At 38.9% G+C, this 57,671-nt stretch carries 37 protein-coding genes (2 of these 37 running past the window's edge); 11 read left to right on the forward strand and 26 right to left on the reverse strand.

Going from position 1 to position 57,671, the window contains the following annotated elements; all coding sequences use genetic code 11:
• On the reverse strand, positions 1-105 hold the 5' end (the start) of the coding sequence (locus WNY98_RS09675; protein WP_342877769.1) for a RimK family protein. 1,290 nt of this gene lie to the left of the window's left edge; 105 of the gene's 1,395 nt are visible here — the first part of the coding sequence; it begins with the start codon at positions 103-105; its stop codon lies beyond the left edge, outside the window.
• A gap of 303 nt (positions 106-408) precedes the next feature.
• On the opposite strand from WNY98_RS09675, the gene WNY98_RS09680 reads away from it, so the two are divergent.
• On the forward strand, positions 409-747 hold the full coding sequence (locus WNY98_RS09680) for a zinc ribbon domain-containing protein YjdM (protein ID WP_342877770.1): 339 nt from the start codon (positions 409-411) through the stop codon (positions 745-747).
• A gap of 273 nt (positions 748-1,020) precedes the next feature.
• Here WNY98_RS09680 and WNY98_RS09685 read toward each other — a convergent pair whose 3' ends face one another.
• From WNY98_RS09685 to WNY98_RS09715, 7 genes are all read right to left on the reverse strand, one after another.
• A complete protein-coding gene (locus tag WNY98_RS09685) occupies positions 1,021-1,230 on the reverse strand; it encodes a zinc ribbon domain-containing protein (protein WP_024600295.1) in 210 nt (69 codons plus the stop codon).
• A gap of 198 nt (positions 1,231-1,428) precedes the next feature.
• On the reverse strand, positions 1,429-1,746 hold the full coding sequence (locus WNY98_RS09690) for a type II toxin-antitoxin system RelE/ParE family toxin (protein WP_342877771.1): 318 nt from the start codon (positions 1,744-1,746) through the stop codon (positions 1,429-1,431).
• On the reverse strand, positions 1,734-1,991 hold the full coding sequence (locus WNY98_RS09695) for a type II toxin-antitoxin system Phd/YefM family antitoxin (protein ID WP_010555056.1): 258 nt from the start codon (positions 1,989-1,991) through the stop codon (positions 1,734-1,736). The genes WNY98_RS09690 and WNY98_RS09695 overlap by 13 nt, the downstream gene beginning before the upstream one ends.
• Positions 1,992-2,313: 322 nt before the next feature.
• Positions 2,314-2,790, reverse strand: a complete 477-nt coding sequence (locus WNY98_RS09700) for a GreA/GreB family elongation factor (RefSeq protein ID WP_342877772.1) — start codon at positions 2,788-2,790, stop codon at positions 2,314-2,316.
• A 180-nt stretch (positions 2,791-2,970) separates the two neighbouring features.
• A complete protein-coding gene (gene secF, locus WNY98_RS09705) occupies positions 2,971-3,906 on the reverse strand; it encodes a protein translocase subunit SecF (RefSeq protein ID WP_342877773.1) in 936 nt (311 codons plus the stop codon).
• The gene (secD, locus tag WNY98_RS09710; protein ID WP_342877774.1) at positions 3,899-5,737 is read right to left on the reverse strand and encodes a protein translocase subunit SecD; all 1,839 of its coding nucleotides are present in this window, start codon (positions 5,735-5,737) and stop codon (positions 3,899-3,901) included. Before secD ends, secF begins: the two co-directional genes overlap by 8 nt.
• Before the next feature lie 108 nt (positions 5,738-5,845).
• Positions 5,846-6,307: a hypothetical protein gene (locus tag WNY98_RS09715; RefSeq protein WP_170071004.1), complete on the reverse strand. Its 462-nt coding sequence runs from the start codon at positions 6,305-6,307 to the stop codon at positions 5,846-5,848.
• Positions 6,308-6,408: 101 nt separating this feature from the next.
• Between WNY98_RS09715 and WNY98_RS09720 the strand changes: the two genes are divergently transcribed.
• The 4 genes from WNY98_RS09720 to WNY98_RS09735 all read left to right on the forward strand — a co-directional run bounded on the left by WNY98_RS09720 (position 6,409) and on the right by WNY98_RS09735 (position 12,845).
• On the forward strand, positions 6,409-8,187 hold the full coding sequence (locus WNY98_RS09720) for an ABC transporter ATP-binding protein/permease (protein ID WP_342877775.1): 1,779 nt from the start codon (positions 6,409-6,411) through the stop codon (positions 8,185-8,187).
• A 240-nt stretch (positions 8,188-8,427) separates the two neighbouring features.
• The gene (locus WNY98_RS09725; RefSeq protein WP_342877776.1) at positions 8,428-10,506 is read left to right on the forward strand and encodes a M13 family metallopeptidase; all 2,079 of its coding nucleotides are present in this window, start codon (positions 8,428-8,430) and stop codon (positions 10,504-10,506) included.
• A gap of 258 nt (positions 10,507-10,764) precedes the next feature.
• Positions 10,765-11,478, forward strand: a complete 714-nt coding sequence (locus WNY98_RS09730; RefSeq protein ID WP_002959761.1) for a YebC/PmpR family DNA-binding transcriptional regulator — start codon at positions 10,765-10,767, stop codon at positions 11,476-11,478.
• Between the two features lie 41 nt (positions 11,479-11,519).
• Positions 11,520-12,845, forward strand: coding sequence for a leucine-rich repeat-containing protein kinase family protein (locus tag WNY98_RS09735; protein ID WP_342877777.1), 1,326 nt, complete (start codon positions 11,520-11,522; stop codon positions 12,843-12,845).
• 93 nt (positions 12,846-12,938) lie between these two features.
• Here the strand turns inward: WNY98_RS09735 and WNY98_RS09740 are convergent, their stop codons facing one another.
• From WNY98_RS09740 to glk, 6 genes are all read right to left on the reverse strand, one after another.
• Complete coding sequence (locus WNY98_RS09740; RefSeq protein WP_342877778.1) at positions 12,939-14,063, reverse strand: sterol desaturase family protein; 1,125 nt, start codon at positions 14,061-14,063, stop codon at positions 12,939-12,941.
• Positions 14,064-14,268: 205 nt separating this feature from the next.
• Positions 14,269-15,273 (reverse strand): type I glyceraldehyde-3-phosphate dehydrogenase, encoded by a 1,005-nt coding sequence (gene gap / locus WNY98_RS09745; protein ID WP_076923935.1) that lies wholly within the window; start codon positions 15,271-15,273, stop codon positions 14,269-14,271.
• Positions 15,274-15,282: 9 nt separating this feature from the next.
• Entirely contained in the window at positions 15,283-15,903 is a 621-nt protein-coding gene (eda, locus tag WNY98_RS09750; RefSeq protein ID WP_342877779.1) for a bifunctional 4-hydroxy-2-oxoglutarate aldolase/2-dehydro-3-deoxy-phosphogluconate aldolase, read from the reverse strand.
• A gap of 33 nt (positions 15,904-15,936) precedes the next feature.
• Complete coding sequence (edd, locus tag WNY98_RS09755; RefSeq protein ID WP_076923933.1) at positions 15,937-17,787, reverse strand: phosphogluconate dehydratase; 1,851 nt, start codon at positions 17,785-17,787, stop codon at positions 15,937-15,939.
• A 336-nt stretch (positions 17,788-18,123) separates the two neighbouring features.
• On the reverse strand, positions 18,124-19,137 hold the full coding sequence (locus tag WNY98_RS09760) for a LacI family DNA-binding transcriptional regulator (protein WP_076923932.1): 1,014 nt from the start codon (positions 19,135-19,137) through the stop codon (positions 18,124-18,126).
• Between the two features lie 36 nt (positions 19,138-19,173).
• A complete protein-coding gene (glk, locus tag WNY98_RS09765) occupies positions 19,174-20,166 on the reverse strand; it encodes a glucokinase (RefSeq protein ID WP_342877780.1) in 993 nt (330 codons plus the stop codon).
• Between the two features lie 308 nt (positions 20,167-20,474).
• On the opposite strand from glk, the gene WNY98_RS09770 reads away from it, so the two are divergent.
• Positions 20,475-21,491, forward strand: a complete 1,017-nt coding sequence (locus WNY98_RS09770) for a LacI family DNA-binding transcriptional regulator (protein WP_197185016.1) — start codon at positions 20,475-20,477, stop codon at positions 21,489-21,491.
• A 208-nt stretch (positions 21,492-21,699) separates the two neighbouring features.
• Here the strand turns inward: WNY98_RS09770 and WNY98_RS09775 are convergent, their stop codons facing one another.
• Positions 21,700-24,627 (reverse strand): TonB-dependent receptor, encoded by a 2,928-nt coding sequence (locus WNY98_RS09775; RefSeq protein ID WP_342877781.1) that lies wholly within the window; start codon positions 24,625-24,627, stop codon positions 21,700-21,702.
• Between the two features lie 1,183 nt (positions 24,628-25,810).
• Here WNY98_RS09775 and WNY98_RS09780 point away from each other — a divergent pair.
• Together WNY98_RS09780 and WNY98_RS09785 are read left to right on the forward strand one after the other, a co-directional pair.
• A complete protein-coding gene (locus tag WNY98_RS09780; protein WP_076923930.1) occupies positions 25,811-28,996 on the forward strand; it encodes a TonB-dependent receptor in 3,186 nt (1,061 codons plus the stop codon).
• Between the two features lie 72 nt (positions 28,997-29,068).
• Positions 29,069-30,976, forward strand: coding sequence for a prolyl oligopeptidase family serine peptidase (locus WNY98_RS09785; RefSeq protein ID WP_342877782.1), 1,908 nt, complete (start codon positions 29,069-29,071; stop codon positions 30,974-30,976).
• Positions 30,977-31,266: 290 nt separating this feature from the next.
• Here the strand turns inward: WNY98_RS09785 and WNY98_RS09790 are convergent, their stop codons facing one another.
• The 6 genes from WNY98_RS09790 to WNY98_RS09815 all read right to left on the reverse strand — a co-directional run bounded on the left by WNY98_RS09790 (position 31,267) and on the right by WNY98_RS09815 (position 43,370).
• A complete protein-coding gene (locus tag WNY98_RS09790; RefSeq protein ID WP_342877783.1) occupies positions 31,267-33,675 on the reverse strand; it encodes a glucan 1,4-alpha-glucosidase in 2,409 nt (802 codons plus the stop codon).
• Between the two features lie 10 nt (positions 33,676-33,685).
• Entirely contained in the window at positions 33,686-35,191 is a 1,506-nt protein-coding gene (locus WNY98_RS09795) for an MFS transporter (RefSeq protein WP_342877784.1), read from the reverse strand.
• Positions 35,184-37,043 carry an alpha-amylase family glycosyl hydrolase gene (locus tag WNY98_RS09800; RefSeq protein WP_342877785.1) on the reverse strand — a complete coding sequence of 620 codons (1,860 nt, stop codon included), beginning with the start codon at positions 37,041-37,043 and terminating at the stop codon, positions 35,184-35,186. The genes WNY98_RS09795 and WNY98_RS09800 overlap by 8 nt, the downstream gene beginning before the upstream one ends.
• Positions 37,044-37,133: 90 nt before the next feature.
• Positions 37,134-38,984: a glycoside hydrolase family 13 protein gene (locus WNY98_RS09805; protein WP_342877786.1), complete on the reverse strand. Its 1,851-nt coding sequence runs from the start codon at positions 38,982-38,984 to the stop codon at positions 37,134-37,136.
• 2 nt (positions 38,985-38,986) lie between these two features.
• Positions 38,987-40,477: a tryptophan halogenase family protein gene (locus tag WNY98_RS09810; RefSeq protein ID WP_342877787.1), complete on the reverse strand. Its 1,491-nt coding sequence runs from the start codon at positions 40,475-40,477 to the stop codon at positions 38,987-38,989.
• A gap of 109 nt (positions 40,478-40,586) precedes the next feature.
• The gene (locus WNY98_RS09815) at positions 40,587-43,370 is read right to left on the reverse strand and encodes a TonB-dependent receptor (RefSeq protein WP_342877788.1); all 2,784 of its coding nucleotides are present in this window, start codon (positions 43,368-43,370) and stop codon (positions 40,587-40,589) included.
• Positions 43,371-44,032: 662 nt separating this feature from the next.
• Between WNY98_RS09815 and WNY98_RS09820 the strand changes: the two genes are divergently transcribed.
• Positions 44,033-45,655: an alpha-glucosidase family protein gene (locus WNY98_RS09820; protein ID WP_342877789.1), complete on the forward strand. Its 1,623-nt coding sequence runs from the start codon at positions 44,033-44,035 to the stop codon at positions 45,653-45,655.
• A gap of 92 nt (positions 45,656-45,747) precedes the next feature.
• Here WNY98_RS09820 and WNY98_RS09825 read toward each other — a convergent pair whose 3' ends face one another.
• Positions 45,748-46,293 carry a TIGR00645 family protein gene (locus tag WNY98_RS09825; RefSeq protein WP_024599387.1) on the reverse strand — a complete coding sequence of 182 codons (546 nt, stop codon included), beginning with the start codon at positions 46,291-46,293 and terminating at the stop codon, positions 45,748-45,750.
• A 239-nt stretch (positions 46,294-46,532) separates the two neighbouring features.
• Here WNY98_RS09825 and WNY98_RS09830 point away from each other — a divergent pair, with 239 nt between their 5' ends.
• Positions 46,533-46,775 carry a hypothetical protein gene (locus WNY98_RS09830; protein WP_007582596.1) on the forward strand — a complete coding sequence of 81 codons (243 nt, stop codon included), beginning with the start codon at positions 46,533-46,535 and terminating at the stop codon, positions 46,773-46,775.
• A 315-nt stretch (positions 46,776-47,090) separates the two neighbouring features.
• Here WNY98_RS09830 and topA read toward each other — a convergent pair whose 3' ends face one another.
• Together topA and WNY98_RS09840 are read right to left on the reverse strand one after the other, a co-directional pair.
• Complete coding sequence (gene topA / locus WNY98_RS09835; RefSeq protein ID WP_342877790.1) at positions 47,091-49,793, reverse strand: type I DNA topoisomerase; 2,703 nt, start codon at positions 49,791-49,793, stop codon at positions 47,091-47,093.
• A gap of 248 nt (positions 49,794-50,041) precedes the next feature.
• A complete protein-coding gene (locus WNY98_RS09840; protein WP_342877791.1) occupies positions 50,042-53,365 on the reverse strand; it encodes a hypothetical protein in 3,324 nt (1,107 codons plus the stop codon).
• Between the two features lie 194 nt (positions 53,366-53,559).
• Here WNY98_RS09840 and WNY98_RS09845 point away from each other — a divergent pair, with 194 nt between their 5' ends.
• Positions 53,560-54,894: a dicarboxylate/amino acid:cation symporter gene (locus tag WNY98_RS09845; protein WP_024599384.1), complete on the forward strand. Its 1,335-nt coding sequence runs from the start codon at positions 53,560-53,562 to the stop codon at positions 54,892-54,894.
• 96 nt (positions 54,895-54,990) lie between these two features.
• Here the strand turns inward: WNY98_RS09845 and sohB are convergent, their stop codons facing one another.
• The gene (gene sohB / locus WNY98_RS09850) at positions 54,991-56,007 is read right to left on the reverse strand and encodes a protease SohB (protein WP_342877792.1); all 1,017 of its coding nucleotides are present in this window, start codon (positions 56,005-56,007) and stop codon (positions 54,991-54,993) included.
• Positions 56,008-56,107: 100 nt separating this feature from the next.
• Positions 56,108-57,671 carry the 3' portion of a VolA/Pla-1 family phospholipase gene (locus WNY98_RS09855; protein ID WP_342877793.1) on the reverse strand. Its footprint extends 866 nt past the window's final position, so the window shows 1,564 of its 2,430 coding nt (coding positions 867-2,430); the start codon falls outside the window, past its right edge; its stop codon occupies positions 56,108-56,110.

Consider the following 57,671-nt stretch of genomic DNA (forward strand, 5'->3'; position numbering starts at 1 on the left):
TTGTTTTGGGTAATCACGTAAGTAGGTATTAAACGTAATTACATTTTCGAACGATTGAGCAAGCGTTTGCTCGTTGTTATCAACCACAATTAAGGTTTTAAACACGACTTTTCCTAGTTAAGTCAAAATATAAAAAGCATGCTTAGTAAAATACTAAGCATTATAAATAGAAACACCCATCGTACTAAGTGGGCATTGCGCGAATCACTTAATATGATGGGTGCTTTAACAGGTACCTACTGTACGAGTTAGCGCTTAAATTGCTTAAGCGACATGTGCTTTATATGCCCTTTTTTAAAAACGCACAAACAAGATATTTTTAGCGTGAAGATGAAAAATATTGATTAACTATATTTTCCAACTAATGCCGATTAAAATACGCAAAACAATACCTTAAGAGAGTTAAGAATGTCGCTGCCTGCTTGCCCAAAATGCCAATGTGAATATGTTTACCAAGACCAACAACTGCTTATTTGCCCTGAGTGCGCTCATGAGTGGAACCCAAATAATATAAACGATGAAGCCGCCATTTTAGTTAAAGATGCCAACGGCACATTACTTAATGATGGCGATAAAGTGACTGTAGCCAAAGATTTAAAAATTAAAGGCAGCTCGCAAGTCATTAAAATTGGCACCAAAGCGGTCATTAGAAGAGTGCTTGATAAAAAAGATCACGAACTTGATTGTAAAGTAGATGGTATTGGCGAAATGATGGTAACAGCGAAGTTTGTGAAAAAAGCTACCTAAAATTGGATATTTAAAATATAGGATGTTAGATGAAAAATCATAAAAATAAATTCATCCAAGCCTTATGCTCTGTCATTGAAGCTTATTATTAGTGCGTGTAATTGATTTTGTTTAACTGCTATTAGTTGTTGTATATCTAAAGGTCCACCATACATTTAATAAGGCAAATTATCGCTTAGGTATGTTTAAGCATTTAACCTCCTCACCTTAATGAGGAGGTATCTCATGAACTGATCAGTTTACATTTCAGTTAAGGTGCTTTTTAAGCTTTGATTACCCAGTAAAGAAATCAAATACGTTACCAAGTGTTGATGATGAACCTTTATAAAATTCAGTAAAACTACATCGACTGCATGTCACAGCGGTGTACTTTTTATTTTGAACATCAAAAATTCTTGACCAAAAGCCACCCGAAACTCTTATTTCACCGGTATCAAATTCGTTATTATTACACTTAGGGCAAGACCAATTGTTATGTCTCATCTTTCAACCTCCATATTATTTATGTACGGTATATTAGACACTTAACGAACACGTGTAGCAATTTTTTTAATAAACAAACCAATATTTAATTCTTATATTGGTTAAGTTGGAATTTTGATAAATGTTTGAATGGCTTTTTAATAATTGCTTTTTATAATAATTAGTATGGGGGTCATACTAATTTCACTCAGGGATTACCTACTTGTTAGCTGTATATTGCGTTAGCAACAAAAATTTTCGTAAGTCCCGCTCTTGTCTCATTACGTGCAAAATATATACTTTATCGTTATCTTTTTTGTAAAATATACAACAAGGATTCACGACCAGTTCAAGATAATTTAGGTTAGATAACTCAATTGGTTTTTTACCTGATTCAGGAAAGAGTTCGAGACGTTCAACTTTTTCAAATATTTTGGAAACCAATTTTTTCGCTGACTGCAAATTGCTTAATGCGATATATTCAGCAATATCGTTAAGATCATCCAAAGCTGGATTAGTCCAAATTATTTCAGCCATTTATTCATTTTATCTTTAGCTTCAACATTCGACATGGTTTCACCACGACTTATTGCCTGCTCTCCTTTTGCAAGAGACTCAAGAATTTGCATACGCTTTTGCATAAATTCATAATCATCAACATCTACTAAGTATGCAGATGGTTGCCCATGTTCAGTTATCAACACAGGTTCTTTAGAGGAATGAAGTTCAGATAATATCTTCGTTGCTTGACGCTTCAATGTTGTTACTAGTTCTACTCTCATAATAATCCCCAAATAAATGTATCATTATAGTAGCACCGAGTGGCCAACTTGGGAAATACAACTAACGAGGCTGTAAAGCACTAAAATCAATTAAAAAGGGAGCACCTAACGTCAACCCTGCTCATTTTTAAACTATTAGGTACTTCTCATTATATGCCTTTGTACAAATTGAAATACACACCACGTTACGCTATAAAAGCATAGCTGTAGGTTGGATAAATGGCGAAGCCATACCATACGACAATTAATTTATGAATAAAAATAAGCGTTTATTGTGTCGATATGGCTCTACCAGCAAACGGTTCACTCAAAAACCAAAGCTTTATAAAATCTCTCCCACCACGTATTCGTGGGCTTTACCTGCAATTGTTAACGTAATTTCATCATCAATCTGTTTATTTAATAACTGCTTACCCATAGGAGCGCCGGGTGTTACTACAGCAATTGCGTGCTGTTTAACGTTTACCGTTAATCCACCAGCGGCTGGGCCTAAATAAAACCATTTTTGGGCTGCGTTATCATCTTCTAAACATACCAGCGAACCGATAGCTATTTTGTCGGTTGGCTTTTCGTTAAAGGCAGGTTCGAACAATTCAATGCTTTTATAGCAATCGTTTACGCGCTGGGCTTGGCCTTGTGCTAAATAAGCGGCTTCGAGCCCTAGGGTATCGTATTTATTTTCGGCTATATTTTCTTCATGTGTGGCTGTGTCGTGCGCGGTTTTTGCCGCTACTTTTGCTGTTGTAAGCTGCGCTTCTAGCGCAAAACGAAGGTGTTCGATAACGTGGGTTTTATTCATGGGGATTAATACAATACTGGCAGTAAAAATAAGGCAGCTAGTTTAACATTTTTGCTAGGCTTAAAACCATTGTTTTAAACCCCACAAGTTTGGTGGGAATACTAGCGGGGTTTAAATAAGCATTAAACAAGCAAAGAGCTGTTGGTTGGTGCAGCTCTTTGCTTGTGCTTTATTAAAACCTTATGGCATATCTAATAATGTTTGCGTGTGGGCATCTACTTTAACTTCGTAATTTTTAGCGCTTAATCCCAATAGCTCTGGCAAGGTTGCCGCTATACAAATAGATGAGAACGTACCCACTACAATGCCGGTAAATAATGCAATAGCAAAGCCTTGCAGTGGTGCGCCTGCAAGCAACCAAACGCTGGCAACCGTTGCAAGTGTAGTACCCGACGTTATTAAGGTACGTGTTAGTGTGCTTTTAATCGCATTATTAATAATAGTCGCTGAGCTAAGTACATTATTTGACTTAACACGTAAAAGCTCGCGCACTCTATCCCCTACTATTATTGAGTCGTTAAGTGAGTAACCAATAATAGCCAGCAAGCTTGCCAGCACGGTTAGGTTAAATTCAATTTGTAATAGTGAAAATAACCCAAGTACAAGTATTAAATCGTGCACTAGCGCAACCACAGAGCCGAGTGCTAAGCGCCATTCAAAACGCACTGCAAGGTAAATCATTACCGCAATCATTGCAGCAAACATTGCTAAACAACCCTGATCAAATAACTCATCGCCCACTTGTGAGCCAATATAAGCTGACGATAATACCTGTGCGTTTATATCATCGTTTTGTGTAACTGCGCTTTGCCAATCAAGGCTATTAGCTGTTGTTGATGCACTTGGTGCTTCTCTTAATTGAAAATGGCTATTACCTTGCGCGGTTAGCTCAAACTCACCGTTATGATTTTTAGCAATAAACGATTGAAGCTCTTTTAGCTCAACACTTTGGCTGGTTGTAAACTCAGTTAAATAACCGCCGGTAAAATCTAGGCCAAAATTTAGACCCTTTTGCGTAAGCGTAAATACGGATAGCAGCACTAACATGGTGCTTAAAAGCATGCCCATAAAGCGTAAACGTGTGCCCACTTCACCTTTCAAAAAATAATTAAGCATGTACTTTTGCTCCTGCTTTTTTACCCATTTTTAAATACAACGTTTGGCTTAATATTTTTGATACATACACACCTGTAAATACAGACGTTAAAAGTCCCAGTGCGAGTGTAATGGCAAAACCTTTAACGGGCCCATAGCCTATGCCGTATAAGATAAGTGCGGTGATCATAGTGGTTATATTGGCATCAAATATTGTATTTGCGGCTTGTTTATAACCCTCTTGAATAGCTTGATATGGTGCACGGCCTTGGCGACGTTCTTCTTTAATGCGTTCAAATATTATAACGTTAGTGTCTACCGCCATACCTATGGTTAGCACCAAACCTGCAATACCCGGCAGCGTTAACACAACCCCTGGTAATAATGACATTAAGCCCACAAGCGACGTTAAATTTAATATAAGTGCTACGTTTGCAATAAGGCCTAAACGGCGATACCAAAGCGCCATAAATGCAAGCGTAATACCCATGCCTAACATAAGCGCGGCTAAGCCATTACTAATATTTTCGCTGCCGAGGCTTGGCCCTATTGTTTGTTCGTGCACAATTGTAACGGGCGCTGTAAGCGAGCCTGCACGTAGTAACAATGCTAGGTCGGCTGCAGCTTGTTGGCTTTTCATATTGGTAATACTAAAACGCGAACTTAAATGCTGAGCAATATTGGCAACGTTAATGACTTCGCTTTTTTTAACTACTTCGCCTTTAGCATTTTGAGAGTACTCAGAGTAAACCGTCGCCATTGGCTTACCAATATTGGCTTTTGAAAACGCCGACATTGCATCCCCGCCTTGACCGTCTAAGCTTAGTTGTACCAGTGGTTTACCCCAATCATCGCGGCCTATGGTTGCATTATTAATATGATCCCCTGTAAAAATTGGCACAGGATCGAGCTTTATCGTTCCGCCCGATTGCATATTAAATGTTTGCCCGCCTATTTCTTTTAATTGATAAAAACCAAGCGATGCGGTTGCACCAATAATACGCTTAGCTTCGGTTGGATCTTGCACGCCTGGTAGTTCTATACGAATACGGTGCTTACCTTGTCGCTGTGTTACGGCTTCGGTAATACCTAATTCTTCAATACGTGAACGAAGGGTTGTAAGTGTTTGCCCCATTACTTCTTTATCAAAGCTGCTGCGGCCTTGCTCTGAATAACTAAATTTGGCAGTTTTAACGCTGCCGTTATTGCTTGTTACGACGGCTAAATTAGCAAATCGGCTTTGTAGCTCTTCAATAACGGGGGTTAACTTGTCGGTTGCATTAGGCAGTGCGTTTATTTCAAACCCGTGCTGAGTTTGCTGTGCTTTTACGCCATGTGCTTTTTGCTTAATAATGATCGATTTAGCTTGTAGATACGCACTGACTAATTGTTCATCAACGGCTTTATCTAAATCTACGTCTAGTACAAATAGCACACCGCCATTTAAATCAAGACCTAGCTTTATTGGTGATAAACCAAAATCTTGTAACCATGTGGGGCTAGTTGCATGCTCAACAATTTTAACTTGCGTGTTTGGGTACTGTGCTTTTATAGCCGCTTGCGCCTGAGCGCTTTTAGTTGGCTCGTTTAAAAGTACATTAATAGTTGATTGCTTATCTAAACCCTGCTTAACCTCTAACCCTTGGTTATTTAAAAAAGTAACTAGCGTTTTAGTGCTCGGTAAAGATTGCATTTCGCTGTGCGGGGCAGCACTTATGTGCAACCATGATTTATTTGGATATAGGTTTGGTAATGCGCTGATAGCTAATAAAACCAATACTATTAGCATGGCGATATAGCTTAATTTAAATTTAGCCGTAGACGGCTTTTTATCTTTTTTAAAACTTAACATCTTTAATCCTTATTGCCAGCAAAGCTAGCAACGTACTTTTTAAAAGCACAATTAATCTGCAGGCTAAAACTTTAAAAGTTAAAACCTAATAAAATTAAATAAGGAAAATTAAGCGTGGTAGGTAGTTACAGCTCTGTAGAGTAAGTTAACGTCTTTCCAGCCACTCAAGCGCGACTTTTTACTATTAGTTACAAGCGTATACCAAGGCTGTATAGGATTAACGGCTCTTGGTCGTAAGAATATATGCCTAACAAGGTTTTGAGCGAAAAATTCAAAAACCACATCGTATTCTGGTTCACTTTGAACAGTGTGCAAAAACAATGATGAATTATTGGCAGTTAACCTTGGTTGGTGCGCGTCAAAATCGGTTTGATGCGTTTTTTTATGCTGCGTAATATCTACAGACTTACTAATAGGCTGTATTTTAGTTAAATCGCCAATATCAGTAAGCGAAACCTGCGTACTAACAGAAATATTTAAATTTTGTGAGGCGCCCATAGCATTGCTCTGCACACTAAAAAGTGCAGCAAGTAGCAAAAAGGCAGTTAATAACACTCTAAATTTAAACATTCACGTTTTAAAACTAAAATAAGGGATGCGTAGTATATAAGGGCAAGCATTTAAAATACAATGCTTATTAATTAAGTATTTAGTTTTAACAGAGATCACTAATGCGCCCCAGACAAAGCAGTGAAAAACGACCAGACGCCATGAACCTACGCCAAAGTGTAAAAACGCTTTGGCCCTACCTTACAAAATTTAAAGGCCGTGTTTTTATTGCACTTATGGCGCTTATAGGCGCAAAAGGTGCCACGCTTTTAATGCCCTGGGCGCTTAAAGAAATAATAGACTCTGTAGATAAGTCGATTAACCCACTGATAGTTATTCCCGCTTTATTGTTATTGATGTACGGTGGACTGCGTTTTGCTAGCGTATTTTTAGGTGAAATAAGAGATGCTGTATTTTCTCGCGTAACCGAGCACGCCATGCGCGATATTGGTTTAAAGGTATTTAAGCATTTGCATTCACTTGAACTGGCTTTTCATTTAGATAGGCAAACCGGTGGCATTAGCCGCGATATAGAGCGCGGTACTAGCGGCTTAAGTTTTTTAATGCGTTTTTTAATGTTTAACATTGTGCCTACTTTGTTCGAAATACTGACTGTTGCGATTATTTTTGGCACGTTGTTTTCTGTTTGGTTTGCGCTTATTACATTACTGGCAGTCGCTATTTATATTACCTTTACTGTAGTGGTTACCCAGTGGAGAAACCGATTTATTAGAGAAGCAAATGCTGCCGACAATCAAAGTAATACCCGCGCCATAGACAGCCTACTTAATTATGAAACTGTAAAGTATTTTAATAATGAGCAGTTTGAAGCAAAAACGTACGACACCTTTTTAGCAAACTGGGAAAAAGCCCGTTTAAAAAATAGAATGTCGTTGTTCGCACTCAACTCAGGCCAAGCACTTATTATTGCTTGTGCTATTACTGCCTTAATGTGGTTGGGCTCAACAGAAGTAGTTGCAGGTACGCTCTCTATTGGTGAACTTGTGATGATTAACGCATATATGATTCAGCTATTTTTACCGCTTAACTTTTTAGGTTTTGTGTACCGCGAAATAAGACGCGCGCTAACCGATCTTGAAAATATGCTTGGGCTACTTAACAAAAAACCACAAATAACCGATGCACTTAATGCAAAAGAGCTAAATATTAGCCAAGGTGAAATAACATTTAACAATGTAAGTTTTAGTTACGATGCGCATCGCCCTATTCTTAATAGCCTTAACTTTTGTGTTAAAGCTGGCAGCAAAGTAGCCATTGTTGGTGCCAGTGGAGCAGGTAAAAGTTCATTAGCGCGACTGCTTTATCGTTTTTATGATGTAAGCGCTGGTGAAATTAGTATTGATAATCAAGCAATAAACTCAGTAACACTTAATAGTTTACGAAAAGCCATTGCAATAGTCCCACAAGATACGGTGCTGTTTAACACTACTATTCGTGGGAATATCGCTTACGGCAGACCATCAGCAAGTGATGCAGAAATTGACGAAGCCATTGCTATGGCGCATTTAAAAGACTTTATATCAACACTTGATAAAGGCGATAAAACACTGGTTGGCGAGCGCGGTTTAAAAGTATCCGGCGGCGAAAAACAGCGTATTGCCATTGCCCGCGCTATTTTGAAAAAGTCCCCTATTTTAATTTTTGATGAAGCAACTTCTGCACTCGACTCTCATTCTGAGCAAGCAATACTCGCAGCAATGCGTGAAGTTGCCAGTAACCATACGAGTATTGTTATTGCTCATCGCCTTTCTACTATTACCGATGCAGACACCATTATTGTGCTCAAATCCGGACAAATCATTGAGCAAGGTAAGCACGATGAGTTACTTACACTCGCCGGAGAATATGCCCGTATGTGGGAGCTTCAGCATAAAAAATAAAGAGTGTGTAACCTCTTTTAGCTCGGATACTTTCAAGTATTCGAGCTAAATAAAGCGTTTATAGAACCTATTAGCCTTTCTCTTTTCTTCTATATTAGTTTTATCGAGCACTATGGTGATTCACCTCAAAAGGTTTGTTTGTATGATTAATATCAATAACAATCGATAAGTTAAATATTCGTAACAATAAAAATGATTCACTGCTGCTTTAATTCAATCAGTGATACTCAGGAGTAAGTAATGAAAAAGAGTTTAATTGCCGCAGCATTAGCTGCCACATTTATTACCGGTTGTTCAGAGCCGCAAACAACAAAAACAGACGAGCAACAACCTAAAATAGTCACTGCAGCAGTGACAAAAAAAGCAGAGTTAGGTAGTTTTGGTGTTGATTTAACAGCCCGTAACAAAGCCGTTAAACCAGGCGATGATTTTTTTATGTATGCCAGTGGCACGTGGTATGACAACTACGTAATGCCTGCAGATAAAACCCGCTACGGTGCATTTTCAGGATTAGCTGAGCGCAGTGAAGACGATGTTAAAGCTATTATTGAAGAAATAGCCGCACGTAAAGATTTAAACGCAGAAGAAAAACTCGTTGCTGATTTTTACAATGCGTATATGGATACCGAAACACTTAATAAACTAGGTGTAGCGCCTATTAAGCCATTGTTAAGTGAAATTAGTGATATAGCGTCAACTGACGATTTAGCTGAAATGTTTGGTAAGTCTTGGTTAACCGGCAATAAAGCCCCTTTTGGCGGCGGCATGTGGTTTAACCGATTAGACCCTAACAAATATGAAATGTCCCTCGGTGCTGGTGGTTTAGGCTTACCCGATCGCTCTTACTACCTTGAAGACGCTGAGCGCTTTGTTAAAACCCGTACAGCTTATGTTGCTCACATTGCTGATATGCTTGAGTTTGCAGGAGTCGAAAATACCACTGAGCGAGCTCAAGCTATTCTTGACCTTGAAACCAAAATTGCACAAGGTCACTGGCCACGTGAAAAGCGTCGTAATCGCGATTTAACCCTAAACCAAGTTGAGCGTACCGATTTAAGCACTGCTTACCCTGGCTTTAACTGGGATTTATACTTTGAGCAAACAGGTTATAAAGTACCTCAGTTAAATGTCTCTCAGCCTGAGCCAATAAAAGCGATGATTGAGCTAATCAATCAAGAAGATATTGCAGTATGGAAAGACTATCTAACGTATCACGCTATTAGTGGTAACGCAGGTTTACTATCAGAGGAAGTATTTAATACTAACTTTGCTTTTTTTGGTAAAGAACTAAACGGACAGCAAGAGCCTCGTCCTCGATGGAAACGTGCAATAAGTCAAATGTCGGGCACAAATTCGCTTGGTTTTGCAATTGGTAAAATATACGTAGCACGTTACTTCCCTGAGTCATCAAAACAGCAAATGTCTGAGCTGGTTGAAAACCTTCGTACAGCCCTTGGTGAACGTATTGATAATCTCCAGTGGATGGGTGATGCAACTAAAGTAAATGCGCGCGCTAAGCTTGCTGCCTTTGTACCAAAAATTGGTTACCCCGATGTATGGCAGTCTTATGATGGTTTGAGCATTACTAAAAACGATTTAATCGGTAATGTGAAAAACATGCGTGAGTTTTTCCACGCAGAAAGTGTTGAAAAAGAGCTACAAAAAACAGACCGTAACCGCTGGGGCATGACGCCACAACGCGTAAACGCTTACTACAATAGCTCGTTTAATGAAATTGTCTTCCCGGCTGCGATACTACAACCGCCGTTTTTCGATCCAAATGCCGATCCGGCAGTAAACTATGGCGGTATTGGCGCTGTAATTGGTCACGAAATGGGTCATGGATTTGACGATCAAGGTTCAAAATCAGACGAAAACGGTGTGCAACGTAATTGGTGGACTGATGCAGATCGTGCTGCATTTGACAAAAAAGCCGATCAATTGGCTGCGCAGTACAGTAAGTACGAGCCAATTGAAGGTAATTTTGTTAATGGTCGAAATAGCCTTGGCGAAAACATTGGTGATGTAGGTGGGCTATCAATGGCTTATCACGCGTACAAGCTCAGTTTAAATGGTAAAGAAGCGCCTGTTATTGACGGCGTTACTGGCGATCAGCGTTTCTTCCTTGCGTGGGCACAAGTATGGAAAGAAAAACGTACTGAGCAAAGCATGCTTAACCAACTGCGTGGTGGCACACATGCCCCAGGTCGCTTTAGAGCACAAGCGCCGCGTAACCACGATGCATGGTACAAAGCGTTTGATGTAAAACCAGGCGATGCGTTATACCTTCCTGAAGATGAGCGTGTACGTATTTGGTAAGTAACATTTACTTTTTATTACTTAGTAAGGCAACCTGTTATACAGGTTGCTTTTTTATTGAATTAAATTTACACATAATAGATATAATTCCAACGTCTAGAACCCTCGATGATCCCATTAATAAAATACAGTTTACATGGCTTTTAAACGTTACCGATTTAATCTGTTTTAATACTTACTAGCCCTTGAATGCATTTACCTTTAGAATACGCATTATAATTTTATTCTATTATTTACATATATTAAGGCGAAACGCAGATGGGAAGAGCTTACCAAAACAAAAAAGATTCAATGGCTAAGACTGCGGGTGCTAAAACTAAAGTTTATTCTAAGTACGGCAAAGAAATTTATATTTGTGCAAAAAACGGCGGTGTAGATCCAGATGGTAACTTATCATTGCGTCGTTTAATTGAACGCGCTAAAAAAGACCAAGTACCAGCACACGTTATTGACCGCGCAATAGACAAAGCAAAAGGCGGCGGCGGTGAAGACTACGCAGCAACACGTTACGAAGGTTACGGCCCTGGTAACTGTATGATTATTGTTGACTGTTTAACAGACAACAACAAGCGTACCTTTGCTGATGTCCGTGTTTGTTTTACCAAAGCAAATGCTAAAATTGGCGCTCAAAACTCTGTTTCACATTTATTTGATCACCTTGCTATTTTTGTATTTGACGGTGATGACGACGAAGCAGTACTTGAAGCTCTTATGATGGCTGATGTTGATGTAACTGACGTAGAAGTAGATGACGGTAAAGTTACTGTTTTTGCTCCTCATACAGAGTACAACAATACACGTACAGCGCTTGAAGAAATGGGCGTTACTGAATTTGACGAAGACCTAATTAGCTTTGTGCCACAAATTGAAACGCCAATTGAAGGCGAAGACGTTGAAGTTATGGAACGCTTTTTAGCAATGTTAGAAGATTGCGACGACGTACAAAACGTTTACCATAACGCGCAATTCTAAAGAGCGATTTAGTAAGTTAGAACGACTTTAAGCCAACAGCTATGTTGGCTTTTTCATTTTTAGAACATGGTATTAATATGAACTTCCTTAAAGAGCTTAAAAGTGGCAAACTTGTTGGTGCTACTCGCCTGCAATTGGTAGAAGAGCTAACGACATTTCCTGAAGAAATCTTTAGCTTAGCTGACACGCTTGAAGTTCTCGATTTATCAAATAATAACTTATCAACACTACCTGATGAATTTGCCTGTTTAACAAACCTGAAGCGTGTGTTTTTATCGTTTAATCAGTTTAAGCATATTCCTAAAGTGCTCGCTAAATGCCCTGCTTTAATTATGGTCGCGTTTAAAGGTAACCAAATTTCTGAATTTGCATTAAACAGCCTGCCAAAAAATATTGAGTGGCTAATACTCACCGATAATACGTTAAGCGAATTGCCTGAAGATTTTGGTAATTATACCCAGCTTAAAAAGCTTGCGCTTGCAGGCAATCAACTTAAGCAACTGCCAAGTAGCATGGCGCAGTGTAAAAACCTTGAGCTTGTTAGGCTCTCTGCTAATAACTTAACACACGTAGACGACTGGCTGTTTGAATTGCCTAAACTTGCTTGGCTTGCGTTTGCCGGTAACGATTTTAATAAAGCTCAGTGCCTTACAAAAAGCTGCTTAGAAAATAAGTCTCTTAACGATTACACACTTAGTCATGTTATTGGCCAAGGTGCATCGGGCGTTATTCATTTAGCACAAGCTATTGAAAGTGCTGTAGCGATTAAATTATTTAAAGGCGCAATTACCAGCGACGGCTACCCGCTTGATGAAGTAAATTGCTGCTTACAAGCAGGCGATCACGCTAATTTAATTAAAGTACTTGCCTACATTGAGCAAAGTGATCAGCTAGGTTTAGTAATGGAGCTAATAGATAAAAGCTTTGCTAATTTAGGCCTGCCTCCAAGCCTTGAAACCTGTACGCGTGATACCTTTAATGATGATTGCCATTACTCAACTCACGCTATTTTAAAAATTGCACAGCAAATGGTAAGTACCTTACATCACTTGCATATTTGTAAAGTAAGCCATGGCGACGTGTATGGGCATAACACCATGATAAACAAAGATGCTGATGTATTATTTGGTGATTTTGGTGCAGCCACAAACTTAGCCATGTTAAGTGATTATCAACAAAAGCAACTAGAGTTGATAGAAGTAAGCGCTTTGGGCTGTTTAATTGAAGACTTATTAAGCACGGTAACCGGCGATGATAGACAAAGCGAGCTATTTTTTAAAATGTCCGATATGGCAAAACGTGCTATGCGACCTATATTAAATCAAAGGCCTACATTTATTGAGTTATTAGAAGAGCTAAATGTATAACTCAGTATTAATTAAATAAATTCTAACAGGGAGCAACGTGTAACACGTTGCTCCCTGTTAGTTTGTATTGTGTATTTATTCGATCATTCGAATTTATTTAGTGCGCTTAAACGGATAAACCTGTTGTTTTAGCATACCTATCGGCATGTAATCCCCGACTACACCATATGCTTCTGGCCACTCTTTTTGGCCTTTAACTGCTGTACCAAACGCATAATCTAAAAACGAAAAATGCGCAGCGTAATTACGGTCAATCGCGGCTTTATCTGACGCATGATGCCAATGGTGAAACTGCGGTGTAACCATAAAATATTTTAGCCAACCAAATCTAACACGTACATTTGCATGATTAAACACAGCCTGCAAACCCACAATTATTACGTACAAACTAATTATTTGCTGTGAAAAACCAAGCACAAATATAGGCGTGAGCACTAAGCTGCGCGTTACGAGTATTTCAAGAATATGCTGGCGAGAGCCCGCTAACCAATCCATTTCTTTAGCACTGTGATGTACGCCATGAAAGCGCCATAATAAAGGGACTTCGTGATAAGCACGATGCACCCAATACTGCATTAAATCTGCCACAAGTATTATTAAAAACAACTGCACTACAAAGGGTGTTTGCTCTATATAACCTTGTACTGTAGATGATACAGCCCAACCAAAACCATAATGTACAAAATGGTTAGTAACAAGTAATACAAAACCAATAATTAAATGATTTACAAAAAAGTGGTTTAAATCACCTCGCCACTCACTACGCAATATTTTTTGCTCTTTCCGATGCGGTAGCAGCTTTTCAATAACAATAAATATGAGTGTTGAGCCGAGTAAGTCTAAAATAAACCAATCGAGCCCTATGTAAGGTGTGTCGCTGGCAAACTCGTTTACCTCAACGTTTGGTCCGCCAAACATAATAGCCAATATAATAAAAAACCACGCTGTAGCTCCTAAGCGCTTATTGGTATTACGTACAAAGTTAAGTAGTCCTAAACTGCCCGAGACCAATAATGATGCAAACATAAGCTGACGTAAAAAGTCGACGCTGTAGCTTTTTCTCAGTTCTGGTGTGGTTAAGTATTCGGGAAAGTGAAACGCTAATACGCCTAAACAACTCAGTATTGCTAAAAAGCAGGCTATGTAGCCACTTATGTTGCCCTCACCTATCTGAAGATGATTTGTGCGAAATACTTTTCGCGATAAAGCTCTGATCATTTTTATTGTTCCTTGCGTCGTTGAGTTGATTAAATACAACGAAATTCCATTAATTTACACACCCACATATTAACAAAATTTAGGGGATAAAAAATACAAATAGTTCCCTCCATAGTCTGAGTTGCAAATATACAGATAAACTAAACGCAAAAAAGCCACGCAATGCGTGGCTTGGTTGGATAAAGCTAAACTTTTACAAGGTCAATTATAAGTACTGACCTAGTGCTTTAACTTGGTCTAGCATGCGGTTTGAGAAACCCCATTCGTTGTCATACCAAGCCATTACTTTAACTAGATTACCATCGGCTTTAGTTTGCGTTGCATCAAAGATAGATGACGCTGGGTTATGGTTAAAGTCGATAGAAACAAGCGGAAGCTCGTTGTATTGTAAAATATCTTTCATTGAACCCGTTGACGCTTCTTTCATGATTGCATTGATTTCTTCTGCAGTCGTATCGCGCTTAGTAATAAACGTAAAATCAACTAAAGATACGTTGATTGTCGGTACACGTACCGACATACCGTCTAATTTACCAGCAAGTTCTGGTAATACTAAACCAACAGCTGCCGCAGCACCTGTTTTAGTTGGGATCATAGATTGAGTTGCACTACGAGCACGGTATAGATCTGGGTGGTATACGTCAGATAGGTTTTGATCATTCGTATAAGAATGAATCGTTGTCATACTCCCTTTTTCAATACCTACTGTGTCATTAATTGCTTTTGCAAGTGGTGCTAAACAGTTAGTAGTACACGATGCATTTGAAATAATTTGGCTATCAGCGTTAATTACATCGCTGTTTACACCATGAACCACTGTTGCATCCATATCTTTACCTGGAGCAGAAACGATTACTTTTTTAGCCCCTGCTGTAATGTGCTTAGCAGCGTCATCACGTTTAGTGAAAAAACCAGTACATTCTAAAACGATATCTACGTTTAGTGCTTTCCACGGTAAATTTGCAGGGTCGCGTTCTTGCGTTAACGTAATTACGTCGTCATCAATTAACATGGTGTTATTTTCAAGTGTTACTTTTTTAGAAAATTGACCATGAACTGAGTCATACTGCGTTAAATGTGCATTAACGTTAGCAGGTGCTAAATCGTTAATTGCTACAATTTTAATTTCGCTGTTTTGAGCTGACTCATAAAGTGCACGTAAAACATTTCTACCGATACGGCCGTAACCGTTAATTGCTACATTAATCATTTTAGACTCCTATTTAAGTTCACTTGCTTGGCGAGCAAGCGCTTCAATTGCTTGCCAGTCTTTATTTTCAATTAGTTGTTTATCTAGCATCCACGTACCACCAACACAAATAACGTTGTTAAGCGCTAAATAGTTCGGTGCAGTTGCTAGGCTAATGCCGCCAGTTGGGCAAAAAGTAATATGTGGTAATGGGCCGCCGATTGATTTAAGCATTGCTGTACCGCCTGCAGCTTCTGCAGGGAAGAATTTTAAATACTTAAAACCATGCGACGCAAGTTCCATAACTTCACTTGCAGTTGCAGCGCCTGGTAAAAATGGTATATCTGATGTTTTAGCCAAAGCAATAAGCTCATCGCTAACTCCTGGACTCACCATAAAATCTGCACCTGCGGCAACCGAAAGATCAAAGCTTGCTTTATCTACTACCGTACCAGTACCTACATAGGCTTCAGGTACTTCTGCTTTCATCAGCTTTACAGCTTCTGCAGCAATAGGTGTACGTAGTGTGATTTCTAAGGCTTTTAAGCCACCGTTATATAACGCTCTTGCAAGTGGTGCTGCATCTTCTAATTTTTCGATTACAACCACTGGCACTACGGGTGCCGATGCTAAGATTTTTTCAATACTCATTACTTGTTCCTCATTACCCAGTATGGCTAATATTTATTCAAGTCCAAAAGCACTCGCGCCTAAATCGGCACTGCTTACGATATTTCTAAATCCAGTAAATAATTCACGACCTGTACCAAATGTTGCACTTGGCAGGCTAAGTTCTGCTTCACGTTTAGCAAGTTCTTCGTCGCTAACGTGTACTTTTAATATTCCATTTGGCGCATCAAGTGTCACTAAATCACCTTCTCGGATTTTAGCAATAACTCCGCCTTCGACTGCCTCTGGTGCTAAGTGAATAGCAGCTGGTACTTTACCTGATGCACCCGACATACGACCGTCAGTAACAATGGCTACTTTAAAGCCTTCATCTTGAAGCGTTGCCATTACTGGCGTTAATTTATGTAGCTCTGGCATACCTTTCGCTTTAGGGCCTTGCTCTTTTAGCACGGCAATAAAGTCTTGGTTTAATTCACCACGCGTGTATGCGTCTTGCAGAGCACTTTGTGAGCTAAATACTTTTGCAGGAGCAGTAACAACCTGATGTTCAATAGCAACAGCTGACACTTTAATAACAGCTTTACCTAAGTTACCCGTTAGGAGTTGCAGACCACCTTGCTTACTAAAAGGGTTACTCACTGGGCGAAGTACTTCTTCATCGTGTGAATTTGCTGGGCAATCTACCCATTTTACTTTAGTTGGGCCGGTTGAGTTGCTCATGATCAGGCTATCGTCTTTATCTAAACGTGGCTCTGTCATGTAAGGTGCTAAACCATCGCCTAGCATTGTTTTAACATCTGTGTGTAAGTAACCAGCGCTTGCTAGCTCTCGCATTAAGAAACCCATACCGCCAGCTGCTTGGAAGTGGTTTACATCAGCTGAGCCGTTAGGGTAAATACGTGTAAGTAGTGGTACAACTTCTGATAAATCAGACATGTCTTTCCACGTAACCTGAATGCCCGCCGCTTTTGCTATCGCAACAATATGAATAGCATGGTTAGTAGAACCACCTGTAGAAAGCAAGCCGACTAAACCGTTTATGATCGTTTTTTCGCTGATCACATCGGCTAAACACGGGCTTTCTTTATCATCTGTAAGCTGCTTAAGCATGGTTTCTACAGCATTACCTGTAAGACCATCTCGAAGCTCAGTGTAAGGATTAATAAACGAGCTACCAGGAAGGTGTAAGCCCATTATTTCCATTAACATTTGATTTGAGTTTGCAGTACCGTAGAACGTACAAGTACCTGCGCTGTGATAAGACGCGCTTTCAGCCTCTAATAAGTCTTCGCGACTTACTAAACCTTGTGCAAATTTTTGACGAATACGTGCTTTTTCTTTATTAGGAATACCTGATTGCATTGGACCTGCTGGTAAAAAGAACACAGGTAAATGACCAAACGACAATGCACCAATTAATAAACCCGGGACAATTTTATCGCAAACGCCTAAACAAAAAACGCCATCAAACACATCGTGTGAAAGCGATATTGCCGTAGACATAGCAATTACATCACGAGAAAAAAGCGAAAGCTCCATGCCGTCACGCCCTTGCGTAACACCATCACACATTGCAGGAACACCACCAGCAACTTGTGCTGTAGCATCGAATTTTGTTGCAATGTCTTTAATTAAATCTGGGTAATCTTTGTATGGCACATGAGCCGAAAGCATGTCGTTATATGAGTTGATAATAGCAAGATTTGGCTGCTCATCAGATTTTAAGCGCGCTTTGTCATCACTGCTACAAGCAGCCATAACATGGGCTATATTTCCGCAACCTAAACCGGCACGAACTCTTGTTTGTTTTTTTGCGTGCGAAATACGTTCTAAATAATCTTGACGGGTATTTTTACTGCGTTCGATAACGCGCTGGGTAACTTCTTGAATACGAGGATGTAACATAATTTAACTCATCTCTATTAGTTAGAGGATAAAGGCTCAGTAGCAACTACAGACTCCACGTAAATAACTGTACTGAGCATCTTTGATTTACCCGTTCAAAGGTACGCTACCAGGGAGCCTCTCACAACAGCCCTGACACCGGTGTCACTGTATTAACGCATAGCAATGACACCGGTGTCAACCCCGGGTAACAAAAATAGTTTAATATTTTAACATGACCGAATAATGACCTAATTGATTTTTAGGCACAAAGTATATTTTAGCAAGTTCAGAGCAAAAAAAAGCCCAAATAAGCGTCACTCATATTCGGGCTACTGTGAAAGTTTTTTTAACTCACTATTTTATCGCAGAGGTAGACTCGCGTGTAATTAAGCGCGACTCAAGTGTTACCTGATAAGGCTTTTCTTGTGGTTGAGCTATGTGTGAAATAAGTTGAGTTACGGCCTGTTTAGTCATCTCTTCAACCGGTTGTGCAATAGTTGTTAAACCAGGCCAAATATGACGCGCAATGGGTGCATTATCAAAACCAGCTATTGAAATGTCATCAGGCACTTTTAATTGGCGCTGAGTAGCTAATTTTAATACCGCTGCCGCCATGTAATCGTTTGATGCAAATACAGCTGTTGGCCTAGGGGACAAATCTAATATGCTACGTGCACTATCTACACCAGAATGATAACTAAAGTTACCCTCCTCTACTAATCGTTCATCAAACTCTATCCCATGGCTTGCAAGTGAGCGCCTGTAACCTTTAAAGCGTTGTTGCGTAGCACTGTGATCCGGGTGCCCTTTAATAAACGCTATAGATTTATGCCCAAGGCTAATTAAATGCTCAGTAATTTCAAATGCGCCTTGCTCATCATTACTACGAACTGAAATAGAATCATCTTGAAGTAAAGCTGACGCAACTCTTGCATAAGGAATTTTTTTAGATTTTAAAAAAGAAGCCAGCTCAGCAAAATCACCAAAAGGAGGTGTTAGCACAATGCCATCTAATCGAGATGTCTGCAGTAATTGCTCAATATTATTTATAAGGGCATCACCACGAAACTCACAGGGGTGTATCAATAGATTATAATTATTTTCTTTGCATGCTTCTAGAGCACCCGTTTGCACGCGAGTGATGTAGCTTTTACTTGGGTTATCGTAAAGACAGCCAATAATAAAGCTACGATTTTGTGCAAGCCCTCGTGCAATTGGGTTTGGGGTATAATCGAGTTCTTTAAATACCGCAAGCACCTTTTCTCGGGTTGCAGCACTAACATTAGGCTCGTTATTTAAAACGCGTGATACGGTTTTTTTAGAAACACCAGCATGACTTGCCACACTGTTTATTGTTACTTTTTTCATCACTCTATTTTTCCAAATGCGAACAAGGAAAGCTCCTTATTTGCTGTTGTGCAAACACGCTGCGGCACCAATTAGTGGAATATTATCTTGTGTTACAAGTGTTACAGGAATTTGCCCTGCGTACTGCGACATAATACCCTTTTGCGAAAATCGTTCAACAAAACGACTTTCTAGAAGTCTTGCTTGCATTCGAGGCAGTATTCCACCGCCAATAAATAGTCCGCCTAAAGCGCCGTAAACAACGGCTAAATCGCCAGCTACACTGCCAATCCAATCACAAAACTGGTTTAGCGTTGCATCACACACATCACATTCACCGCTATTAGCTAGGCTACTAATTTGCGCTGCATCTAAATTTTTAGCTGTTACACCCTTAACCGCAGACATCGCTTTATATAAATGCGTTATGCCAGGTCCTGAAAATACAGTTTCGATAGAAACGTGGGGGTGGTCTTTACGTAATTCATTTAATAATAAAGTATCGAGTTCATTAACGGGTGCAAGTGATATGTGCCCACCTTCTGAACTTAAAACAGCGGTAGATTGCGATGTTCTTACTAAACATGCAGCACCAAAACCAGTACCTGGGCCTATAACACCAATGTTTGCATTGTCATCAGCTTGACCTGCTTTAACAATTACATTTTGTGTTGGATCTAAGTAAGGAGCAGCGTATGCAAAAGCAGCAAAATCGTTAATGACTTCTAGTTGAAGTAAATTAAAGTGTGCTTTAAATTCACTAACACTAAAATGCCAACCTAAATTGGTTAAGTGTACCTGCCCAGCTTTTATTGGACCTGCAACGGCTAAGCATGCGCGTTTAGGGGTAATATGCGAAACTGTTTGTAAATATTGTTCTAGCGCACTTTCAAGTGAACCAAAATTAGCACTAGGGAATATATTAATGTGCTCTATTACAAATTGGTTAGTGTCTTCATTAAAACCAGTTATTAAAGCAAAGCGGGCATTAGTGCCGCCAACATCAGCAACTAAGATGGGATCAAATTGGGCAGAAGAGTTTAGGCTCATAGTATTATCTCTTTTGTTAAGCGACTCGTGCTTATTATTTTACAATGGTATACCATTGTTATTTATACTTTGAGCTATCACCTCAAAGTAGCTATCACCTCAAAGTAGCTATCACAGTAGAAAATGCTGTCTATAAAAGATATTGACAGCGAATACGTTTTGACAACAAAATGATAAAACACTGACATTATGACACCGGTGTCATGAATTTATCAATAAAAATATACGTTAATTCACAAAAAGCTTGAAATTATTCATTAATAAACGAAAATGACACAATTATTTATCAATTTAATTAAGTTGTAACAATGAAAGGTAAAGCCACCTCATTTGATATTGCCCACTATGCAGGGGTATCTCAATCAACTGTATCTCGCGCTTTACGTAACAGCCATCTTGTTAACGAAGAAACACGTAAGCGTGTGTTCGATATAGCTAAAAAACTTAATTACAAAGTTGATAAAAATGCCAGCAACTTGCGAACTCAGCAAAGCAGTACGCTAGCATTACTTCTTTTCGAAGACCCTACTTCTGATGAGTCACAAATTAATCCGTTCTTTTTAGCCATGCTTGGTAGCATTACCCGTGCTTGCGCTAAAGAAGGTTACGATTTATTAGTATCATTTCAATCGGCCAGCGCTGATTGGCAAGCAGACTATGAAGATAGCCACAGAGCCGATGGTATTATTTTACTCGGTTATGGCGATTACATTGATTACCAACCAAAATTTAACACCCTACTTGAACAAAACACTAAGTTTGTTTGTTGGGGCGCAACGGTTGATAATCGCCCAGATTTAACTGTTTGTTGTGACAACTACGGTGGCGGTAAGCTTGCCGCTGAGCACTTTATTGCTCACAGCAGAACTGATTGCGCTTTTATTGGTGATGCATCTGATCATAGCCCTGAATTCTTTAGTCGCTTTCAGGGCTTTAAAGATGAGCTATTGGCTAACAACGTAAAAATAAACGAACGTAAAATGGCTAATGCTATATCTACGGAAGAATCTGGGTATCACGCCACTCGTTCGCTTATCGCTAATAATATTAAATTTAACGCCTTATTTGCCGCAAGCGACTTAATCGCTATTGGCGCTATACGTGCGCTTAAAGAAGCAAATATCAACGTACCAAAAGATGTTGCGGTAGTCGGCTTTGATAATATAGCCATTGCAAGTTATGTAAATCCACCACTGACGACTATAGAGCAAAACACCACTGTTGCTGGGCAAATGCTCGTAGAGAACTTATTAAAACTGATACGTGGTGAAGAAGTGCAAACTACCCTATTAGCTCCTATTCTCATTCCTAGAAGGTCAAGCTGAGCCTGCCTGATAAAATAAAGCAGAATTAACAAACCATTTTAATTGGCAGTTACAACTACTTAAATTTTATTCAGTATCTTTTTATCTATTCATTTCACTTTTCTTTCTGATGTATTCATATCTCACAAAAATTCAAAATTTAGATATAAAAAAAAGCCTCTAACGAGGCTTTTTTATTAAACAACTTTTAACTCATACTAACAAGTTGTTAGAAATCGTAAGACGCTGATAATTGAATTCTACGAGGAGACTGGTAAGACTGAGCTAAACCAAATGTAGCATTTCCATCACCAGCAGCTATTTCTGCAGCTTCATCATAACGAGTTTCAGTAGCAGCATCAAATACGTTAAATATATCCATAGCTAAACGAACTTTCTGATCGTTAAAGCGAAGGTTATAAGTAAAGTTAAGATCTAAACGTGCTGTCCATGGTGTAGTACCCATGCTGCCACGAGGGAAACGTTTATCACCTACATAGTAAGTATCACCGTATACGTATTGATCAGGATCTGGAGTATAACCTTGACCTAAAGCAGTCCAAGGACGTCCAGATGCAATATTAACATTAGCACCAATTAAGAAATCTTCTGTAACAGCAAAAGCACCATAAATTTTGATGTTATGACGACGATCTGCAGGTAGATTACCATTAGCACCATCCATTAGATAAGGGTAATCCCAATCTTGCGTAAGACCGGCATCATCTTGACCATTATCAGATTTAACAAAACCTTCTGTATTACCGTAGTTGTGAGACCACGTGTATAGAGCTTTTAAAGACCAAACCTGATCCCATGTTTTTTCAAGTGTTAAATCAACTGATGCGTATTTACGCTTAGCTTCCGGGTAACCTAACTCTTCAGCACTAAAGCTATATTCTTCAGTGGTGCCGTCACCATCAAGATCGAAATTGAAAGTAGCACCATTACCTGGATTGAATAAGAACCAGTTTTCACCTAAGTATTCACCATTTTCATCACTAAAGATATAAGAACCATCATCAATTTGATTACCTAAAACACGGTAAGTTGCTTTGATACCCCATGACCAATCATCATTGATTGCTGCTTGATAACCAATCATATACTCATCGTTATACATTGGTTCAAGATCTTTATCAGATAAGGTATTTGATGGTTTTGCAGTACCGTCACCGCCATTAGAAATAGCAGGATCACCTAACTGTGTGCTTAAACCAACAGGAGTACCGTCTGCATTTAAGCCTTCATATGCATACCATGTTTGAATATAAGTTTCTGCACCTGCTAAACGAATATTTGTATTAGCTGCTACTGGTAGGTAATAACGACCAGCAGTGAAGAACAACTTACTATCGCCATCTCCGTTAATATCCCAAGAACCACCTAAGCGAGGAGCAATTTGATTATCGATAGAAACAAACTCTTCGCCATCTGCATTGTAGTTTGTAAAACTATCATTACGAAGACCTAGTGTTAATGTTAAATCTTCTGTAACCGACCATTGATCTTCAATATAAATAGCCCAGTTTTCTACTTCAAACGAACCGCCATTTTTATAATCGCGTACACGTGTTGTCTTCATTTCTTCAGGTAAGACATAACCATTAGCCAATCTAGCGCCTTCTTCGTATGTACGATAATAGTAGTAAACGCCACCAGAGTTTTGTGTTGTTGAATCAGCTGTATTAGTTTCAGAATCATAACCAAATTTTAGCGTATGCTCATCGTTTAGGTAGTAATCAAAGTCAACGCGCAATTGCTCACGTTTATCTTCATTTTCACCAACGGTAAAGTTTACATAACACGTAGTATCCTCACCTAAATCGGCATCATAACCTGTAGGACAATCATCAAAGTCTGAGTAATCAGTTTCTGAAAATTTAACTTGGCCATACATTGCTGACATACTTAAATCTTCCGTCAGGTTACCAGTGTAACGAACAGCAAAACTTTCACCGCCTCGCTTGTGATAAGCTGTACCACCATCTTCAGTATAATTACCATTTCCTTCAGGATCTGAAATTGTTTTTTCTGAATAAGTTCGTTTATCACTAAAGCCCCAAAGCATTAGTTGATGATCTTCGTTAATATTCCAATCAAAACGAGCTAGATAATATGGGTCATCATCTTTTTCAACTGTTAAATCTGTTTGAGACGCATTACCGTATTCGTAGTCATTATCTCTTGCAGTATAAATACCATAGAAAAATAATGTGTCTTCAACTATCGCACCTGAAGCATAAATACTTGTTTCAAATGAATTGTCGTAGTCGTCTTGGTTATTAACATATAAATCACCAATACAATGCCCGTCTGCATCTTCACAACGATCATTTTGCTTGTAAAGTGAGTTAGGAGCTTGCTCGCTTAACGAGTCAGATGAATAAATCGTTTCAACACCAAAGTGAAAATCATTAGAACCAGACTTAGTAACTGATGAGATTAATCCACCAGTGGTACGCCCGAATTCTGCAGAATAACCACCTGTTTTAACTTGGAAGCTATCGTACGCTGTGAATGGGATTGTTGCACCACCAAGACCATTACGGAAATTAGTCATATTTAGACCATTCACGTAATAAGCATTTTCAGCTACAGAAGCACCACCAAATGAAGCTTGGTCGCCAAAACGACTGTCCCCTTCAGTTGCGCCAGGCGCAAGCAATGCTACTGAAGTTACTGAGCGAGATATTGGTAGTAGCTCTAATTCTTCAGAGCTAATGTTTAATGAAGATTCTGATGCAGAAACATCTATTGCGCGAATAGAACCACCTACAACAGCAATTCTTTCGATATTACCTGTAGTTAGTGGAATTTCAATAAGAGCTGTTTTACCAACTCCTATAACCACATCTTTAACTTGAGCTTGGTCAAAACCAGCTTGAGAAACGACAATATTATATTTACCAACTGGTACCTGTTTTAGATCGAACTCGCCGTTCGAATCTGCAATAAGCGTTTTTGAATAGCCTTTCGTGTCATCTGTTATTGTTATTGATGCACCCGCTAGTGAAACACCTGACTGAGCCGTTAAGCTACCTTTGATAGCGCCGTTAACGTTATCTGCCATTGCAGGCATTGCCGCACTTAACGTCATTGCAACTGCTGCGGCAGTGAATGAGCGTTTAAAGGTCTTAGAAAAATTATGGTTCATTTTTGATTTATCCCTAGATAATTAGATTTTTATTTTTTATGTATTTCATCAAATACTTTATATAACGGTTACTTATTTAAAGTATTTAATCCCCCCTTAATCTATAAGGGGAAACAAATTAATAACACAATAAAAACAAACTTGCCAACAAAATGAGACAGCAATTAACAGGAAAATCACCATAAAAAACAATAAATTAACAAAAAAACAAGGATAAAACCAAAAAACAAAATAAAAACAAAAAAACAAACATATAATTTACATTGCTAGTTGTTTGCAAAACTAACAAAATGAATAAAAAGCAGGCTCCATTATTTATAAAAATAGCGCCATAAACACCATTAAAAAACAACCCTTATACAATTCACTTAAAACTCCTACCAAAATACTATCCCACTTAATTAGCATAAATATTCACACCACACTTCACAAACCCTATACCGTTGCAAAAAACGGAATTTAATTTAGAAAAAAAACGCCTAAGTAAAATCTTTTTTTATGTCATATAATTTCAAAACCATTACTTAAACAACGTGGAAACCACCAAATAATGATCCCAAACTCGTTTACCACAGAGTAAACTTACCTGCTTAATATATTTTGCATATATCCAAACTTTAGGTGTAGTTGAGTTTATGCTCTCACTTAGCGCATTACTTGCTAGTAACGTAAAATTAAACTCCTTATTTGCTGCAAGCGAGTTAATTGTATCGGCACTATATATGTGCTTAAAAAGGCTAATATTAAAGTAACAAAAGATCTTGCGTTAGTCGGCTTTAATAGCATAACCATTGCAAGTTATCTGACTCCCTGACTACAATAGAACGAAACTCCACTGTTGCAGAGCTAATACGTGGTTAAGAAATACAAAGTACACTATTACTTCCAATTTTTTGTTCCTAAAAGGTGAATCTGAGCTTTCGTTTTTTGTAAATACCCGCTCAAATCTGTTCACATTCATTTACAAATAACATAAAACCAATAAAAACAATAAATTAAAGAAAATAGCACCTAGAAAATTATATTTTTTAGTTAAATAAACACCAATTACTGCCTACTTAACCACGGCCACTCGTTAACCATATTTACTATTTTGTTTCCTTAATGTAAATTTATTGTGCCGCTATGATCTTACCTTCTAACTTTATAGCTTAAATAACAATAATATCTCAGGGATCTACATATGTTTAAAACTAAAGCTCTATCAAATGCAATAAGATACTCCTTATTGCTAGGCTCTGTAGCCTTAGCGCCTAACGCGCTGGCTCAAGAAAATGATTTGAATTCAGACGTGGAATTAGAAGAAGAAGCACCTGAACGAATAGTTGTAACAGGCTCACGTATAAGAAAAGCTGAATTCTCAAATGCATCACCAATTCAAATTATCAATGGCGACTTATCTCGTGAAATGGGTTTATTTGATGCAGGCTCAATGCTTCAATCGACCAGCCAAGCGGCTGGAGCTCAAATAGATAATACATTTGGTGGTTTTGTACTAGATAACGGCCCGGGCGCTGCAACAATCGGATTTCGTGGTTTAGGTGCTGAGCGAACTCTTGTACTTATTAATGGTCGAAGAATGGCTCCTGCTGGCGTTGGTGGTGCACCAACATCCCCTGATTTGAATTTAATACCTGGCGTGATGATTGAGCGTGTAGAGAATTTATTTGATGGCGCATCAACCGTTTATGGTTCTGATGCGGTAGCTGGTGTAGCTAACGTAATATTGAAAAAAGATGTTGAAGGTTTTATTTTTGATGCATCTTATCGTCAACCTAAAGGTGAAGGTGGTGAAGAAACTGTACTTTCGGGTATGTGGGGCAAAACCATGGATAATGGTTTTATCACTGTAGGTGTTGAATATTCAGAACAAAAATCTCAATCTTTATCTGGCAACCCTTTTGTTAAAGGGTGTGAAGAGCGTATTTGGGAAGCTGAAGATGGCAGTATCGTAACGCGAAACAGTGGCTATGGTCCTGTAGCAAGCGGTGAAGATTCATGTGACATTTTCCCTCTAACAAACCGTATTAGCGTACCTTCTTTCTTTGGCAGTGTTTATTACACTCCTAACTTTACAAACACTGGTATTCCAAACTTCAGCGAATCAACTGTACCATCAAGTCTTGAAGGATTTTTACCTTCATGGGTAGCTGGCGATTTCGATGGCGATGGTATTAATGATGGTGTATTTGTTGATGGTAACGGCGATGGTTTCCGTGACGTTGACTTCCAAGACCCTCTATACGCTTTCCAACAATCGGATTACTACAAAAGCGGTGATTACAGAAGTAAAAATGAACGTATCTCACTAATGCTTAATGGTGAATACAACTTCCAAGATGATAACGACACAACTTTCTACTATGAAGGTTTATATGCGAGTCGTAAATCACCAATTTTTAGCCCTGGTGCACAAATATTCCAACAAGTAGCGGCATCAAATCCGTATAACCCTTGTGGTACAAACGGTATTGACTGTTTTGGCGTGTTAGGTGTGGGCCCTGGTGGACCTGAAGCCGTTCAGCCAATCATCAACATTCGTGGTGACCGTGATCAAACTGAGGTTGAAGTTTCACAATATCGTTTAGTTACTGGTGTTACTGGTAACCTCGGTATGTTTGAAAACATTGGTTTAGACAATTGGTACTACGACGCGTCTGTATCGTACAGCGCATCAAAAGGTACTGACCACCGTGTTGGTATTGATGAAGAGCGCTTAATTAACTCATTAGAAACCGCTGTTCTTAATGATGATGGGACTGTTACCTGTGGTACCGGTTCTGATGGATGTGTTCCTGTTAATTTATTTGCAGACAGTATTTACCAAGAAGGCGGCGGTACGCTTTCACCTGAAGAAGCGGCCTATTTATTTATTGATCGCGACATCGAAACTAAAGTAAACCAGTTTGTTTTTAATGCATTCATGGGTGGTGACTTCTTTGCACTACCATGGAATAACGAAACTGTTGCAGGTATCGTTGGTATTGAATATCGTCGTGATGAGATTGAATCAAATCCTAATGCAGCAGCATCACAAGGCTTACTATGGGGCTACTTTGCTGACCAAGGCGCTGATGGTTCTCGTAATCTAAAAGAAATATTCACAGAAGTTGACTTCCCTTTACTTAAAGGAGTTAAAGGTGCTGAAGAACTTACATTTACAGCTTCTGGCCGTGTTTCTGAAGAATCTTTCTACGATGCTGAATCAACTTATAGTCTTAAAACTATCTACCGTCCTGTTGATTGGTTTACTTTACGTGCAACAAAAGGTACTTCTTATAGAGCGCCAAACTTACGTGAACGTTTCTTAAACGGTACGTCTGGTTTTAATACAGTTGCCGATCCATGTGTTGTTCCGGAAGATGCTCGTAATATAGACCCATTGAACCCAGGTTCAGCAGCTACATATAATGCGGCTGAAGAAACACGTGATACAGCGGTACTAAACGCTTGTCAAGCATCAGGTATTGATCCAACTACTCTTGGTTTAGGTCAAGGTGGGACTGATTCATATACTGGAACTTATAGCGCTGAGATTGAAACTGGCGGTACAACTGAGCTTAGTGCTGAAACATCAGTGGCTAAAACATACGGTTTTATCTTTGAACAACCGTTCACTGATGCATTTGATTTAACAATGTCATTAACTCGTTTTGATATTGAAGTAACAAATAGTATTGCAGAGCCAAGCGCTGGTTACAGTATTGGTCAGTGCTATTCTGCTGATGGTAATGATGCTTTTTGTAGCCGTATAGGGCGTGACGAAAATGGTCAAATTGATTTAGTTGATGCTAGCTTTATCAATATTGGTTTAATCTCATCTAAAGGTTTTGATTACAATATCTACTTTGAAACAGATACGGTAATTGCAGAAGAAAACTTAGGTATTACACTAGACCTTCAAGCTACGCGCATGACAGAGCAAGTTTTTGATGTACTTGGTACTATTGATGACAATATGGGTGAGCCAGATTCACCAGAATGGCGCGGTACAGCACGCTTACAACTTAAATATTCTGATTTTAGATTTAACTGGGAAACACGTTTCATCGGTAAAGGTCGTGAAGATGAAGATGATTTAGGTGAATTCGAAGAAGGTACTGCAGGTTGTCGTGGTTTAACTGACGCAAATGGTGCTCCACTTAAATGTCGCCCTGTTGGTTTCACCGATGACTACTTTGTACATAACATCGGTATGACTTGGTCTAACGATGCTTATAAAGTGAACTTTGGTGTACGTAACGTATTTAATGAAGCTCCACCAAAAGTAGATCCAAGTGGCTCTTTCTCAAATACTAACATCCCTCTAGGTGTTGGTTATGATACTTCAGGACGTAGCCCATACATCAGTTTTACAGCTTCTTTTTAATTAGAATTGGCTGAGTATATATTCAATCCAGATGGCCTAAAATTTTAGGCCATTTTTTTGAGGGAATAAAAAATGAAACTTAAAAAAAGAATGTTAGTAGGGTTTACCTTACTAAGCCTATCTTCTTTCGCTAATAGCGAAACTGAAGATGCGACACAAATGAGCAGTATCGATGCTTTTTCAATGTCATCGGCTATCCGTAGTGTTGTAGCATCACCTGATGGTAAGAAGCTTGCTATTTTAAGAGCCACTACCAAAAATGGTGACTATATAATTGAGATAAGAGATCCAAATAACCTAGAAGCAGACCCCGTAAGGTTGGGCGCTGATAAAATGCTGATATCTTCCATCGTATGGTTAAACGATGAAAAAATTGGCGTTATGTTTAGACAAATACTAGAAGATGGTAGTCGCAAGTATTGGGTTAATAAGTTTGCAATAACTGATGCAGATGGTGAAGGCGACTGGTTATTGCCATTTAAGAAAAAACGAAATATTCAATTTAATATAATAAATATACTTCCTGACAAAAAAGATGAAGTATTAGTAGAGGTTGATATTAATAATAACTACATTCCAGATGTAGTGCGCTTTAATATTAATACTGGACGAAGCGTTACTGTAATGCGCGGAAATGAAAAAGTATCAGGCTCATTTGTTTCTGACTACGATGGTGAAATAAGAATAGCCCAAGGTTGGAATAAGTCTGATAACGCAATCGATTATTATGCCCGAGATAAAGGCAATGATGATTGGAAAGTAATTAAGCAAGTTAGCCCTAAAAAGCGTGAAAATTTTGAGATATTAGGGTTCGCAAAAAGTAATCCTAACGAAGTTTATGTTAACGCCAACTTGGGCGAAAATACGACTGGCATCTATATTTACAATATTAAAACAGGTCAGTATTCTGAACGCCAATTTGGCCTTAAATCGGTAGATACCGACGGTGTTATACTTGATACAGACGGTACTTTACAAGGCTTTCGCTATACCACCAAGCAACCTAAGTTTTATTTCACAGATCCTAACCTTCAAGCACTTAACGAATCTGTTGCTTCTTTATTTAAAGATAAGTTTGTGCAAATCATTAGTAGTTCTGATAACGATAATGTATTAGTAGTGAGAGTATCTGCTGACGATAACCCAGGCAGCTATTACATTGTTACTAATAAACAGAAGTTAACCAAAATTGGTGATCGACTTCCGTTTATTGATAAAAGTAAACTAGGATCCGTTAAATATATCTCTTATAAAGCAAGAGATGGACGCAAAATAAAAGCGTATGTAACAATTCCTGCGACTAAAGGTCCTTACCCCGCAATAGTACTCCCTCACGGTGGTCCTTGGGTGCGCGACTCTATTGTTTTTGATGATTGGGCGCAGTTACTCGCCTATCATGGTTACGTTGTTATTCAACCAAACTATCGTGGTTCTACTGGTTACGGTTTAGAGCATTGGATAGCAGGTGATAATAACTGGGGCTTGAAAAAACAAGATGATTTAGACGATGCCGCGCAGTATTTGATCGATAAAGGCTTAGCAACAAAAGATAAGCTTGCTTTATTTGGTTGGAGTTATGGCGGTTATGCTGCATTTGCTGCATCTATGCGTGAAAACAACATATATAAATGTGTTGTTGCCGGTGCGGGTGTAAGTGATTTGAGTCGTATCAATGCAACTCTTAACGAAAATCGCTTTTTAAGTATTTTACAACGCCCTACTATTTCTGGTGTCTCTCCTGTAGAACAAGTAAATAAAGTAAATATTCCGATACTGATTGTACATGGTGATATAGATAGTCGTGTTCCAGTAAAACACAGTAGAGACTTCGTATCTGAGCTTGAAAAGTACAAAAAAGACTTTAAATATATTGAGCTAGAAGATGCCGATCACTTTTCTGATACGCTTTTTTACGATCATAAAAAAGAGTTTTATACTGAGTTATTATCGTGGTTTGATAATAAATGTGGGCTCAAATAATATAATTAAAGGGTGACATTCATTTTTGTGAAGAGAATTCTTTAGTTTTAATACCGAGTTACTACATAATAAAAAGGCTTCTAAATTTATTTAGAAGCCTTTTTTAATCACTACAGCATTTTATACCAATCCGCAATAATACTTAATCATTTTGCGGGGCTAAACGTGTCGCTAACTGCGTTAAAAAATTCTTATTTAGAACAACTAAATAGCGAATTTTTTGCCTAGCTATCAACACGTTTTTCCTGCCTCAAAATAGATCACTTAATTAAGCGAATTGGTATTATATATTATTTTTTTAGAGACTCGGCAACCACCGGATAATAGTCCCAAACTTGTTTATCACTGAGTGAGCGTACAAGCTTAATGTATTCTGCGTGTGTCCAAGCTAGAGGTGTTGCTGAGTTTGTACCCTCGCCTAACTCATAACCTGCTTTATTTACGCCTACGCCATCCCATACTTGCTCCGGTAGCATCATGCCGCTATTAGCAAACTGCTCTAAACCTTTAACGTAACTATTTTTAATGTCCGCTTGTTTTGCATCATCAAGCGCATTATTTGCATTTGCAGCTGCTATTTCATAATGCCCGCGCTCACCTGTAAAAAATGGCCATACACGACCACGTTGGCCTGGCGTGTTGCTCCCACTTTCGGCGTAATTAGTACCTGTGGTTTCATCTTCGCCGTAACCGTCGTTACCATAACGGCGATAGCCTGCAAATGTGCCGCTACCATCGGTAAAGTTAAAGCTGTATTTAACTTGTAAGTTATCTTCAAGCGTTTCGTCGTCATATTCAGGTAAGGTTTTAACTATACTTGCATCCTTGGCACTTCTTACTCCGTAGCGGACTAATTCTAAAAACCCACCGTCTAAAATCTGCTTTTTGTTAAAACCTTCACGGCCATTGTTGGCGTTAATTTTAGTATTAGAGTTAGCGTCGGTGTCTTGACCTATACGAATAAAATACTCGCCATCGGTGCTATCACCTTTTAAATTACCTTGAGTGGTAAACATTTGCGATTCTATATTACTGTTGTACTTTTTAGCCGTTGCTAAATAACGATCAGCATTTTGAGTATCACCACTGAGTGTTGCTATGTCACTGGCTGTTATAAGGCCAGCAACAACGGCAGCCGTTGTAGAGGGAGAATAACCACTTTGCTCTTCCCAGCGCTCTTGCTGTGTTGCAGGTGGAGTGATTTGCATGTCGTTCCATAAAATTTTAGCTCTTCCGCCATTAACTAAAAAGTCAGCTGCCGGTTTTAGCATGCGTGCGTACCAATCTTTAAGTTCGTTATCACTTAGTACGTTTGCTTGATGTAACTTCCACGCGAGCATAATTGGCATAGCCGTTTGATCTAGCTGTACCCCTACCCATTCAAGTTCACCGTCAACATGTGTTTTTTGTAAAAACCAGCCAGTGTCGCCATTGTTACCGGGAGTTTTGCTAGTAACTTGTACTTTTTCAAGGTATTCGAAGGCCGTTTTTGCAGTGGCTGTATCGCCTAAGGCCATAAACGCCATAGCTACTTGATAAAAGTCACGAACCCATACCGCTTTGTAACCTGTAGAACCCTCTTTGGCTGAAACAGTTTCACCCCAAGGATTAGAAAGTGAGGCAATGAGCGCACCCGCATTGGTTTTGTCCTCTTGCGCTTTTAGCACCATTGCACTGGTATAAAGTAGCTTACCGTCATCGGCTGTTTGATTAACCATGGCGCTTAATGGCTCAAGGCTTTGTAAATAATCTTCCCAGCCTAGCGCTTCCCCTTTACCGTTGTAGGCATCAAGCACATTTTGATAACCTTTAGATAAGCTCTGCGCACCTTGTTGATGGCTTTGCTGCTGGGTTTTACCAAAGCTTAGTGCTAAATCAAATGTGGTATTACTATCGATATTACCAAGCTCTGCCAGCAGAGTGACGTTACCTGCCTTATCGCCAGTGTTTGAATATTGTTTGCTTAGTGTGTGTTGTTTTTTAAGTGAGGTGATGCCATCGCTCACACCTGTAAAGCCTACACTTTGCATTTTGAATGGCGTAGATGATTGCAACGTTAAAAAGTTATCGTCTTCCCAGGCAACTAAGCCTTGCTCAGTGGTTTTTGCAAAATCACCTAAGCCGTTGTTGTTTATATAAGGGTTAACAGCAACATACGCTCTCACGCCTTTAAGTGATGTATTAAAAATACTGCGTACAAACAATGTTTGTCCGCCTGGATCGGTGAATATGTGTTTTTCGAGGGTAAAACGCCCTTGCTTATCTGTGCTTGTTACTTTGTAAGCAAGCGATAGTGGTCTACCTTTATCGTCTTTATGTAAGTAATCAATTGTAACGTCTAAGTCGTCAGCTTCAGTGACTGTAAAGTCTTTACCGGTTACTACAAACTGCATATCTTTGATTTGTGCTTGGTGAATGAGTCCAAACATAGTTTCGGTGATCATACCTTTAGCAATTGAAAACCATACTTTTGATACTTCACCTGTCGCAGCGTTGTTATTATACTGGCCGTTTTGGTATTGCTCAAAAGAAGTACCAATTCCGGTTTTACCCGCGTAAGCCCAAAATGGTTCAGCACCTGGTGCGCCAGGAGCGGCTGAAACTGTAGCGTCAATATTTTCGTTATTCGTATTTTGTGCACCACAGGCTGTTAAACCCAAAGTTAAAAGAGCGGTGGTAATAAGGTTATATTTTTTCATTGTGTGACCCTTAGTTTGAATTTTTAACGCGCATTACAGCAATTGCAGCAACAACGAATGATGCAGCACCAATTAATAATGCGTAAATAGGCTGATTAGAAAATACGTGGCGTAAAATAAGCCCTAAAATACTAGCGGCAAGCAATTGCGGTATAACAATAAAGAAGTTAAAAATACCCATATACACGCCCATTTTGTTACTCGGTAGTGCATTACTTAACATTGCATAAGGAAGCGATAAAATAGAAGCCCATGCAAAGCCAACGCCTATCATTGGAATAAGGAGCATTTTTGGATCTGTTATAAACATAAAGCTCGCAAGGCCCAATGCGCCTAGTAATAAGTTAAAGCAATGCGCACCTTTTAATCCCATTTTTTTAACTAAAAACGGAATACACATAGCAGCAATAGCCGCAAAGCCATTGTAAGCTGCAAATAAAATACCGACCCAATCAGCCCCATCGTTAAAGGCTTTACTTGTTGCATCACTGCTGCCGTAATGAAAGCTTGTTACTGCGGCTGTGGTGTATATCCACATAGCAAATAACGTAAACCAACTAAAAAACTGCACCCAAGCAAGCTGCTTCATTGCCTCTGGCATGGTAAATACATCTTGTATTACTTGGTAAAAACCGCCTTGTATTTTGTTAGCAGCCTTTAATGCGCTTGCTATCCACTGCACAATACCAAACGCTAGTAAGCCACCAGCAAGTAGGTATAACTCTTTTTCAAGCGATAAACCCATTACTAAAGCAAGTGTTGCTAAACCTAGCACCACAAAAATAATGGCACCTTTATTGAAGTTGATATCTACTAATGCGGTGTTAGTCGGTTTGGCAGTGTGGTTTTCAAAAGCAGCTAATTGCTCAGGGCTATATTCTTTAGTTCGCATAACTGTCCAGAGAACTGCAACTAGCAATACAACCCCACCCCAATAAAATGAATATTTAACAGATTCAGGGATTTGCCCTGGCGCAGCGGTATTACTAACATCAAACCAATTGGTCATCATCCATGGTAGTGCTGAGGCTAATACCGCACCAATACCAATAAAAAAGCTTTGCAAGCCATAGCCCGTAGCACGTTGTTTTTCTGGCAGGTTATCGCCTACAAGCGCTCTAAAAGGTTCCATAGTGACGTTGATTGATGCATCCATAATCCACAACATACCTGCAGCAATCCAAAGGGTTGGTGAATGCGGCATGATAAAGAGTGAGATAGTAGTAAGTACCGCCCCTATGAAAAAAAATGGACGTCGACGACCAAAACGTCCCCATGTTTTATCACTCCAATAACCAATTATTGGTTGCACTATTAAACCTGTTAGTGGTGCTGCAACCCATAAAATAGGAATATCATCAACTTGTGCGCCTAGGGTTTGAAAAATACGGCTCACATTGCCGTTTTGTAGTGCAAAACCAAATTGAATGCCTAAAAAGCCAAAGCACATATTCCATATTTGCCAAAAACTTAGATTTGGTTTGTTGCTGTCATAATTATTATTTTGATTATTCATGATTAGCCTTATTAGTTAAAACTGCGCTACTAAATGCATCTAGCGAAAGCATAAGCTTTGTAACTTCTTTGTCAGTGATGATCTTTACCGTATTTTGTTCAAGTAAGTCGTGTAGAGGTTTATTTCGCTCAAAGGTATTTGCTTGCTCTGGTGTTAAATTAATTAATACCGTTTGTGGCTCCCCACTAAAATTACTAAAAACATAAATAGATTGCTGTCCCAGCGTGCGTACAAAACCAACAACGCGCTCGCTACCACTAACCGAAAGCGCTGTCATGGTTCCACCTACAACAGCGGGTAAACTATTAAGAGCCATTATTGCTTTATAATAATCACGAAGTGATGCTTGTTCGCTCGTTAAGTTAGCGCCGTCAAATTTGCCTTTATTCATCCATGCTTGATGCGCTGGTACACCAATGTAATCAAAAATGCTGGTGCGAGTAGGCGTTCCAAAACCTGCGTTTTCAGATCCGTCCTCTCCCACATCTTGGGCAAAATATAATAAAGTGGGTGCGCGACTAATTAAGCTAGAAACTACCATTGCTGGTTTCCCCCAGCGTGCATCACCTGCAAAATCAGGGCTAGCAATGCGTTGTTCGTCGTGATTTTCTAAAAAGTGCAGCATGTGCGCTTCAATATCAGTAACTTGGCTTTGGGCTGCAAAAATAGTATTGGCAGCTTGCTTATTCTGCATAATGGCTTTTAATGTGTCGTAAAAGCCGACTTTGTCATACAAGTAATCCATTTTCCCTTGCTGAATATACGCTCTGTACATTTGTGGGTTGTAAACTTCAGCCAATAAAAACGCATCGGGCTTTTGCATTTTTATTGATGAATTTAAAAAGCTCCAAAATTCAACCGGTACCATCTCGGCCATATCGTACCTAAAGCCATCAACGCCTTTATCGAGCCAGTACAAAGTGATGTCTCTAAATTTATACCAACTATTAGGAAGCTCTTTATTTTGCCAAAACGCATAATGAGCTCGATAATCTTGGTTTTCTAGCTCTTTAGGTAATGCAGGAAAGTCATAGCTGCCATCAGGCTTAACGCCATAATTCACTCTTACGGTTTCGTACCAATCGTTAATATCTGGCTTTGGTGCACGCGCACCATTACCCGTCCATTTTGCTGGGGTTTCATCAAAAAAACCGTCAGCTAAAGGGTGAGTATTACCCCCTAAAACTATATAGCTTTGTGATGTTGGAACCTGAAAAGACTGACCTGGTACATAATAAAAGTTATTATTTTTATCGTACTCTTTGCTGGTGTCGTCTTGTTCACCAAAGTCTTTTATTCCCTTGGGTTTTGCTACTGATTTATAATTACGAGCCACATGGTTAGGTACAATATCTATAACCACTTTCATGCCATGCCTATGAGTGCGTTCAATCAGGTCACTAAACTCACCCATTCTATTGGTCACATTTATGGCTAAATCTGGGTTTACGTCGTAGTAATCTTTTATTGCATAAGGTGAACCTGCACGGCCTTTAACTACATCAGGGTCGTCTTGCGTAATTCCATACTCGGTATAATCGCCCACTAGCGCATGATGTAAAACACCGGTATACCAAACATGGGTCGTACCCAATTCTTTAATACCTTTAAGTGCAGCATCGTTAAAGTCGGAAAATTTACCTACGCCATTTTGCTCTTTTGTACCCCAAGGCACATTCGCAGTCTGTGTGTTGCCAAATAAGCGTGTAAATACTTGGTATACAACGGGCTTTGTTAACTCATTTTGCGCTTGTTTAGGCGCTTGCTGTTGTTCGGTTTCATTATTGTCTGAGCACGCACTTGTTATAAGTGCGCTACACAGTAATGCAGGTACATAAACTGATTTTTTCATTGTGTGTCTTTTTGTCAGTAGTGTTATAGCTTTATACTAAAGATATCTGCAGCAAGCATACAGTTGCTGCATACGTATTCACTTAAACATTCACGGTGTATTAATCACTAATACCGTTGCAGCCATTGGCTTTAAGTTAATACTGTTAGTTAGTTTAAAAGTGTGTTGTGTGAATAATGCCTGCGCATTGGCATTTTTTGGTATAACTTCTTGCATGTAATCAAGATTATGCTTTTGTGTTACTTTGTTTTTATTCATAAAAACTAATACTGTTTGCGTATCACTAACGCGAGCATAACTATACACACCATTGTTCGGGCTGAAATGAACGAGCTTACCCTTTGTAAGTGCCGGGCTTTGCTTTCTAAAGTTAAGAAGCGTGCTTATAGTCTTGTGCATATCGCGCTGCTCTTTACTTAAACCTATTCCAGTAAACGCATTGGCGTTTTGATTTTTAAACCCACCTGGAAAATCAATACGTATATCACCATGATCTTTACTCGGCGTGTTATCTAATAATATTTCGGTTCCATAATATATTTGTGCAATGCCACGCGTTGTTAAAAACAAAGTCATCGCCATTTTAGTTTTAGCTAAGTCTTGCCCAAGCTCCGTATATACACGGCTCATATCGTGGTTATCAGCAAACACCATAATGTTATTGGTGTCTGGGTATAAAAAATCGTTAGCTAATGACTGATATACTTTAACCCAGCCTGTGCTCCAACTTTCATCTTCATTTAAAGCTCGAATTACCGCCTCTTGCAACGAAAAGTCCATCACACTGGGTAAGCTTGACACATACCCATCTTGATTTACTTTACCGCGCTGCCAATACGACGCTATTGCAGGGTTTGAAGTCCACTCTTCGCCAACAATATTAAAGTGTGGGTATTCATCCATAATGGCCTTGGTCCAATCACTTAAAAACGCTTTGTCTGAATAAGAATAGGTATCTACACGAATACCGCTTAAATCTGCGTATTCAATCCACCAAATTGCATTTTGAATCAAATACTCATTTAATAATGGTTGGCGCTGATTTAAATCGGGCATGCTAGCGACAAACCAACCATCGCTAAATTGGCGTTTATCGTAGTTACTTGCGTGTGGATCTTGAATTGTTTGGCGCGCATGGCTTGTGGCATTTTTGCCATTTTCAAACTGCCCATTAAAGTTAATCCAATCTTGAGTTGGTTTATCCTTCATCCACAGGTGCTCAGAACCAAAATGATTAAGCACCATGTCCATAACAAGCCCAATGCCCTGCTCTTTAGCCTTTGTTGACAACGTTTTATACAACTGGTTTGAACCCATACGTGGATCAACGTTGTAAAAGTCTGTAATCGCGTATCCATGATAAGAGTAATCAGGCATGTTGTTTTCAAGCACAGGTGTTAGCCAAAGCTGTGTCACGCCTAGATTATTTAAATACGGCAGCGCATTAATTACACCTTGAATATCACCGCCATGTCGCCCGCCTTTAAAGCTTGTATTTGCACTCTCTAGCATACCTCTAACTGTATCGTTTTTTTCATCACCATTTACAAAACGATCTGGGTTAATTAAATATAAAGCATCTGCATTTGTGAAACCTTGGCGTTGCGCGCTATGTTTATCTCGGGTAAGTAAAGGAAATTCAAAGCTATGTACTGGATCGCTACTCTTAAATTGAAGCGTTCCTGCTTTGGCGTTATTGCTAATATTTAAATGTAGAAAAGCATAATTCGGGCTGTCAGTGCGTGTTACGTTATTAAGTTCAACCCCTTTATACTTATCTAATTTAAATTCTTCGTTCGCTATATTTTGCTCATGTACGAGTACTGTAATGTTATTTTTATTCATGCCTACCCACCAATTGGCAGGCTCTACATTAAGTGCATAACTAAAGCTTGGTAAGCTACATGCGCTTACTAGTAAAAGTGTGTTTAAAAATCGCATTGTTATACCTTTTTAATGCTGGCTAAAAAATTCTGGTGAGTTGGTAGCTGCGCAACTGTTGAGTTTATCAATGTTTTTAAAGTAGAGAATAAATCGCTTAGTTGATCATCACTTAGTGAATCAACAATACTGTTATAGTCATCAGGGATAAGCCCTTGCCCTATCATGACTTGCTGCCAAGCAACTTCAGCGAATAGTTCATCATCTTCCCGCACTACTTTGCCTGTTTGTTTAAATAAACTCAGTTTATGGGTAAGGGAATTTGGTATATCCATTTGCATGCATTGACGCCAAAACGGGGTATCTTCTCGCTCGGTGAGTTTATAATGCAAAATAATAAAATCGCGTATATGCTCTATTTCAATAACGCTTTGTTTATTAAACTGCGTTACTAACGCATCGCTAATGCCATTATGTGGAAATAGTTTAATTAAGCGTGTAACCGCAGTTTGAATTAAATGAATACTGGTTGACTCAAGCGGCTCTAAAAATCCACTTGATAAACCAACCGCGACCACGTTTTTATGCCACTGCTTTAAGCGCCGACCTGTTTTGAATTTTATAATACGGGGCTCTGTAATTGGCTCAGCGGGTAAGCTTTTTAGCAGTAACTGCTTAGCATCATCATCTGACAAGTATCTACTGCAATAAACAAGGCCATTGCCAATACGATTTTGCAGTGGTATTTGCCATTGCCAACCAGCACTATGTGCAATAGATCGCGTATAAGGTTTTAGCTCATTGGTACTTTGCGTTTGAACAGCCACTGCACTATCGCATGGTAAGTAATGAGACCAATCAATAAACCCTGTATTAAGTGTTTGCTCAATTAACAAGGCACGCAGCCCGGTGCAATCTATAAATAAATCACCACTAATTTGACTATCGTTATTAAGTGTTAGGCTTTTAATATTGCCTGTATAGCGTTGTTCAACATGGTCTATTTTTGCATCTATATGTTTAACACCGCGCGATATAGCCAACTTTTTTAGATATTCAGCGTAAAGCGTCGCATCAAAATGATATGCGTAACTCAGCCCTGGTAGCTGAGTATTTGGGATGGTATTTAAAGGGGCAAACCTATGCTGTTTAGCCGCTTGGTAATTGAGTGAAAAATCCCATAGTTCGTCTTCGCAACCCGTAACTTGGCCTTTTAACCAAAAATTATAAAAGTCACAAAAGGGAAAATCTTTACCAAACGAGCCAAACGCATGCATGTAGCTATGCGATTGGGTTTTCCAGTTTTCGAACTCTATACCTAATTTTATTGAAGCATTAGTGGCATTAATAAAATCTTGCTCGTTTATACCCAGCGCGTTATTAAGTTGAATAATAGGTGGTATTGTTGCTTCACCCACTCCTATCGTACCAATAGCTGATGATTCTATTAGTGTGATATTAATTACTTTACCTAACACTTTATTAAGCAGTGCTGCTGTTATCCAGCCTGCGGTACCACCGCCTGCAATTACCACGTGTTTTATTGGTTTCATATTATTATCCACGTTTTATTAAATTTAAGTACGGTTAAAAAGTTAGGTAAACTAGCTATAAAAAAGCCCCTGTAACACAAATTACAAGGGCTTCTACACACAGCTTTTATTATAGCTTGTAGCTAAAGCCTAACAAGTAAGTGCGACCGTAATCTTGGTAATCACGTACTTGTAAAGCATTGTCGCCTGAAAGCGACGTAAACGGTTCTTCGGTTAGGTTTTGTACTTGGAACTGAATTGATAAACCTTCAAGGCTCTCTATACCTGCTTCACTAAAGTCGTAACCCGCTTGAACATCCCAAATAGTTTCACCTAAAATATCAACTTGTTCCGTATCAAAGCCTAAACCATATACATCGCCTTTAAAGGCACTGCGTTTACGCATACTGGTACGTAACTGCATACCATGCATTTCGTAGTAAACCGTTAAGCTTTGAATTTTATCTGAAAGACCAGGTAGTTCGTAATCGTTACCGTTTTGGTCCTCAATATCAGACTCAATACCAGTATGGCTGGCAATTAAACCAAAACCTTCAAGAGACGGATGGAAAATTTTAAACGGTAATGCCAGTGACAACTCATAACCATATAGATCGCCACCGCCGCCATTTATTTTACCACTGCCAGTACCCGATGATGTTGCTGGTAATTCTCCGGTAGATGGATCTGCAACACCCGACATATCAATTGCGTAAGTACCGTCAAAAATCCACTGAGTTAAATCTTTATAGAAAAACGCTGCAGAGAAGTAACCCTCATCACTAAAGTAATTCTCGTAAGTAAAATCGTAGCCTGTTGCTTCTTTAGGCTCTAAATTTGGATTACCACCCGATACAGACCAATAGTTACCATTTTCATCTGGCGTTTGATTATATGACGCATTAACTGATGAATTCATTTCATCTAAGCGTGCACGAGAAATTGTTTTAGCAGCACCAAAACGTATCGTTTGTTGCTCATCAATCGCAAGTGACAGGTTTAAGCTAGGTAAAACGTGTGAGTAATCATGACTTATGTTTGTAGGTGATGTAACAACCACACCATCAACAGTACTAAATGCATTACCTTGTGATGATTGATCAGTTTGTACATAACGCACGCCCACGTTACCCGTTAATGCAAGACCGCTTACTTCAGCATTAATATTTGCTTGAACAAATGCAGAAGTAATTTCTTCTTTTACAGTCCACGATTTCGTCGCATGACTTGTATTTGTTAAGCTCTCTGCAAGTAAGTCGTAATAACCATCGTTAACTAAGCCATTTACGTCATAAGCAATCATATCGCCCATGCCTATAAAGTCTAGGTCAACACTTCCATTACGGTACTGTTCTGGTACGCTAAGCATGCCTGGGTTATCAAGCGAAAAGCTAGATAACGTCATAAAGTAACCTTCTGAATCTTTTGTTTTCTCACGTTCTTTGTAAGACATACCAAATTCAATAGAGCTTATGTACTCGTTTTCTAATACCTTTGAAGCCGCTATTTTTAATGTTGATAATTCATCTTCAATGGTCGGTGCATTAATAAAACCATCTTGCGCTTGGTTTTCATACTCAGTGCCAGTCAAACCATATTTATCGTTAAGTGCAGAGCTTGCACCCCACGATAGTGGGCCACCTAATTGTATTAAACCATAATCGCTATAATCTAAATCATGTGAAAAAGTAGCTCCAGTGTTACCACCATTAAATGTGTAACCCAAGTTATCTGCTACCCCGCGAGCATCACCACGACCAGTGCCTGAATAGCTTTCAACACTCCATATTTTGCGCTCTACTTGTGAGTAACTTGCATCAAACTCAACTGACCATGAATCGTCAATATCGTATTTAGTATTAAAACCAAAGGCTGTAAGTTCGGCTTCGCGTTCTTCATAATCGTTACGAACTACAACACGCTGACCTTGTGTTACTGCACTTGTTATAAAGCCAGATGCTTCATCAACTACAACACTATTTGGATCAATACTACCTTGTCCCCATGCAAATGGAACTTCAATACCGCGTAGAATTTTTTCATCTGTAAAATCTACATATAACGCATCAAACGTCATATTTAATTTATCTGTGGGCGCCGCTTCTAAAACAAGCATTGCCGAATCACGCTCAAGCGTTGATGAACGTACGTAAGGTTTAGCACCACCTAAAATTGAATAATCGTTACCATTTTCAGTGAATTCTGGATAACCCCATGAGTTCCAACGTTTTTCTTGATTTGGTGAACTCATGGTGTTTAGTGCAAATGCAACACCAATGGTATCGTCTGCAAATTGATCAATGTATGAAATAGTGCCTCGGTAACCGTCGTCGTTGCCGTCAGGGTTTAATTTACTAAAGCTGGTTTGCTCATACTGTCCATTTACTTGTACAACACGTTCGCCTTTGCTTAAAGGACGAACTGTTTGCATATTAATAACACCAGCAATACCCTCAGCATCAATACTTGCATTTGGCGTTTTATAAACAGTTACACCGCTCATTATTTCTGATGGGTAAAGGTCAAACTCTACACCACGGTTATCACCAATCGATACTTGTTCACGACCATTAAACGTTGTGCCACTTTCATTCTCGCCAAAACCACGAATAGAGACACGACTTGCTCGGCCGTCTAAGCGCTGAGCTGTTAAACCGGGTAAACGCGCAATCGATTCAGCAATTGAAGAATCTGGCAATTTGCCAATATCTTCAGCCGATATAGATTCTACAACCTGTGTAGAGAAGCGTTTTGTGTTAATAGACTCAACCACACTGCCACGAAAGCCTTTAACTTCGATAACTTCTACATCATCTTTTTTTATTGTATCTTCTTGAGCAGCCTGTGTAGCAAAGCTCGATAAGCCTGCAGCTGTTAATGCCAAAGTTAATATACTTGGTTTGAACATAGACATAATGTTTTCCCGTTACCCATATTGTGATACCCGCGTTCAATGTTTAAGTGATAGTTAAACAAGGCGAGCTAATTTTGTTGTCAGGATGAATATTAACGCCAGATTTATTTTATTAACAAATTTATGCATACGTATTCAACAATTTCAATGTAGCCTAAAATTAACACATATTACACACGCTTATTTTTAACTAATTGATTTAATTGAATATAAGCTAGATAAAAAACACAAGACAAACATCAATAGTCAAATCAATTCTATTGAAACTTAATGGCACTTTTACTTAAATGTAAACAAGGTGAAATTAATTATCACTGTCAAATAACGTTTAAATTATTCCACATTTACCAAGCGTTAAATTGGTCAGACCATTTCATATAGATCTTGGGATATATTTCCCTTACAGTACAATCTGTTAGATTCAATTTAACTAATAAATCAATGACTGACGTAATTGGTAAACAATAGATACGCAAAATGAACGCTACTAAAGCCACTCTAACCACTTATTTTTAATAAATTTATTGCATTATTTTTAGTGCATACGTATGCAGACTTTTTACAGGATTAAAGGCTTCACGTATGCTTTTTGCAAATAACGTGATTAATCGTAATCACAATAAAGAATAGTCTAAATACTGTGTGGAATGACGGAGAAAAGCATGACCCAAAAGCAGTGGTATAAAGGTGCGGTTATTTATCAAGTTTATCCGCGTAGCTTTCAAGATAGCAACAACGATGGTATTGGTGATTTAAAAGGGATTATTAATCGTATTGATTACATTAAAAGCTTAGGCGTTGATGCAATTTGGATTTCACCTTTTTTCAAATCGCCAATGAAAGACTTTGGCTACGATATTAGTGACTACCGTGACATTGACCCGCTTTTTGGTGATTTAAACGATTTTGATGAACTTATTAGCCAAGCCCATGATCGCAATATTAAAATTATAATTGACCAAGTACTAAGCCATACATCAGATCAACACCAATGGTTTACAGATAGCCGCGAAAATCAAAATAACGATAAAGCGGATTGGTATGTTTGGGCTGAAGCCAAAGATGACGGCACAGCACCTAATAATTGGCTGTCTATTTTTGGTGGTGGCGCATGGCAGTGGGAACCTCGCCGTGGGCAATATTATTTGCATAACTTTTTAACCGAACAACCCGATTTAAACTTTCATAATCCTGACGTAAGACAAGCTGTACTTGATAACGTAGAGTTTTGGCTTAAAAAAGGCGTAGATGGCTTTAGATTAGATGCTATTAACTTTTGCTATCACGATGCACAACTTCGCGATAACCCAGCTAAACCAAAAGATAAGCGCCAGGGTCGTGGTTTTAGTGAGGATAACCCATACGCATTTCAGTATCATTACTACAACAACACTCAGCCAGAAAATATTGAGTTTATGCAAGACATTCGCACATTACTTAATAAATACCCAGGTACTGTATCGCTTGGCGAAATCTCATCAGAGGATTCATTAGCGACAATGGCGCAGTACACCAAAGGTGGCGATAAGCTGCACATGGGATATAGCTTTGAGCTCTTAACAAATGATTATTCAAGTGAATATATTAGAACTACTGTTCAAACTCTTGAACAACGTATGACTGAGGGTTGGCCGTGTTGGGCATTTAGCAACCATGATGTTGAGCGCGTAGCGAGTCGCTGGAGTGAAAATGGCATAATAAACCCTCAGCAATGTAAAATGCTAACCGCCCTACTTGCTTCCCTTCGTGGCAGTGTATGTATGTACCAAGGTGAAGAGCTTGGTTTAGGCGAAGCATCTGTTGCCTTTGAAGACTTACAAGACCCATATGGCATTACATTTTGGCCTAATTTTAAAGGGCGTGATGGCTGTCGAACGCCAATGCCTTGGGAGCAAATTGATTCATCTCATGCCGGTTTTAGTGATGTAAAACCTTGGCTACCCGTTGATGATGCACACAAACAGCAATCAGTTGCGATGCAAGCAAATGATAGTCACTCAATTTTAAACGCCTACCGTGAATTTATGGCGTGGCGAAAAAAGCAAACTGTTTTACTTGAGGGTGATATTGAGTTTATTGAAACGCCTGAGCCTGTGCTTGCTTTTTATAGAACGCTTGGAACGCAAAAAATGCTTTGCCTGTTTAATCTAAGTTCTCAACAAACAAATATTGATATGCCGACATCAATCATTAAAGAATATAACGAGCTTAGCCACCACAGCGCAAAATTAAGCCAAGACACACTAACGCTTGAGCCTTTCGCTTGCTTTTATGCAGAGTGTTAATGACATCAATAATTACACTTAATGTTACAGCTAAGCTCTAAACATAAAAAGCCCAAGTAAATTACTTGGGCTTTTTTGTGCATTTAATTTTTCTAATGACTTTGGGTTTTACTGTTTAAGTAATCAGTTAAAGCAAATAAAACGCCTGACATTACAAACGTGACATGAATAGTCACTTTCCAAAGTAGCTCATCACTTGGATATGCACCTGAGTTAATAAATACTTTTAATAACTCAACAGCAGAAATAGCCACTATCGCACTTATTAATTTCATCTTTAGACCTGAAAAACCAACTTTGCCCATCCAAGATGGTCTGTCTTCGTGATTATCAATATTAAGCTTAGAAACAAAGTTCTCGTAACCACTAAATGTAATGATCAGTAATAGCCCCGCTAATAAAGCTGTATCAACTAAAGTTAGAATACCGACAAGTAACTCTTGATTGGTTGCTGTAAATGTCGCAATACCCATTAAATAAAGCTGCTTAAAAAACTTTATTAACAACAGTACAACTGCAAATAGTAGACCCACAAAAAATGGGGCTAGTAACCAACGCCCTTTAAAAATAAAAGATTCTAATGCATGCTCTACTTTATTAGCTTGGCGTGGTTTTTTATTAGGGGTGTGTAATGACATTGGTTTGACTTTTAATTAAAAAAGCGACCTTAGCTTATAAACCACTACAACACAATGTTGCGAAATCCTGAGAAGTGAATTACTCATCCTCACGATAAAAATATTTCGTTATCTTTTATTTCGTTTTCGTTTAAAAATCAATATACCAACAGAGTTGTTCTGGATTGGGCACTACTGGTTTAAACCTAACCTTAAACTGGGTAAATCAGTCATCACACCATTTTTTTAGGAATAAACGAATGAAAAAAGCATTGCTAGCATTAATCGTAGCTCCACTATTTGCAGTATCTGCGACTTACGCGGTAGCAGACGATGCGCCAACAGCTTCAGCCGAAATGGTAAAAGAATACACAGAAATGTGTGTTAACTGGGCTAAAGATGATGACGTAAGCAATGAAGAGCTAAATGCCTACGTATTAAAATGCGTAAATGATGAGCTTGAATCTGAAGGCTATAAAAAAGTATCTTCTGTTAAGATTTAATAATACCAATTGCATTAAATTAGTGAGCTATTATAGCGCTAAAAAAATAGCTCAATAGCAAGTCGAAAAGCATGACATATAGTTGTTTTATATAAATGTTTCTTAACACAGTGAGTGGGTTATTTAGTGCAACATAATGACCATGTTTTTAATAAAATTGGTATCTCCAATACGCTTAGTTGAATGTACTGCTAATAAAGCCGTTGCGAAAACATTTAACTAGGCACAAAAAAACCGGAATAGACACAAGCTGTGCGTTCCGGTTTTTTTATAGTTTTTAAACCTATAAAAAGTTATGAATAAGCGATAATGTGCTTATTCATCTTCTTTTTTAGCTTTAGGCTTTGCTTTAGCTGGTGCCTTTTTTGCAGCAGCTTTCTTTTTAGGTGCTGCCTTTTTCTTAGCTTCTTCTGTCCATTTACCTGCTTCATAATGAGCAGTCCAGCCAGTTGCTTTGCCGTCAACTTCAGTCATAACATACTGAGCTTTATTTTTACGGCTGTAGCGTACAACAGCAAGATTACCATCAGGATCTTTAGCAGGTGCATCTGCTAAGTAATAAAACTTAGGCGAGATACGCTCTCTAAAGCGTTTTAACTCTTCTACCTTAGGTGCACGTGTTTCACGAGACTTGGGAAAAGTATTTGCAGCTAAAAATATACCCGCGGCGCCATCACGTAATACGAAATACGCATCTGACTTTTCACACTCTAACTCAGTAATGTGAACAGGATCTTCTTTTGGTGGAGCAGCTTCGCCACTTTTAAGTAGTTTACGTGTGTTTTTACACTCGTCATTATTACAGCCAAAGTACTTACCAAAACGACCCGATTTAAGTTCCATGTCAGAACCACATTTATCACATTCGATAATTGGTCCGTCATAGCCTTTAATTTTAAAGGTACCTTCTTCAACAATATGCCCTTTACATGCCGGGTTATTACCACACACATGTAATTTACGGGTTTCGTCGATTAGGTATGAGTCCATTGCAGTTTCACAAATAGGACAACGCTTCATTTGCATTAACTTTTCAGTTTCTACATCTTCTACATCAGCTGCAACAGCTTCATCACCCGACACTAAGTTCATTGTCGTAGTACAACGCTCTTTTGGCGGAAGGCTGTAACCAGTACACCCTAAGAAAACACCGGTTGATGCCGTGCGTATACCCATTTTTCGGCTACATGTAGGGCATTCAATATCGGTTTCAACCATCTCGTTAAGACGCATGCCACCATTCTCTGGCTCGTCTTTAGCGACAGTTAATTGCGTTGAAAAATCAGCATAAAACTTATCTAGAACTTGAGTCCATACTCGCTCGCCTTCAGCGATATCATCTAAACGGCCTTCCATTTTAGCTGTAAAATCAAAGTTCATTAAATCAGTGAAATTTTCAACCAAGCGATCGGTAACTATTTCACCCATTTTTTCAGCAAAGAAACGGCGATTTTCTACACGTACATAACCACGATCTTGAATCGTTGATATAATCGACGCATAAGTAGATGGACGACCAATACCGCGTTTTTCGAGCTCTTTTACTAAACTTGCTTCACTAAAGCGCGCTGGTGGTTTCGTAAAATGTTGCTTGGGATCAAGTTCGATTAAAGTAAGGATCTCACCTTCTTTAACAGCCGGTAGTGATTGATCTTCTTCGTTTTTCTTACGCACCGCAGGTTGTACTTTTGTCCAACCATCAAAGCGGAGCACACGGCCTTTCGCTTTAAGCTGGAAGTCGTTAGCTGCAACAGTTAGTGTTGTTAAATCGTATTCAGCAGGTACCATTTGGCATGCTACAAACTGACGCCAAATTAGCTCGTACAGCTTTTTAGCATCGGCGTCTACACCTTCAACATGACCAGATAACACGGTGACGCTTGAAGGACGTATTGCCTCATGCGCCTCTTGTGCATTGCCTTTGGAGCTGTAGCTAATTGGATCTTTTGGTAAGTATTTAGCACCAAACTCGTTTGTTACATACTCACGACACATTTCAACGGCATCTTTTGAAAGATTAGTTGAATCGGTACGCATATACGTAATATAACCGCCTTCATACAAACGCTGAGCAAGCATCATGGTCTTTTTAACGCCATAACCTAAACGTGTACTTGCCGCTTGCTGCATGGTTGAAGTAATTAATGGCGCACTTGGGCGACTTTTACTTGGTTTTTCTTCAACACTAATTACTTTGTATTCTGCATTCTCAAGGCTTTTAACCGCTGCGCTAGCCTGAGCTTCATTTACAGGCTTAAAAGGCTTTCCTGCTTGTTTGGCTACTTCTAAACGTAACTCAGACTCAGTATTTTTAACGTCAGCGTGAATATCCCAAAATTCTTCAGGGATAAATGCCTTAATTTCACGCTCACGCTCTACTAATAAACGTACAGCAACAGACTGAACTCGTCCTGCAGAAAGTCCACGGGCAACTTTTGCCCATAATAAAGGTGATACCATAAAGCCAACAACACGGTCTAAAAAGCGACGTGTTTGCTGAGCATAAACCATATCAGTATTAAGCTCGCCAGGTGTTTCAAACGCTTGCTGTATTGCGTTTTTAGTAATTTCGTTAAAAACTACTCGCTTATACTTAGCAGGATCACCACCAATGATTTCTTGAAGGTGCCAAGCAATTGCTTCCCCTTCTCTATCCAAATCCGTTGCGAGATATATTTGGTCTGCATTTTCAGCCAGCTTTTGTAATTCTTGAACAACTTTTTCTTTACCAGGCAGTATTTCGTAATGCGGATCCCAGCCTTGGTTTGGGTCAATACCCATACGCGCGACTAAGTTTGTATAATCTCGTTGCTTTTTATACGCTGCTTTCTCTTCAGGTTCCATTTTACGAACTTCTGCTGGCGTTTTAGTTGCCGGCACTTTAGCTTTGCTCGAACCTGAAGTAGGTAAATCTCGTACATGCCCAATACTGGACTTTACGATGAAGTCATTACCTAAATATTTATTAATTGTTTTAGCCTTAGCAGGAGACTCTACAATTACTAGCGATTTGCCCATAGTTGCCTATTTCTAACCAAATATTAAAAATGTGTTTTGCCGACATAAGCGGCGCGAATATTTATAGGTATATCTACAAACACTAGTTGTTACAAGCTTTTAATACAAACTTTTCAGTATTTACTGAATAAACGAACAATTTTTGTCGTTAAATTAAACAAACAGGTGTTTTTAGATTAATTGATGTGGAATATATAGAACAGAAACAAAAATGCCAACCTAAAGGTTGGCATTTTTAAAATAAAGCCTTATTTACTATCGTAAATTTCAATTCCCTTGGAGACCGTTTTAGTTCCACCAGCCTGAGTAGTAAACTCAAATGTTATTGAAAGTACACCGTCAAATTTATCATTACCATCTGCTTCTCGAGAAATACGAACATCTGAATACATTGGCTTATCCGTATTGGTACTTGGGATAATCGCGTTATTTTCGATAATAGATAAGTCACCATTTGTAGATGATATTGATACTGTTGTACCTGCAGGCAACGGATTACCAAACTCATCCGTGTAGTGAATACGAACAGTAATACCAGCTAAACCTACTTCTAATTGTTCAGGATCAGTTTCATCTGGGTCAGTTTCGTCATACGCAGGGTTATCTGCAAAAACATTTGACAAATCAACTGCTGATATATCACAACGTTCAGATACATCAGAAGATTCAAGTACTGCAACAACTGAAACAGAGCAATCTGCTGGTACATAAACAGGATATGGTGCATCAAGAATATCCGTTGTTTTCAACACAGAAAAACGAACATATGGGTTATCTCCAGACATAACCAATTCAATTTGTTTACGCACTTCAATTAGCTCTCGAGAACACTCACCTGCAGTTTCAGCAGCTTCACCACATAATAAGCCATTATATTTACCATCAGCAAAGTCATAAATACCATCGTTATCTAGGTCTCTCCATGTTTCATTATGACCACCACGTGAAATTAGCTCAGAACACTCATCTGTAGAGGGGTCATAACTTGAAGCGTCTGCATCACTACAGTTTGCTTTATCAAAAGTCGCATTTTCATTGTGATCTATAAACGCTTCAGGTAAATCGTAACTTGCGTAATACTCACCAATATCAAATAAACCATTGGTACGCTTAACATCATCAGTGGTTTGCTCATCTACAAAGTTCTCTTGCCCTTTAGTGACAGCTAGAATACTTACACGTCCTCCCATAACAACGCCATCAGCATTATTTTTAGCGCGTGTAATACCATTTATACAAGGAGCTGCAATACCAAAATATGGGTCACAATTTATAATACCTGTTTTTGGATTTATTCCTTCCGTCGTGGTTGAATCACCATCGATGTCACCAATTCGGTTACCCCATTTATAATCATAAAATGGACGGTCTCCTTGAGAGCGCCAAGTTACAACACAAGTAGCATCGTCAGTTTTACAAGTAACTTCATTGCTAGATGAGCCAATGACCCCTGCTTCAGCTAAAATAGTTGCTTCTACACCGTCACCATTATAATTATTAAATTGGTCACCAAAATATACCGTAATATCATTTAAAACACCGTTATAGTTAAGTGAGTTCGTATTAAGCGTATTTGGGCTTGCATCAAAACTGTTTTGGTCTGTCACGCCCGAAGCTAAAGTTAACTGAGCTGATACAGAGCTTATTTGCTCACTCAACGGAACTAAAGTTAGTGTCCCATCTGGACAAATTTCATTGGTTGGATCTGCAGAGCACAGCGCAACATCATCAACCCAACATGTTAAGTCATCACCTTCAGGTAAATTATTAACATCTTCTTTAGAAATAAAACACGCTTTTACCACTAATGGACCAGGTACTATGCCAGATTCAACCGTTGTCTGAACAAAGCCTTCATTATTTGTATCACTTGTTCTAAGTGAAAGTTTAGCTGCACCCACTGAATCTGTTAACTTGAAATCAATACGTTGCTGCGTGGAAGCAAGACCATCCGCATCTATTAGCTTAAATCTAACAATCGATTGAGTCGGAGCTCCGCCTTCACCTGGAGGTAATGCAATAAATGTTTCACTGACATCAACAAACTGTATTGATTGTACCGCTGATGTTTCTACAGGAATAATCGTAGTTGCAGTGAAGTTTTTACCACCAGTTTCAACCGTAATATTAATATCATCATCAATACTACAACCTGTAGCTCGGTATGTTGAGGTTGCTATACCACTTGATGATTTTACTGATGCATCAATTACTGAGTCGCCGCTAATTACACACGTTGAGCTGAACTCAACATCTGTTGGAGTTAAGTATAAATTACCATCCTCATCTAAAAGTGTTACTTCAATAACTGTACTACCACCTGCTTTTAAAGGGATAACATTTCCTGAAATATCTGTATTAAGCCCGTTATCAACCTCTAGGGTTAAATCAGCAATACCTACAGCAAAATTAGTTGAATTACTTTCACCTACAGATGTTACAGTCACGGTACCAGCGCCACCAGTATTACCAGGTTGCAATTTTAGTAAAGCAATACCAAAGTTATCGGTAAGGGCTGTCCCAGATGAAGGGAGAACAGAACCTAAATTTGTTGAAATATTAACAAGCGAATTTTTACTACCATCACCACTTTGCTCATCAATAACTTCAACAAATAATTCACCTAGTTCTGATGAAGATATTGTGTTGGCTACCGTACAACCCGATGCTGTTTGAGTAGGGTCAAGTTTTACGCTAGAACGATTATCATCCCAGCCTGCGTTACAGCCTGTTAAAAGCTTTACTGATATAGAGAATTGTGCCAAATCAACTGGTGCAGAATCACCTGAAGAATAAAATACAGCTGTATTACTCACTTCTGTTGAGTTAGTAGGATTATAAGTTGCGACAACTTGACCTGCACCTTTAAAACTACCACTAGAGAGAGTTACTTTTGCCTCCCCCGCTGAGTTAGTAATTGCAGTACCTAAGTCAGGCGTTATTTTGCCTGTGAAGTTTGTAGTAAATGTAACAAGTTGCTCGCTAAGTGCAACTCCATCATTTTTTAAAGTCGCTGTAACCGTCCCTAAATTATCGGTTGTAACCGGATTTGTATCCGAATACTTAGCGCCACTCTCATCGACTATATTTACCCTTAAGGTTGTTGAACCACTAACCCCCGTATCATCACCTTGCCCACCACTTGATTGAAAAGCAAAAGTACTTGTATAAGATTCACCATCGACTGTATAAGTAGCAGTTACTTCACCCGCACCGGCTTCAGTACCGGCGGTAAGTTCAACCGTTGCAATACCATCGTTTTGAGTTAATGCACTTGATGGAGACAATTCACCAATTTCATCTTCTAATGTAAAAGCAATACGCTTACCCGCGACAATTACCCCGTCTTGAGTAAGAGTTGCACGTAAATCTAAAGAGGAGGTAGCAGTAACAGAATTTGACTCTGTTGCGTCTGTTTGAGAATATCCCTTCAGTGAAACCAAATATGTACTAGTCTCTGTAGTGGAATCACCATCACTAATAGAACCGTCTTTTTCAAGTGACCCACCGCCACCACAGGCTGTGAGTAAAAAACTTAGCAATGAAATGCCGAGCAGTCGCATTAAAGGCATGAACCTCTCCCTAGCGTTGTTATTATAATCAAAATTAATTTACACTTAATATTAACCTATAACTTAGTCTAAAATCACAGTTTTTTATTACTTTTTTGTGCAAAATATTTTTAAATAAATACTAACTTTTTCTGTAGTAAATATTTCCTTGCTGGTAGTCTATGGCAAATTTATAAAAATGTAGATCAGGAAATATGTCAAAAATCCGTTCAATGAGTTTAACCACTCGCATCATGATTGGTATGGCGCTTGGGGTTGCAGTAGGTTTTATATTTCAGGCTATACTAGCTGGTGAAGACGATTATCTAATACCACTTGGGTTATTCTCTTTGCCAATTAAAGCCTTTTTTGTTGATGGTATTTTCCATGTTGGTGGTCAAATATTTATTGCCAGCTTGAAAATGTTAGTTGTGCCTCTTGTTTTTGTATCGCTTGTTTGTGGTACCTGTAGCTTAAGCGACCCTAAAAAACTAGGTCGATTAGGTGGTAAATCTATTGGTTTATATTTATTGACTACAGCTATTGCTATAACAGTAGCAATTACGCTTGCCTTATTATTTAGCCCTGGTGAAGGCATCAGCTTGCCATCTAATGCGACTTATGATGCTAAAGAAGCGCCTACTCTTGCCCGTGTAATTATAGATATGTTTCCTACAAATCCTTTTGAAGCCATGGCCAAAGGCAATATGCTTCAAGTTATTGTGTTTGCACTTTTATTTGGTGTAGCAATGGCATTGAGTGGTAAGGCGGGAAAACGTGTTGCTACCGTATTTGAAGATTTAAACACTGTGATTTTAAAACTAGTTACGCTTTTAATGAATATTGCCCCTTATGGCGTATTCTTTTTAATGGCAAAACTGTTCACAACAATTGAGCTTAACTTAATTGTGAGCTTAGCCAAATACTTTGGCGTTGTAGTGTTAGCACTGTTATTACATGCGCTTGTAAATTACACCGTATTACTAAAAGTACTTACAGGCTTAAACCCACTTATTTTCTTAGCAAAAATGAAGCACACATGCTTATTTGCATTTAGTACTTCAAGCTCAAGCGCAACTATGCCTATTACACTTGAAACAGCAACTAAAAAGCTAGGCGCTAACAACTCCGTTGCCTCATTCACTATCCCTCTAGGCGCGACCATTAACATGGATGGCACCGCTATCATGCAAGGTGTGGCTACCGTGTTTATTGCACAAGTGTTTAGTGTTGATTTAACAATATCTGATTACCTAATGGTTATATTAACAGCAACACTTGCCTCTGTAGGTACAGCAGGTGTACCGGGTGTTGGTTTAATAATGCTCGCAATGGTACTTAACCAAGTTGGCTTACCTGTAGAAGGGATTGCAATTATTATCGGTGTAGATAGATTACTTGATATGACACGTACAGCAGTTAACGTAACCGGTGATTGTATGGTTACCTGTGTTGTTGCCAAGTCTGAAGGTGAGCTTGATGAGAGCATTTTTAACGACCCTAATGCAGCCAAAGACTTAGAAGATTATCATAAGTCTATTGACTCATAAGCTACATTTATACAGCTATAAAAAAACCTTGATGGAATCCATCAAGGTTTTTTTTCGAGTAAAAATAATTAAACTGAATCCTGAAAATGTTCTAATCTAAGGATTTAGCGCCTTAAACTTAGAAAGTAAGTTTATTCCCACTTTATTTACACCGCTACTCAAACCAAGAGCTAGCTTATCGCTCAACCCTTTTTTAACTTTGTATTTAATCTTATAAATTTGGCGCTCATGTTGCTGTTCTAATAGTGCATCATCACTTGTTTTTATTACGTCTACCAAGCCTTTATCAATCGCTTGAGTTGCAAACCAATGCTCACCTGTCGCAACTAAGTTTATATCCAAGCTTGGACGTTGAGTGCTTACAAACGTTTTAAATAAATCATGTGTTTGTTCAATTTCTTCACGAAACTTTTCACGGGCCTTATCTGTGTTTTCACCAAATAAAGTAAGTGTGCGTTTAAATTCACCTGCTGTTATTTGCTCAAATTCAACATCATTTTTCTTTAATATTTTATTAAAGTTAGGTATTTGAGCTATCACACCAATAGATCCAACTATTGCAAAAGGGGCTGCAAGTATCTCATCCGCAACACACGCCATCATGTAACCACCACTTGCTGCTACTTTATCAATTGCAACACTCAGGGGAATACCAGCATTTTTAATACGCTGTAACTGAGATGCAGCAAGTCCATAGCCATGTACAACTCCACCACCACTTTCTAAACGAATAAGTACTTTGTCTTTACTTGGATCGGCAATAGAGATAATCGCCGTTATTTCTTCTCGTAAACTTTCTACTTCGTGAGCATCCATACTACCCACAAAGTCGATTACATATAAACGAGGTTTAGGCTCATCTTTATCTGCTTTTTTACTTTTTGATTTAAGTTGTTTTTGATGCGCTTTAAGCTCTTTTTTGCCCAACGTATTTTGTAAAAAACTCTCTTTAAGTTCAACTAACTGCTCTGATATATCGTCAATTTGTATTTCACCTTTTTTGGCCTTTGGCTTAACCGCAGCGCCAACTATTAGCATTAAAATAACTGCTATAGCGATAACAAAAGTAACTGTTTTAGCAAAAAACAAACCGTATTCGTATAAAAATTCCAACTGGTTTCTCCATTTATAAATTTCAGCTAATTTAGCATGCTTTAAAGCAAAAAAAAGCCACTTTTCAGTGGCTTTTAAAGGTTAATCATTTTACTGGTTATTAATCAGTCACAACCTCAGGGTTGGAAATTAATAACATCCGTCCTCGAGCAGCTAAGTAAGTCGCTACTTGCAACTGCATTTCTGCATTAGCAGCAGCACTGCCTTCAACAGTTGCAGCCTGTGCAGCATCTTGAGCTGGTGTTAATATAGAACCATGATGCCCTTTGGTAAATTTAACTAAGTAGCTTGCTGGTGTTTCACTCAGTGCTTGCGAAGTACTTACTGTTTCAAGACCCATCAAGTTAGCTAATGGGATTGTGCCAGAAATAGGATTATTAGCTGCCATTGGTGGTATCACTTGGTCAGGCTTGTTATCAACACCATCACCCACAACAACATTAGTATAAACAGGAGTACCTAATGCTTTCACAGTGGCTGCGTAGTTCGTTGGGTCGCCACTATCTAATGCTGTTTGCGCCGCAAAAGCAAACTGTGTAAATACACCTTGAATGTTAGTAAGTTTAGTCGTTTCACCCGCAGTGGTAAGTGATGCAATATATTCGTTGTAACCACACGTCAAGTAAGCTTCCATGTCTGGTATTAATGAGCCACAGTTAGAAACTGCATCTCCTTGTAAGTATGCAGTAAATTCATCAGCTTCTGTTGTACCCGCTTGTGAAAGTACTGAACCTTGAATAAATGGACCAAACGCAGCAGATTCAAGTAAGAAGCTTGCTATACCGCCACCACCACTTGCAAGAGCTACTGTGTTTACATTAAATAGCGGATCAAGCGTTTCGGCTATTGGCGTATTAGCTTGAGCAATAAATGCTGGAGCAACAATAGAACCTAGGGAATGCCCAATGTAGGTAACGTCTTTACTATTAATAGTTGTATCGTTAATAAAGTTTAAGCCTAAACGAAGGCCTAATAAGTCAGCAGCCGATTGACGTAAGCTATCACGTGCAACAAGTAATGAACTTAAGTTCATATAACTAAGCACAGAACCCGTTGTTGCATTAAAGTCGTCTGTTCCATCACCATCAACATCTATTCCGCGCTCACCATGTCTTGGGTGGTCAATAGCAACCGTTGCAAAGCCTTGAATAGAAAGCTGCGCAGTTAAAGCAAGCATACTTTCTTTTTGTGTTGTAATACCGTGCTGCATAATCACAACAGGCCATCCACCTTCAGGCATAGCGATAGGATCTAATTGTAACTGTGCACGGACACCATTAATTATCGGTAAAATAGGTTTAGTAACTTGCACTGGCACATTTGCCATGCTTTGTACTTTTGGAATTGAGTTGTATTTTGTTAAATGACGTGTGCTGTCTAGTCCTAAGTCACGTAATTGTCCGTCACTTAATGCAGAACATAAACCATCATTTTCACTAATAGGATCTGTCGGAAATGCATCGCCTGCAACGGCCTTGTAACCAATTATTGCCACCGCGTTATCACACATACCTTGCCAATATGTATCACTTAAATCACTAATATCAGTACCCGTTGGTGTACCTAAATACATCGGTAACATAATGCTACCTTTTTGATATTGCACACCAGAGAATGCAGCAGAGACTTCTACACCCTGAGAAGCAAATACTTGTTGTACATTT

Origin of the sequence: Pseudoalteromonas sp. AS71 (assembly GCF_038900275.1) — a bacterium.
In the GTDB taxonomy this organism is placed as follows: domain Bacteria; phylum Pseudomonadota; class Gammaproteobacteria; order Enterobacterales; family Alteromonadaceae; genus Pseudoalteromonas.

Bases quoted from the DNA above. Each gene is read 5' to 3' on its own strand.
- WNY98_RS09735 (WP_342877777.1), top strand. From the start codon at position 11,520: ATGTTGGCTTTTTCATTTTTAGAACATGGTATTAATATGAACTTCCTT.
- WNY98_RS09775 (WP_342877781.1), bottom strand. From the start codon at position 24,627: ATGAACCATAATTTTTCTAAGACCTTTAAACGCTCATTCACTGCCGCA.
- WNY98_RS09795 (WP_342877784.1), bottom strand. From the start codon at position 35,191: ATGAATAATCAAAATAATAATTATGACAGCAACAAACCAAATCTAAGT.
- WNY98_RS09760 (WP_076923932.1), bottom strand. From the start codon at position 19,137: ATGAAAAAAGTAACAATAAACAGTGTGGCAAGTCATGCTGGTGTTTCT.
- WNY98_RS09825 (WP_024599387.1), bottom strand. From the start codon at position 46,293: ATGTCATTACACACCCCTAATAAAAAACCACGCCAAGCTAATAAAGTA.
- eda (WP_342877779.1), bottom strand. From the start codon at position 15,903: ATGAGTATTGAAAAAATCTTAGCATCGGCACCCGTAGTGCCAGTGGTT.
- WNY98_RS09790 (WP_342877783.1), bottom strand. From the start codon at position 33,675: ATGAAAAAATATAACCTTATTACCACCGCTCTTTTAACTTTGGGTTTA.
- WNY98_RS09685 (WP_024600295.1), bottom strand. From the start codon at position 1,230: ATGAGACATAACAATTGGTCTTGCCCTAAGTGTAATAATAACGAATTT.
- WNY98_RS09780 (WP_076923930.1), top strand. From the start codon at position 25,811: ATGTTTAAAACTAAAGCTCTATCAAATGCAATAAGATACTCCTTATTG.
- WNY98_RS09730 (WP_002959761.1), top strand. From the start codon at position 10,765: ATGGGAAGAGCTTACCAAAACAAAAAAGATTCAATGGCTAAGACTGCG.
- WNY98_RS09830 (WP_007582596.1), top strand. From the start codon at position 46,533: ATGAAAAAAGCATTGCTAGCATTAATCGTAGCTCCACTATTTGCAGTA.
- topA (WP_342877790.1), bottom strand. From the start codon at position 49,793: ATGGGCAAATCGCTAGTAATTGTAGAGTCTCCTGCTAAGGCTAAAACA.
- WNY98_RS09840 (WP_342877791.1), bottom strand. From the start codon at position 53,365: ATGCCTTTAATGCGACTGCTCGGCATTTCATTGCTAAGTTTTTTACTC.
- WNY98_RS09815 (WP_342877788.1), bottom strand. From the start codon at position 43,370: ATGTCTATGTTCAAACCAAGTATATTAACTTTGGCATTAACAGCTGCA.
- edd (WP_076923933.1), bottom strand. From the start codon at position 17,787: ATGTTACATCCTCGTATTCAAGAAGTTACCCAGCGCGTTATCGAACGC.
- WNY98_RS09845 (WP_024599384.1), top strand. From the start codon at position 53,560: ATGTCAAAAATCCGTTCAATGAGTTTAACCACTCGCATCATGATTGGT.
- WNY98_RS09695 (WP_010555056.1), bottom strand. From the start codon at position 1,991: ATGAGAGTAGAACTAGTAACAACATTGAAGCGTCAAGCAACGAAGATA.
- WNY98_RS09725 (WP_342877776.1), top strand. From the start codon at position 8,428: ATGAAAAAGAGTTTAATTGCCGCAGCATTAGCTGCCACATTTATTACC.
- WNY98_RS09820 (WP_342877789.1), top strand. From the start codon at position 44,033: ATGACCCAAAAGCAGTGGTATAAAGGTGCGGTTATTTATCAAGTTTAT.
- secF (WP_342877773.1), bottom strand. From the start codon at position 3,906: ATGCTTAATTATTTTTTGAAAGGTGAAGTGGGCACACGTTTACGCTTT.
- WNY98_RS09690 (WP_342877771.1), bottom strand. From the start codon at position 1,746: ATGGCTGAAATAATTTGGACTAATCCAGCTTTGGATGATCTTAACGAT.
- WNY98_RS09785 (WP_342877782.1), top strand. From the start codon at position 29,069: ATGAAACTTAAAAAAAGAATGTTAGTAGGGTTTACCTTACTAAGCCTA.
- WNY98_RS09770 (WP_197185016.1), top strand. From the start codon at position 20,475: ATGAAAGGTAAAGCCACCTCATTTGATATTGCCCACTATGCAGGGGTA.
- WNY98_RS09810 (WP_342877787.1), bottom strand. From the start codon at position 40,477: ATGAAACCAATAAAACACGTGGTAATTGCAGGCGGTGGTACCGCAGGC.
- WNY98_RS09700 (WP_342877772.1), bottom strand. From the start codon at position 2,790: ATGAATAAAACCCACGTTATCGAACACCTTCGTTTTGCGCTAGAAGCG.
- WNY98_RS09680 (WP_342877770.1), top strand. From the start codon at position 409: ATGTCGCTGCCTGCTTGCCCAAAATGCCAATGTGAATATGTTTACCAA.
- WNY98_RS09800 (WP_342877785.1), bottom strand. From the start codon at position 37,043: ATGAAAAAATCAGTTTATGTACCTGCATTACTGTGTAGCGCACTTATA.
- WNY98_RS09715 (WP_170071004.1), bottom strand. From the start codon at position 6,307: ATGTTTAAATTTAGAGTGTTATTAACTGCCTTTTTGCTACTTGCTGCA.
- secD (WP_342877774.1), bottom strand. From the start codon at position 5,737: ATGTTAAGTTTTAAAAAAGATAAAAAGCCGTCTACGGCTAAATTTAAA.
- WNY98_RS09805 (WP_342877786.1), bottom strand. From the start codon at position 38,984: ATGCGATTTTTAAACACACTTTTACTAGTAAGCGCATGTAGCTTACCA.
- gap (WP_076923935.1), bottom strand. From the start codon at position 15,273: ATGATTAATGTAGCAATTAACGGTTACGGCCGTATCGGTAGAAATGTT.
- glk (WP_342877780.1), bottom strand. From the start codon at position 20,166: ATGAGCCTAAACTCTTCTGCCCAATTTGATCCCATCTTAGTTGCTGAT.
- WNY98_RS09740 (WP_342877778.1), bottom strand. From the start codon at position 14,063: ATGATCAGAGCTTTATCGCGAAAAGTATTTCGCACAAATCATCTTCAG.
- WNY98_RS09720 (WP_342877775.1), top strand. From the start codon at position 6,409: ATGCGCCCCAGACAAAGCAGTGAAAAACGACCAGACGCCATGAACCTA.